48 protein-coding genes, 1 pseudogene and 1 riboswitch (2 of these 50 only partly in view) are annotated in these 57,085 nt (G+C 71.6%); of the genes and pseudogenes, 13 read left to right on the top strand and 36 right to left on the bottom strand.

The features are described from left to right. From serA to OOJ98_RS21465, 6 genes are all read right to left on the bottom strand, one after another. Positions 1-489, bottom strand: the start of a protein-coding gene (gene serA / locus OOJ98_RS21490; protein WP_267056561.1) for a phosphoglycerate dehydrogenase. The gene continues 1,104 nt to the left of window position 1, outside the view; 489 of the gene's 1,593 nt are visible here — the first part of the coding sequence; its start codon is at positions 487-489; its stop codon lies beyond the left edge, outside the window. A gap of 254 nt (positions 490-743) precedes the next feature. Continuing rightward, the gene (gene ilvC, locus OOJ98_RS21485; protein WP_267056560.1) at positions 744-1,745 is read right to left on the bottom strand and encodes a ketol-acid reductoisomerase; all 1,002 of its coding nucleotides are present in this window, start codon (positions 1,743-1,745) and stop codon (positions 744-746) included. Positions 1,746-1,853: 108 nt separating this feature from the next. Then, complete coding sequence (ilvN, locus tag OOJ98_RS21480; RefSeq protein WP_100577584.1) at positions 1,854-2,381, bottom strand: acetolactate synthase small subunit; 528 nt, start codon at positions 2,379-2,381, stop codon at positions 1,854-1,856. A 26-nt stretch (positions 2,382-2,407) separates the two neighbouring features. Further along, positions 2,408-4,276, bottom strand: coding sequence for an acetolactate synthase large subunit (locus tag OOJ98_RS21475; RefSeq protein WP_267056559.1), 1,869 nt, complete (start codon positions 4,274-4,276; stop codon positions 2,408-2,410). 226 nt (positions 4,277-4,502) lie between these two features. Further along, a complete protein-coding gene (locus OOJ98_RS21470) occupies positions 4,503-7,370 on the bottom strand; it encodes a bifunctional diguanylate cyclase/phosphodiesterase (protein WP_267056558.1) in 2,868 nt (955 codons plus the stop codon). A gap of 393 nt (positions 7,371-7,763) precedes the next feature. Continuing rightward, positions 7,764-8,705 carry a 2-hydroxyacid dehydrogenase gene (locus tag OOJ98_RS21465; protein ID WP_267056557.1) on the bottom strand — a complete coding sequence of 314 codons (942 nt, stop codon included), beginning with the start codon at positions 8,703-8,705 and terminating at the stop codon, positions 7,764-7,766. Between the two features lie 74 nt (positions 8,706-8,779). Between OOJ98_RS21465 and OOJ98_RS21460 the strand changes: the two genes are divergently transcribed. Both OOJ98_RS21460 and OOJ98_RS21455 read left to right on the top strand, forming a co-directional pair. After that, positions 8,780-9,793 (top strand): aldo/keto reductase, encoded by a 1,014-nt coding sequence (locus OOJ98_RS21460; RefSeq protein ID WP_267056556.1) that lies wholly within the window; start codon positions 8,780-8,782, stop codon positions 9,791-9,793. Between the two features lie 125 nt (positions 9,794-9,918). Beyond that, entirely contained in the window at positions 9,919-11,070 is a 1,152-nt protein-coding gene (locus OOJ98_RS21455; RefSeq protein WP_267056555.1) for a sorbosone dehydrogenase family protein, read from the top strand. Positions 11,071-11,114: 44 nt separating this feature from the next. On the opposite strand, the gene OOJ98_RS21450 is transcribed toward OOJ98_RS21455, so the two are convergent. The 5 genes from OOJ98_RS21450 to OOJ98_RS21430 all read right to left on the bottom strand — a co-directional run bounded on the left by OOJ98_RS21450 (position 11,115) and on the right by OOJ98_RS21430 (position 18,263). Then, the gene (locus OOJ98_RS21450; RefSeq protein WP_267056554.1) at positions 11,115-14,201 is read right to left on the bottom strand and encodes a helix-turn-helix transcriptional regulator; all 3,087 of its coding nucleotides are present in this window, start codon (positions 14,199-14,201) and stop codon (positions 11,115-11,117) included. Positions 14,202-14,345: 144 nt separating this feature from the next. Next, entirely contained in the window at positions 14,346-14,522 is a 177-nt protein-coding gene (locus OOJ98_RS21445) for a hypothetical protein (protein WP_267056553.1), read from the bottom strand. Between the two features lie 248 nt (positions 14,523-14,770). Further along, positions 14,771-15,409, bottom strand: coding sequence for a hypothetical protein (locus OOJ98_RS21440; RefSeq protein WP_267056552.1), 639 nt, complete (start codon positions 15,407-15,409; stop codon positions 14,771-14,773). Positions 15,410-15,455: 46 nt separating this feature from the next. After that, entirely contained in the window at positions 15,456-16,007 is a 552-nt protein-coding gene (locus OOJ98_RS21435; RefSeq protein ID WP_267056551.1) for a GNAT family N-acetyltransferase, read from the bottom strand. A gap of 135 nt (positions 16,008-16,142) precedes the next feature. Beyond that, positions 16,143-18,263, bottom strand: coding sequence for a phosphocholine-specific phospholipase C (locus OOJ98_RS21430; protein WP_267056550.1), 2,121 nt, complete (start codon positions 18,261-18,263; stop codon positions 16,143-16,145). A gap of 211 nt (positions 18,264-18,474) precedes the next feature. Here OOJ98_RS21430 and coaD point away from each other — a divergent pair, with 211 nt between their 5' ends. Both coaD and OOJ98_RS21420 read left to right on the top strand, forming a co-directional pair. Beyond that, positions 18,475-18,954 (top strand): pantetheine-phosphate adenylyltransferase, encoded by a 480-nt coding sequence (coaD, locus tag OOJ98_RS21425; protein WP_267056549.1) that lies wholly within the window; start codon positions 18,475-18,477, stop codon positions 18,952-18,954. A gap of 72 nt (positions 18,955-19,026) precedes the next feature. Then, a pseudogene (locus OOJ98_RS21420) lies at positions 19,027-19,605 on the top strand (SMI1/KNR4 family protein); the annotation flags it as partial. Between the two features lie 429 nt (positions 19,606-20,034). Here the strand turns inward: OOJ98_RS21420 and gatB are convergent. Genes gatB through gatC form a run of 4 tightly spaced genes read right to left on the bottom strand, consistent with a single transcriptional unit; the run spans position 20,035 to position 23,592 of the window. Next, entirely contained in the window at positions 20,035-21,543 is a 1,509-nt protein-coding gene (gene gatB, locus OOJ98_RS21415; protein ID WP_267056548.1) for an Asp-tRNA(Asn)/Glu-tRNA(Gln) amidotransferase subunit GatB, read from the bottom strand. 17 nt (positions 21,544-21,560) lie between these two features. Further along, positions 21,561-21,800 (bottom strand): hypothetical protein, encoded by a 240-nt coding sequence (locus OOJ98_RS21410; RefSeq protein ID WP_267056547.1) that lies wholly within the window; start codon positions 21,798-21,800, stop codon positions 21,561-21,563. Continuing rightward, on the bottom strand, positions 21,797-23,290 hold the full coding sequence (gatA, locus tag OOJ98_RS21405; RefSeq protein ID WP_267056546.1) for an Asp-tRNA(Asn)/Glu-tRNA(Gln) amidotransferase subunit GatA: 1,494 nt from the start codon (positions 23,288-23,290) through the stop codon (positions 21,797-21,799). Before gatA ends, OOJ98_RS21410 begins: the two co-directional genes overlap by 4 nt. A 5-nt stretch (positions 23,291-23,295) precedes the next feature. Continuing rightward, a complete protein-coding gene (gene gatC / locus OOJ98_RS21400; protein WP_003966094.1) occupies positions 23,296-23,592 on the bottom strand; it encodes an Asp-tRNA(Asn)/Glu-tRNA(Gln) amidotransferase subunit GatC in 297 nt (98 codons plus the stop codon). Positions 23,593-23,840: 248 nt separating this feature from the next. Here gatC and OOJ98_RS21395 point away from each other — a divergent pair, with 248 nt between their 5' ends. Then, positions 23,841-25,238, top strand: a complete 1,398-nt coding sequence (locus OOJ98_RS21395) for a hypothetical protein (RefSeq protein WP_267056545.1) — start codon at positions 23,841-23,843, stop codon at positions 25,236-25,238. Between the two features lie 36 nt (positions 25,239-25,274). Further along, positions 25,275-27,227: a phosphocholine-specific phospholipase C gene (locus OOJ98_RS21390; RefSeq protein ID WP_267056544.1), complete on the top strand. Its 1,953-nt coding sequence runs from the start codon at positions 25,275-25,277 to the stop codon at positions 27,225-27,227. A gap of 637 nt (positions 27,228-27,864) precedes the next feature. Here the strand turns inward: OOJ98_RS21390 and OOJ98_RS21385 are convergent. From OOJ98_RS21385 to OOJ98_RS21365, 5 genes are all read right to left on the bottom strand, one after another. Beyond that, positions 27,865-29,970 (bottom strand): bifunctional diguanylate cyclase/phosphodiesterase, encoded by a 2,106-nt coding sequence (locus tag OOJ98_RS21385; RefSeq protein WP_267056543.1) that lies wholly within the window; start codon positions 29,968-29,970, stop codon positions 27,865-27,867. 272 nt (positions 29,971-30,242) lie between these two features. Further along, on the bottom strand, positions 30,243-32,438 hold the full coding sequence (ligA, locus tag OOJ98_RS21380) for an NAD-dependent DNA ligase LigA (RefSeq protein ID WP_267056542.1): 2,196 nt from the start codon (positions 32,436-32,438) through the stop codon (positions 30,243-30,245). A 31-nt stretch (positions 32,439-32,469) separates the two neighbouring features. Further along, on the bottom strand, positions 32,470-33,495 hold the full coding sequence (locus OOJ98_RS21375) for a methionine synthase (RefSeq protein ID WP_267056541.1): 1,026 nt from the start codon (positions 33,493-33,495) through the stop codon (positions 32,470-32,472). Between the two features lie 42 nt (positions 33,496-33,537). Beyond that, on the bottom strand, positions 33,538-34,236 hold the full coding sequence (locus OOJ98_RS21370) for an SDR family oxidoreductase (RefSeq protein WP_267056540.1): 699 nt from the start codon (positions 34,234-34,236) through the stop codon (positions 33,538-33,540). Between the two features lie 35 nt (positions 34,237-34,271). Continuing rightward, positions 34,272-34,811, bottom strand: coding sequence for a TIGR00730 family Rossman fold protein (locus OOJ98_RS21365; RefSeq protein ID WP_267056539.1), 540 nt, complete (start codon positions 34,809-34,811; stop codon positions 34,272-34,274). Positions 34,812-34,862: 51 nt separating this feature from the next. Here OOJ98_RS21365 and OOJ98_RS21360 point away from each other — a divergent pair, with 51 nt between their 5' ends. After that, positions 34,863-35,192, top strand: a complete 330-nt coding sequence (locus tag OOJ98_RS21360; protein WP_267056538.1) for a DUF427 domain-containing protein — start codon at positions 34,863-34,865, stop codon at positions 35,190-35,192. Here OOJ98_RS21360 and OOJ98_RS21355 read toward each other — a convergent pair. Continuing rightward, positions 35,165-36,211, bottom strand: a complete 1,047-nt coding sequence (locus OOJ98_RS21355) for a GlxA family transcriptional regulator (protein WP_267056537.1) — start codon at positions 36,209-36,211, stop codon at positions 35,165-35,167. The two genes, OOJ98_RS21360 and OOJ98_RS21355, sit on opposite strands and share 28 nt — an antisense overlap. A 115-nt stretch (positions 36,212-36,326) precedes the next feature. On the opposite strand from OOJ98_RS21355, the gene OOJ98_RS21350 reads away from it, so the two are divergent. Next, positions 36,327-37,277 (top strand): NADP-dependent oxidoreductase, encoded by a 951-nt coding sequence (locus OOJ98_RS21350; protein WP_267056536.1) that lies wholly within the window; start codon positions 36,327-36,329, stop codon positions 37,275-37,277. Positions 37,278-37,293: 16 nt separating this feature from the next. On the opposite strand, the gene mnmA is transcribed toward OOJ98_RS21350, so the two are convergent. Continuing rightward, complete coding sequence (mnmA, locus tag OOJ98_RS21345) at positions 37,294-38,439, bottom strand: tRNA 2-thiouridine(34) synthase MnmA (protein ID WP_267056535.1); 1,146 nt, start codon at positions 38,437-38,439, stop codon at positions 37,294-37,296. Between the two features lie 146 nt (positions 38,440-38,585). Between mnmA and OOJ98_RS21340 the strand changes: the two genes are divergently transcribed. Further along, on the top strand, positions 38,586-39,191 hold the full coding sequence (locus OOJ98_RS21340; RefSeq protein ID WP_267056534.1) for an N-acetylmuramoyl-L-alanine amidase: 606 nt from the start codon (positions 38,586-38,588) through the stop codon (positions 39,189-39,191). 24 nt (positions 39,192-39,215) lie between these two features. Here the strand turns inward: OOJ98_RS21340 and OOJ98_RS21335 are convergent, their stop codons facing one another. The 3 genes from OOJ98_RS21335 to OOJ98_RS21325 all read right to left on the bottom strand — a co-directional run bounded on the left by OOJ98_RS21335 (position 39,216) and on the right by OOJ98_RS21325 (position 40,900). After that, positions 39,216-40,385 carry a cysteine desulfurase family protein gene (locus OOJ98_RS21335; protein ID WP_267056533.1) on the bottom strand — a complete coding sequence of 390 codons (1,170 nt, stop codon included), beginning with the start codon at positions 40,383-40,385 and terminating at the stop codon, positions 39,216-39,218. A gap of 81 nt (positions 40,386-40,466) precedes the next feature. Further along, positions 40,467-40,742, bottom strand: coding sequence for a DUF4190 domain-containing protein (locus OOJ98_RS21330; protein WP_267056532.1), 276 nt, complete (start codon positions 40,740-40,742; stop codon positions 40,467-40,469). 2 nt (positions 40,743-40,744) lie between these two features. Then, positions 40,745-40,900: a hypothetical protein gene (locus OOJ98_RS21325; protein WP_267056531.1), complete on the bottom strand. Its 156-nt coding sequence runs from the start codon at positions 40,898-40,900 to the stop codon at positions 40,745-40,747. Between the two features lie 113 nt (positions 40,901-41,013). Between OOJ98_RS21325 and OOJ98_RS21320 the strand changes: the two genes are divergently transcribed. Then, a complete protein-coding gene (locus OOJ98_RS21320) occupies positions 41,014-41,634 on the top strand; it encodes a TetR family transcriptional regulator (RefSeq protein ID WP_267056530.1) in 621 nt (206 codons plus the stop codon). A 631-nt stretch (positions 41,635-42,265) separates the two neighbouring features. On the opposite strand, the gene OOJ98_RS21315 is transcribed toward OOJ98_RS21320, so the two are convergent. The 11 genes from OOJ98_RS21315 to OOJ98_RS21265 form a co-directional block, all read right to left on the bottom strand. Then, complete coding sequence (locus OOJ98_RS21315) at positions 42,266-43,135, bottom strand: thioesterase family protein (RefSeq protein ID WP_267056529.1); 870 nt, start codon at positions 43,133-43,135, stop codon at positions 42,266-42,268. 68 nt (positions 43,136-43,203) lie between these two features. Beyond that, positions 43,204-43,863, bottom strand: a complete 660-nt coding sequence (locus OOJ98_RS21310; RefSeq protein ID WP_267056528.1) for a trimeric intracellular cation channel family protein — start codon at positions 43,861-43,863, stop codon at positions 43,204-43,206. A 45-nt stretch (positions 43,864-43,908) separates the two neighbouring features. Next, positions 43,909-45,312 carry a M1 family metallopeptidase gene (locus OOJ98_RS21305; protein WP_267056527.1) on the bottom strand — a complete coding sequence of 468 codons (1,404 nt, stop codon included), beginning with the start codon at positions 45,310-45,312 and terminating at the stop codon, positions 43,909-43,911. Positions 45,313-45,407: 95 nt separating this feature from the next. After that, positions 45,408-46,853 (bottom strand): ABC transporter ATP-binding protein, encoded by a 1,446-nt coding sequence (locus tag OOJ98_RS21300; RefSeq protein ID WP_267056526.1) that lies wholly within the window; start codon positions 46,851-46,853, stop codon positions 45,408-45,410. Further along, entirely contained in the window at positions 46,850-47,974 is a 1,125-nt protein-coding gene (locus tag OOJ98_RS21295) for an ABC transporter ATP-binding protein (protein WP_267056525.1), read from the bottom strand. Before OOJ98_RS21295 ends, OOJ98_RS21300 begins: the two co-directional genes overlap by 4 nt. Further along, a complete protein-coding gene (locus tag OOJ98_RS21290; RefSeq protein WP_267056524.1) occupies positions 47,971-48,981 on the bottom strand; it encodes an ABC transporter permease in 1,011 nt (336 codons plus the stop codon). Before OOJ98_RS21290 ends, OOJ98_RS21295 begins: the two co-directional genes overlap by 4 nt. A gap of 102 nt (positions 48,982-49,083) precedes the next feature. Then, positions 49,084-50,832 carry an ABC transporter substrate-binding protein gene (locus tag OOJ98_RS21285; protein WP_267056523.1) on the bottom strand — a complete coding sequence of 583 codons (1,749 nt, stop codon included), beginning with the start codon at positions 50,830-50,832 and terminating at the stop codon, positions 49,084-49,086. A 55-nt stretch (positions 50,833-50,887) separates the two neighbouring features. Further along, on the bottom strand, positions 50,888-51,886 hold the full coding sequence (locus OOJ98_RS21280; protein ID WP_267056522.1) for an ABC transporter permease: 999 nt from the start codon (positions 51,884-51,886) through the stop codon (positions 50,888-50,890). 399 nt (positions 51,887-52,285) lie between these two features. Then, entirely contained in the window at positions 52,286-53,083 is a 798-nt protein-coding gene (locus OOJ98_RS21275) for an enhanced serine sensitivity protein SseB C-terminal domain-containing protein (protein WP_267056521.1), read from the bottom strand. A 177-nt stretch (positions 53,084-53,260) separates the two neighbouring features. Then, positions 53,261-54,034, bottom strand: coding sequence for an enhanced serine sensitivity protein SseB (locus tag OOJ98_RS21270; RefSeq protein WP_267056520.1), 774 nt, complete (start codon positions 54,032-54,034; stop codon positions 53,261-53,263). Between the two features lie 154 nt (positions 54,035-54,188). Further along, positions 54,189-54,926 carry an ABC transporter ATP-binding protein gene (locus OOJ98_RS21265; RefSeq protein WP_267056519.1) on the bottom strand — a complete coding sequence of 246 codons (738 nt, stop codon included), beginning with the start codon at positions 54,924-54,926 and terminating at the stop codon, positions 54,189-54,191. 127 nt (positions 54,927-55,053) lie between these two features. Then, positions 55,054-55,151: riboswitch (glycine riboswitch) on the top strand. Between the two features lie 152 nt (positions 55,152-55,303). Between OOJ98_RS21265 and gcvT the strand changes: the two genes are divergently transcribed. The 3 genes from gcvT to glyA form a co-directional block, all read left to right on the top strand. Continuing rightward, a complete protein-coding gene (gene gcvT / locus OOJ98_RS21260; protein ID WP_267056518.1) occupies positions 55,304-56,419 on the top strand; it encodes a glycine cleavage system aminomethyltransferase GcvT in 1,116 nt (371 codons plus the stop codon). 100 nt (positions 56,420-56,519) lie between these two features. Then, the gene (gene gcvH, locus OOJ98_RS21255; protein WP_267056517.1) at positions 56,520-56,894 is read left to right on the top strand and encodes a glycine cleavage system protein GcvH; all 375 of its coding nucleotides are present in this window, start codon (positions 56,520-56,522) and stop codon (positions 56,892-56,894) included. A gap of 31 nt (positions 56,895-56,925) precedes the next feature. Continuing rightward, on the top strand, positions 56,926-57,085 hold the 5' portion of the coding sequence (gene glyA / locus OOJ98_RS21250) for a serine hydroxymethyltransferase (protein WP_267056516.1). The gene runs 1,100 nt beyond the window's last position; the window shows 160 of its 1,260 coding nt (coding positions 1-160); its start codon is at positions 56,926-56,928; the stop codon falls past the right edge of the window.

Here is a 57,085-nt window from a genome sequence, read left to right as displayed (position 1 = left end):
GGCCGACATGCGCTGCGCGACCAGGACGCCGATGCGGCCGAGGCCGACCACGCCGAGGGTCTTCTCGCTCAGCTCGACGCCGGTGTACTTGCTCCGCTTCCACTCGCCGTTCTTCAGCGCGGTGTTGGCCTGCGGGATGTTGCGCGCGGTGGCGACGAGGAGGCCGCAGGCGAGCTCGGCGGCGGTGACGATGTTGGAGGTCGGGGCGTTCACGACCATCACGCCGGCCTTGGTGGCGGCGGACACGTCCACGTTGTCGAGGCCGACACCGGCGCGGGCGACGACCCGCAGCTTGCGGGCGGCGGCGACGGCCTCCGCGTCGACCTTGGTGGCCGAGCGGATCAGGATCGCGTCGACATCGGCGATGGCGGGCAGCAGCTCCGCGCGGTCGGCTCCGTTGCAGTGCCGGATCTCGAAGTCCGGCCCGAGGGCGTCGACGGTGGCGGGCGACAGCTCTTCAGCGATGAGTACGACAGGTTTCGAGCTCACGTGGGTCCTCACTGAATCCTTTGCGGACGGCCGTCCCGACGGCCGCAGGCGGTGGAGGGGCTAGACCGCGTGGAAGACGCACGACGCTGTGGGCCTGACGCGTAGGTGTTGCTGAGCAGTGTAGTGCCGCACCCCCGGAGGTTTTCCTCCGTGAAGGCAGGATCACCCGATGGGGGTTGGACGCGGTGTCCATGGGCGTGCGATACCAGCGGGGTCGGACACCTGCACTGTGTCCGACCCCGCTGACAGGAGGCTTACGCCTCGTCGTTCTGCACCCAGCTCATGAGCTTGCGCAGCTCCTTGCCGGTGGTCTCCAGGAGGTGCTCGGAGTCCTGGGTCTTGTACTCGTTGTACTTCTTCAGGCCGCCGTGGTACTCGTCCATCCAGTTCTTGGCGAACGTGCCGTCCTGGATCTCGGCGAGGACCTTCTTCATCTCGGCCTTGGTGTCGGCGGTGATGATGCGGGGGCCGGTGACGTAGTCGCCCCACTCGGCGGTCTCGGAGATCGACCAGCGCATCTTCTCCAGGCCGCCCTCGTACATGAGGTCCACGATCAGCTTCAGCTCGTGGAGGCACTCGAAGTACGCGATCTCCGGCTGGTAGCCGGCCTCGGTCAGCGTCTCGAAGCCCGCCTTGACCAGCGCCGCGGTGCCACCGCAGAGCACGGCCTGCTCACCGAACAGGTCGGTCTCGGTCTCCTCGGTGAAGGTCGTCTTGATGACGCCGGCGCGGGTGCCGCCGATGCCCTTGGCGTACGAGAGCGCCAGCTGCAGGCCGTTGCCCTGCGGGTCCTGCTCGACGGCCACGATGCACGGAACGCCGCGGCCCTCTTCGTACTGACGGCGCACCAGGTGGCCGGGGCCCTTGGGCGCGACCATCGCGACGGTCACGTTGGCCGGGGGCTTGATGAAGCCGAAGCGGATGTTCAGGCCGTGGCCGAAGAACAGCGCGTCGCCGTCCTTGAGGTTGTCCTTGATGGACTCCTCGTAGACCTGGGCCTGGATCGGGTCCGGGACCAGGATCATGATGACGTCGGCCTCGGCGGCGGCCTCGGACGGCGTCACCACGCGCAGGCCCTGCTCCTCGGCCTTCGCCTTGGACTTGGAGCCCTCGTGCAGACCGACGCGGACGTCGACACCCGAGTCACGGAGCGACAGTGCGTGGGCGTGGCCCTGGCTGCCGTACCCGATCACCGCGACCTTGCGGCCCTGGATGATGGACAGGTCGGCATCGTCGTCGTAGAACAGCTCGGCCACTGGGTTATCTCCTTGGTGTGCTGGTGTTGCGTCCACCGTATCGGTGGGGGTGAGTAAGGAACGGGTGAGTCTCGCGATACGGGCGGGTCAGAGCCCCTGTCGCGGGGCTCAGGCGCTGCGGTCCAGGGCGCGCAGCGAGCGGTCCGTGATGGACCGGGCGCCGCGCCCTATGGCGATCGTGCCGGACTGGACGAGCTCCTTGATGCCGAACTGCTCCAGCATCTTCAGCATCGCCTCCAGCTTGTCGGCGCCGCCGGTGGCCTCGATGGTCACGGCCTCGGGCGAGACGTCCACGGTCTTGGCGCGGAACAGCTGGACGATCTCGACGATCTGGGAGCGCGTTTCGTTGTCGGCACGCACCTTCACCAGAACGAGCTCGCGCTGGATCGCAGCGCTGGGCTCGAGTTCGACGATCTTCAGGACGTTGACCAGCTTGTTGAGCTGCTTGGTCACCTGCTCGAGGGGCAGGTCCTCGACACTCACCACGATGGTGATGCGGGAGATGTCGGGGTGCTCGGTGACACCGACCGCGAGCGAGTCGATGTTGAAGCCGCGGCGGGAGAACAGCGCGGCGATCCTGGCCAGGATGCCGGGGGTGTTCTCGACCAGGACCGAGAGCGTGTGCTTGGTGGACATGAGCCTCTTACCTCTTCCTACAGCTCTCAGTCGTCTTCGTTGTCGCCGAAGTCGGGACGGACTCCGCGGGCGGCCATGACCTCGTCGTTGGAGGTGCCGGCGGCGACCATCGGCCACACCTGTGCGTCCTCGTGGACGATGAAATCGATCACGACGGGACGGTCGTTGATCGAGTTGGCCTCCTGGATCGCCTTGTCCAGATCCTCGGGGCGCTCGCAGCGGATCGCGTAGCAGCCCATCGCCTCGGACAGCTTCACGAAGTCCGGGACGCGGGTGCCGCCGCTCGGCTTGCCCTCGGTGGCGATGCCGTCCTCGGGGCCCGAGTGCAGCACGGTGTTGGAGTAGCGCTGGTTGTAGAACAGGGTCTGCCACTGGCGGACCATGCCGAGGGCGCCGTTGTTGATGATGGCGACCTTGATCGGGATGTTGTTCAGCGCGCAGGTGGTCAGTTCCTGGTTGGTCATCTGGAAGCAGCCGTCGCCGTCGATCGCCCAAACCATGCGGTCCGGTTGTCCGGCCTTGGCGCCCATGGCGGCGGGGACCGCGTAGCCCATGGTTCCGGCGCCGCCCGAGTTGAGCCAGGTGGCGGGCAGTTCGTAGTTGACGAAGTGCGCGGCCCACATCTGGTGCTGGCCGACGCCGGCCGCGTAGATGGTGTCCGGGTCCGCCAGCTCGCCGAGGCGCTGGATGACGCGCTGCGGGGAGAGCGTGCCGTCGTTGGGCTCGTCGTAGCCCAGCGGGTACGTCTCGCGCCAGCGGTTGAGGTCCTTCCACCAGGCGCTGTAGTCGCCCTTGTGGCCCTCGGAGTACTCGGCCTGGACGGCCTGGACCAGGTCGGCGATGACCTCGCGCGCGTCGCCCACGATCGGGACGTCGACCTCGCGGTTCTTGCCGATCTCCGCCGGGTCGATGTCCGCGTGGATGATCTTCGCGAACGGTGCGAAGCTGTCCAGCTTGCCGGTGACACGGTCGTCGAAGCGGGTGCCGAGCGCGATGAGCAGGTCCGACTTCTGCAGCGCGGTGACGGCGGTGACCGCACCGTGCATGCCGGGCATTCCCACGTGCAGCGGGTGGCTGTCGGGGAAGGCGCCGAGCGCCATCAGGGTGGTGGTGACGGGCGCTCCGGTGAGCTCCGCGAGGACCTTCAGCTCGGCGGTGGCGCCGGCCTTCAGGACACCGCCGCCGACGTACAGGACCGGGCGCCTGGCCGCCACGATCAGCTTGGCGGCCTCACGGATCTGCTTGGCGTGCGGCTTGGTGACCGGCCGGTAGCCCGGCAGGTCCGTCTGCGGCGGCCACGCGAACGTGGTCTGCGCCTGCAGGGCGTCCTTGGCGATGTCGACCAGGACCGGGCCCGGCCGGCCGGTCGAGGCGATGTGGAACGCCTCGGCGATGGTGCGCGGGATGTCCTCGGCCTTGGTGACCAGGAAGTTGTGCTTGGTGATCGGCATGGTGATGCCGACGATGTCCGCCTCCTGGAAGGCGTCCGTACCGATCGCCTTGGAGGAGACCTGACCGGTGATCGCGACGAGCGGCACCGAGTCCATGTGGGCGTCGGCGATCGGGGTCACCAGGTTGGTGGCACCGGGACCCGAGGTCGCCATGCACACCCCGACCTTGCCGGTGGCCTGCGCGTAACCGGTGGCCGCGTGGCCCGCACCCTGCTCGTGGCGGACCAGGACGTGACGGACCCGCGTCGAGTCCATCATCGGGTCGTACGCCGGCAGGATGGCACCGCCGGGGATACCGAACACGACCTCCGCCCCGACCTCCTCGAGAGAACGGATGAGGGACTTCGCGCCCGTGACGTGCTCGACGGTCGCGGACTGGTGTCCGCCGTTACGGGGCCGCGGCTGCGGATGGTGGGCCCCGGTGGCCTGCTCGGTCATCGGCATTCTCTTCTCGAAGCTGAGGGTTTTTGCGGGGGTTTGGTCAAGTCTTCGGTGGTGCTTGAGGGGTGCCAGTGCAACAAAAAACCCCTCGTGCCGTGAGGCAAGCGAGGGGAGCGCGTCGGGTGCGGTCTGCGGGGCCTGCTGGGGCTCCGCTTCAGCCGACGCGCTTTCCAAGTACGAGAATTCGGGTGCGCATGGCATTGACCCTCCCCCCGGCGCGCCGGTGGTGTCAAGGAGGTGGGACGGGCGTCTCATTATGTGAGCCGAGCAGGGGCCGGCTCCGGCCACTGAGCACGGGGAGCGCGGCCCCGCCGGGCACCGGGAACTCGCCGCGCGCGAGGGACCGGCGCAGCCGGTACTCGTCGAGCGGTCCCGAGAACGCCATGCCGAGCCCGTGGGTGCACCCCATGGCCCGCAGCGCCAGGACCTGCTCCGGCGCGTCGAGCCCGTCGGCCACCGACTGCATGCCGAGATCGCAGGCGATCCGGAGCAGCCCCGCGGTGATCTTGTGCAGTCTGGCCGATTCGACGACGCCCTCGATCAGCCCCCTGTCCAGTTTCAGGAGGTCGATGGGGAGCCGGCGCAGCGCGTTGATCGCCGCGTAGCCGCTGCCGAACCCGTCGAGCGCGATGCGCACACCGAGCCTGCGCAGCCCCACCAGGCGCCGCTCCAGCTCGTCGAAGGAGATCCTCGGGTCGCTGTCGGCCAGCTCGATGATCAGGGCGCCGGAGGGCAGCCCGTGGCGGGCGAGCAGGGCTTCCAGGGCGCCGATCGGCAGCGACTTGTCGAGCAGGCGCCGGGCCGAGAGGCGGACCGACACGGGGGCCGCGAGCCCCGCGCGGCGGCGCTCGGCGGCCAGCTCGACGGCCTCTTCGAGCAGCCAGCGCCCCAGCTTCGCGGCGCGCTCGTTCTCGTCGGCGACCCGCAGGAACTCGGCCGGCGTGAACAGGATGCCCTGCGCGGAGCGCCAGCGGGCCTGGGCGGCGACGGCGGCGACCGCACCGGTGGTGAGGTCGACGACGGGCTGGTGCAGCACGACGAATTCGCCGTCGCTCAGTGCCGTACGCAGCCGGGCCGCGAGTTCCGACTTGCGGACCACCTCGGCCTGCATCTGCGGTGCGTACAGCTCGACCCGGTTCTTGCCGCCCTTCTTGGCGCGGTACATCGCGAGGTCGGCGTTGCGCAGCAGCTCCCCCGCGCCGACGCCCGGCTCGGCGAAGGCGACGCCGATGGAGGCGGCGACGCGGACCTCGTTGCCGTCGATCTGGTACGGCTGCGACAGGGTCAGGCGCAGCCGGTCGGCGATCTCCCGTACGTGGTACTCGCGGGCCACCCGGTCGCGGGTGCCGTCGCCGAGGATCAGCGCGGCGAACTCGTCGCCGCCGAACCGCGCCGCGGTGTCGCCCGCGCGCACGGATTCGTGGAGGCGACGGGCGGCCTGGATGAGCAGCTCGTCGCCGGCCTGGTGGCCGATGGTGTCGTTGACCTGCTTGAAGCCGTCGAGGTCGATGAAGAGCACGGCGGTGCCGGGGTCGGTGGTGCGCCGTCCGCCGAGCGCCTTGCGGACCCGCTTGGTGAACAGGGCGCGGTTGGGCAGGTCGGTGAGCGGGTCGTGTTCGGCGTTGTGCTCCAACTGCGCCTGGAGCCTGACGCGTTCGGTCACGTCGCGGCTGTTGAGGATGAGCCCGCCCTGGTGGCGGTTGACGGTGGATTCGACGTTGAGCCACTCGCCGGTCCCCGACTTGAAGCGGCACTCGATCCGCGTCGTGGGCTCGTCGGCGGGCGGCGCCGCGAGGAAACGGCGCACCTCGTGCACGACCCGGCCGAGGTCCTCGGGGTGGATGAGCGAGGCGAGCTCGGAGCCGACCAGCTCCTCCGCGTCTCTCCCGTAGACCCCGGCGGCGGCGGGGCTGACGTAGCGCAGCATGCCGGTGGGGGCGGCGATCATGATGACGTCGCTCGATCCCTGCACCAGGGAGCGGAAGTGGTTCTCCTTCTGGGCCAGTTCGTGGGTGAGCGCGATGTTGTCGAGGAGCATGATCCCCTGGCGGACCACGAGGGCGAGCACCACGGTGCAGCCGGTGAGGACGACCATCCGGTCGACCCGGTGGCCCTCGATGACGTTGTAGAGGATGCCCAGGGTGCAGACCGCGGCCGCGAGGTACGGCGTGAGCGCGGCGAGCGAACTGGCGAGCGGCCGGGTCACCGGCAGCGGGTGCGCCCGGCCCCGGCCGGCGGCGGGGCCCACCCCGAGCGGGGTGACGTCCGGCCGGCGCGGCGGCGCCGGGGGCAGCCTGCGGGCGCCCCAGGGGGCGTAGGCGAGCAGCAGGGAGCCGGCGAACCAGCCGGCGTCGAGGAGCTGGCCGGAGCGGTAGTGCTCACGCAGCAGCGGCGAGGTGAACAGGGCGTCGCACAGCACGGTCAGGGCGAGCGCCGCGATCGCGGTGTTCACCGCGGACCGGTTGGCCGAGGAGCGCCGGAAGTGCAGCGCGAGCACCATGCTGACCAGCACGATGTCGAGCAGCGGATAGGCGAGGGTGAGGGTGGCGTGGGCGACCCCTTCGCCCTCGCCCTCGTGGGCCGTGCGCGCGAGGGCCAGGCTCCAGGACAGGGTGAGCAGGGAGCCGCCGATGAGCCAGGAGTCGAGCCCGAGACAGACCCAACCCGCCCTGGTGACGGGGCGTTTGGCGAGGACGAGCAGGCCCACGATGGCGGGCGGCGCGAAGCAGAGGAAGAAGAAGTCGGCGGGCGAGGGGGTGGGCACCTGGCGCCGCAGCACCACCTCGTACCAGCCCCAGACGCCGTTGCCGCAGGCGGCCATGGCGGAGGAGAAGGAGAACAGCAGCCAGGCCGGCCGAAAGCTGCTCTCGCTCTCCGCCGCGTCCTGTGCGTACAGGAAGCAGGAGACCGCGGCGATGAGGGCCGCGCAGGCGAGCCCGAAGTCGCCCATGATCAGGGCGAGTTCCTCGGAACCCCAGCCCAGGAATGCGCCGGTGGCATATCCCGCACAGATCAGTGCGAGGGCCAGTTGGGAGACCATGCCGGTCCCGCCGCCGGCCATCGGGGGTCGGGTGAGAATCGCACCCGGCGCGCTCACCGGACCGCTCCCCGCCACCGGGCCCGCAGCACGGTCCCCTCCGGCCGGGGCCGGATCGTGGATTCGCCGGCCCGCGGGCCGTGCTTTTGGGCGCCGTTCGTCGTTGTTCCGCTTATCGCCCCGGCGGTCGCCGCTCCACCGCGGTGCATCGCTGCGCGATACGCGCGGCACGGTTGCCGCAGGCGGCTCCGCCGCGTCGGATCGTTCGTCCATTGGCCGTGCATCGCCCGTCGCCCCCCTCGCAGTGATCGCTCGCCCGCGCCGTAGACGCACGGCGCCGGCCCCCGGTCGGGACGATACACCAGTCTCGTCACTCAGGGACATAGTCCCTATACGCTCAGTGACAGCGTGCAGTCGTGAGGGCACCCGGTGCGCCCGAACCGCTGCGGAGCGTTACTGATCCGTCGTCAGAACCACGTTGGCGAGGGGTTCTTGGGCCGCGAAGCGGGTGAGCTGAGCGGCGAGCAGACGCTTGGCGCGGGGCAGGAAGGCGGAGCTCGAACCGCCCACGTGCGGGCTGATCAGAACGTTCGGAGCGCTCCACAACGGGTGCCCCGCGGGCAGGGGTTCGGGGTCGGTGACATCCAGTGCCGCGTGCAGACGCCCGGACTTCAGTTCGGCCAGCAGCGCCTCGGTCTCCACGACCGGTCCGCGCGCGACGTTCACCAGGAGCGCACCGTCCTTGAGCCGGCTCAGGAACGCGGCGTCCACCAGGCCCTTCGTCAGGTCGGTGAGGGGGGTGGAGACGATGACGACGTCGGCATGGGGGAGCAGCGCGGGCAGATCGGCCCAGCCGTGCACGGCGCCGCGCTCCGTGGTGCGCGAGGAGCGCGCGACGCGCGCCACCCGCGCGCATTCGAAGGGCGCGAGCCGGTCCTCGATGGCGGCGCCGATCGACCCGTACCCGACGATCAGGACCGACTTGTCGGCGAGGGCGGGGTAGAACCCCGACCGCCACTCCTGCTTCTCCTGTCCCCGCACGAACCCCGGGATCCCGCGCAGTGAGGCGAGGACGAGGGTCAGGGTCAGCTCCGCGGTGGACGCCTCGTGGACCCCGCGCGCGTTGCACAGGCGTACGCCGGGCGGCAGCAGGCCGATGCCGGGCTGCACGTGGTCGATGCCCGCGGTCAGCGTCTGCACGACCCGCAGGCCGGTCATGGCGGCGAGCGGGCGGACCGCGGTCTCGGACGGCTTCATGTACGGGACCACGTAGACGGCGCAGTCGGCGGGGTCGGCGGGGAACTCCGGGCCGCCGTCCCAGACCCGGTAGCCGAGGGAGTCGGGGAGGCCCGGCACGTCGGCCGGGTCGAAGGGGATCCACACGTCTGCGCTCATGGTCAGGAGGCTATGCGAAGGCGCCGGGAGGCCCCGGGTTAGTTTGGGGAGCGACGAGGGAGGGATCCGGCCAGGTGGAGCGCAGGACAATCGGGGCGGGGGCCCTGCGGGCGGGTGCGATCGGGCTCGGCTGCATGCCGATGAGCTGGGGCTACACCAGCTCGCAACAGGACCTCGACCGCTCCGTCGGGGCCCTGCACGCGGCCCTGGACACCGGCTCGAATCTGCTGGACACCGCCGACATGTACGGCCCGTTCACCAACGAGCTGCTGATCGGCCGGGTGCTCAAGGAGCGCAGGGCCGAGGCGTTCGTCACCACCAAGTGCGGGCTCCTGGTCGGCGGCGACCAGCACGTGGTCGCCAACGGCCGCCCCGGGTACGTGCGTCGGGCCTGCGACGCCTCACTGCGCCGCCTGGGGACCGAGGTCATCGACCTGTACCTGCTGCACCGCGCCGACCCCGAGGTCCCCGTCGAGGAGACCTGGGGCGCGATGGCGGAGCTGGTGACGGCGGGGAAGGTGCGCGCGCTCGGGCTCAGCGCGATGGGCGCGCGGGCGGTGCGGCGCACGGCGCCGGTGGCCGGGGTGCACGGGCTGCACGTGGGCCGGTACGAGTCGACGGTGCGGCAGCTCCAGCGCGTGCAGCAGGTCTTCCCGGTCGCCGCCGTGCAGGCGGAGCTGTCCGTGTGGTCGCGGGAGGCCCTCGACGCGCTGCTCCCGTGGTGCACGCCACGCGGTGTGGCCCTGCTGGCCGCGATGCCGCTGGGCAACGGCTTCCTCACCGGCACGCTCACCCCGGGCCAGGGCTTCGAGCCGGACGACATACGGGCCCGCCACCCCCGCTTCACCGCGGAGATGATGGCGGCCAACCAGCCCGTGGTGGCGGGCCTGCGCCGGATCGCCGAGCGGCACGGGGCGACCCCGGGCCAGGTGGCGCTGGCCTGGCTGCTGCGCCTCGGCGACCAGGTCGTCCCCGTGCCCGGTGCCAAGCGCGCCGAGTGGGTGCGCGAGAACGCCCGCGCGGCGGAGCTCTCCCTCACCCCGCGCGACCTGGCCGACCTCGCGGCGCTCCCGGCGGCACGCGACTGACCGGGGCGGCGTGCGGGTGCCCGGCGTCGCGCGCGTTCGGGCGGTCGGACAGTCGGGCGGGGCGGGGGTGCCCGGACCGCCAGAATGGGCCCACCGCATCGACCCCGTCGAAGGGAACCACCACCGTGCGACGAACCACCGTGGCCACCGCCCTGGCCGCCACCGCGCTCGTGCTCGCGGCCGGCTGCTCCTCCGGCACCCCGCAGCCGCGCGGGCAGGGCTCGGCCTCCGGGGCCGGGGCGGCCTCCCCGGCCGCGACGCCCAGCGTCCAACTCCCGCCCGCCAAGGGCTCGGTGAAGGTGGCAAGGACCGTCGTCCAGGACCTCAGGTCTCCCTGGGGCATCGCGGCGCTCCCCGAGGGAGGCCTCCTCGTCGGCTCCCGGGACGACGGCTCCGTCCTGCACGTGGACACCACGACCGGCGCGAAGTCCGCGGTGGGCAGCGTGCCGGGCGTCGACCACCAGGGCGAGGGCGGCCTGCTCGGTCTCGCCCTCTCCCCCACGTACGGCGCCGACCACCTGGTCTACGCGTACTTCACCACCGAGTCCGACAACCGCATCGCCCGGATGAACTACGACCCGAAGCGTCCCGCGGGCCAGCAGTTGGGGGCGCCCGACACGATCCTGCGCGGCATCCCCAAGGGCACCGTCCACAACGGCGGGCAGATCGCCTTCGGCCCCGACCGGATGCTCTACGCCGGGACCGGTGAGACCGGTGACCGGGGGCTGGCCCAGGACAAGACGTCGCTCGGCGGGAAGATCCTGCGGATGACGCCCGACGGGCAGCCCGCGTACGGCAATCCGGACGCGGACTCCGTCGTGTACTCCCCCGGGCACCGCAATGTGCAGGGCCTCGCCTGGGACAGCGAGAACCGGCTGTGGGCCTCGGAGTTCGGGCAGGACACCTGGGACGAGCTCAACTACATCGAGCCCGGCAAGAACTACGGCTGGCCCGTCGTGGAGGGCCGGGGCGGCAAGCCCGGCTATGTCGACCCGGTCGCGCAGTGGAAGACCTCGGAGGCCTCCCCCAGCGGAATCGCGTACACCGGCGGCTCGGTGTGGCTGGCCGCGCTCAAGGGCGAGCGGCTGTGGCGCGTCCCGCTGAACGGCACCACGGCGCTCGCCGCTCCCGAGGCGTTCCTCACCGGCCGGTACGGACGGCTGCGCACCGTGCTCGCGGCCGGGCCGGGCAAGCTCTGGGCGCTCACCAACAACACCGATTCGCGCGGCACCCCCAAGCCCGGCGACGACCGCATCCTGGAGCTGGACGTCACGTAGGGCCGGACATCTCCTAGGGCCGACCGTCACGTAGGGCCGGACGGTCACGGGCCGGGGGTGATCGCCGCCGCGTCGTGGAAGAGGTTGAGCCGGTGCGCGAGGGCCGCCGCCTCGCCCCGGCCCGAAACCCCCAGCTTGGCAAGGATGTTGGAGACGTGCACGCTCGCCGTCTTCGGCGCGATGTACAGCTCCTCGGCGATCTGGCGGTTGGTGTGGCCCGCCGCCACCAGGCGCAGGACGTCCTGCTCGCGGCTGGTGAGACCGAGCGCCTCCACCGGGTCGGCGGGGTCGTCGGGCACCACCGGGCCGGGGGCGGTCAGCGGGAGGCGGGCCCGGCGGGCGAGGAGCTCCAGCTGGTCGCGCAGCGGCCGGGCGTCCAGCCGCTCGGCTTCGGCATGGGCCTGGTGCAGCAGCGAGGCGACGCGCTCGCGGTCGCCGCCCTCGGCGAGCAGGGCCGCGGCCCAGCGGTGACAGACCTGGGCCAGGTCGTAGGGGCGGGCCAGGGGCCGCAGCGCGTGGGCGGCGGCCTCCCAGTGGGCCGCCGTGTCGCGGCCCTCGGCGCGTTCCAGTTCGGCGGCGACGACGAGAGCGAGCGCCTCCCACGAGGGCGCGCCGGTGGGAAGCCTCGTGGCCGCGGCACGGATGAGGGCGAGGGCGTCGGCCCGGCCCTGCTCGGCCGAGGGCAGACCCCGTACGTCGGCTTCCATCGCGGCGGCCACGACCAGCAGCGGCCAGGCGTAGCGCTGCGTGCCGAGCGGGAAGCCGCGCTCGGCCGCGCGGGCCAGCTCGGCGCGCGCCTCCTCGATCCGGCCCTGCGCGGCGGCGTACTCCACGGCGGTCCGGGCCAGCGGGATCACGTGCTGGGCCATCGGGTCGTAGCTGCCGAACGCCGCGTGCGCTTCGGCGAGGAAGGCCGTCGCCTGCTCCAACTCGCCCCGGCACAGCGCGAGATCGGCCCGGCGCATCAGGGCGTTGCCGCGCGGTTTGGTGCTCACCGCGGTGCGCTGGACCCGCTCGGCGGAGTCGGCGGCCTCCGCCCAGCGGCCGAGCGTGAAGAGCGACTCGGCACGGTTGGCCTGCACCCACGCCTCGTTGTCGAGCAGGCCGTACTGCTGGGCCAGGCCCACCCCCTCGTCGGCGACGCGCACGGCGTCCGCGGAGCGGCCGACCGCCTCCAGGCCGGAGCAGAGGTTCACATGGCCGCGGGTCGCCTCGCCCACCAGGCCCAGTTCGAGGGAGCGGTCGATCACCGCGCGCATCGTGGCGATGCCCTCCTCGATCGAGCCGGAGTCGAGTTGGAGCGTGCCGAGGGTGAGCCTGACGTTGAGCTCGATCTCCTCGGTCTCCACCAACTTGGCGTAGGCGACGGCCTGTTCGGCTTCGGCGAGCGTGTCGCCGCCCGGCTTGTGCAGCATCCGCCAGCCGGCGGCGGTGGCGAGCACCTCGGCGTGGACGGGGGACGGCGGAAGGCCGCGCACCAGTTCCTGCGCGGTGGCGATCTCGGCCCAGCCGTCGCCGCGGCCCAGGCTCTGGATGAACCGGGAGAGCTGGGTCCAGAACCAGGCCGCGCGCAGCGGGTCGTTCTCGGAGGGCCGGCCGCTCTCGGCGTCGATGAGCCGCAGGGCCTTCTTGGCGAGCTTCAGGGCGCGTTCGCGGTCGCCGGAGAGGCGGGCAGCCTCGACCGACTCGGCGAGCAGGTCGAGGTGGCGCAGGGGGGCCTCGCTGCCGGGGGCGCAGCCGCAGGCCGGGTAGGAGCCCGCGTGGTCCAGGGGTCTGAGCCCGGCGCGTATCTCCTCGGGGACGCCGTCCCACAGCTCCATCGCCCGCGAGAGCAGCCGCAGTTGCTCGGCGTAGGCGTGCCGGCGACGGGCCTCGACGGAGGCGCGGAGCACGACGGGCAGCGCCTTGGCGGGGTCGTGCGCGTGGTACCAGTAGGTGGCGAGCCGGGTGGTGTGCTCGTCGGCGCGCACCAGCGACGGGTCGGCTTCGAGCGCCTGCGCGTAGCGCCGGTTGAGACGGGAGGACTCGCCGGGCAGCAGGTCGTCGCTGACGGCCTCGCGCATCAGGGAGTGGCGGAAGCGGTAGCCGTCGCCGTCCGGCGCGGGGAGCAGGATGTTGGCGCCGACGGCGGCCCGCAGGGCCTCGATGAGCTTGTCCTCGGAGAGCCGGGCGACCGCGGCGAGCAGCGGGTACTCGACGGTGGAGCCGCCCTCGGCGGCTATCCGCACCACCTGCTGGGCGTCCTCGGGCAGGCTCTCGACGCGGACCAGGAGGAGGTCGCGCAGCGAGTCGCTCAGGCCGGGGCAGGCGGTGCCCGCGTCCCCGCACACGACGAGTTCCTCGACGAAGAAGGCGTTGCCGTCGGAGCGTTCGAAGATCTCGTCCACCAGGCGCTGTTCGGGTTCGGCGGCGCGGATTCCGGTGAGCTGGTGGTGGACCTCGGCGCGGGTGAAGCGGGGCAGCTCGATGCGCCGCACGCTGCGCAGCCGGTCGAGCTCGGCGAGGAGGGGGCGCAGCGGGTGGCGGCGGTGGATGTCGTCGGCGCGGTAGGTGGCCACGACGACGAGCCGGCCGCGCCGCAGGGTGCGGAAGAGGTAGGTGAGCAGATGGCGGGTGGAGGCGTCGGCCCAGTGCAGGTCTTCGAGGACGAGGACGACGGTGCGCTCGGCGGCGATCCGCTCCAGCATCCGTACGGTGAGTTCGAAGAGGCGGGCCGTGCCGTCCTCCCGTGCGAGCGGCAGGCCCGGCCTTGCCAGCTCGGGCAGGAGCAGCGCGAGCTCCTCCGCCTGGCCGTCGGCCGCGGCGGCCAGCTCGTCGGGCAGTTGGCGGCGCAGCGCGCGCAGCGCGGTCGAGAAGGGGGCGAAGGGCAGCCCGTCGGCGCCGACCTCGACGCAGCCGCCGATGGCGATCACGGCGCCGACGGCGCGGGCCGCGTCGGTGAACTCCTCGACGAGCCGGCTCTTGCCGACCCCCGCCTCACCGCCGACGAGCAGCGCCTGCGGCTCCCCCTGGGCCGCCGAGGCGCGGGCGAGTGCTTCGTTCAATGTCCGCAGCTCTTCGGCGCGGCCGACGAACACGGGGCTGACTGACCTGGTCTCCACGCCGCCGAGCATCGCACAGGCCACCGACATCGGGGCGGACGGTCCGTCCCCGGCCTGGGAGGCGGCCCCGGAGGAGGTCGGGGCGGCGGCCGGGGACGGGGTCCGGACGGTGGGTCCCGGGCGGGCCGGGGGCGGGGTGGCCGGGGTGGTCGTCATCGCGGGCGGCGGGGTCGCTCAGGCGGCCCGTGCGAACCGGTTCCGCACTGAACTCACCTGCCCCTCCGTGCCGTTGCCCCCACTGTGCCGGGCGGCGCGGCGGGCGTCCCGGCGGACCTGGCGGGCCAGGCGCTCCTGGTCGGCGCGGCGCAGCAGGTCGGCCTGGCGGGTCTTGTAGATCTCGTAGTCGTACATCTCGTGGCTCCTGGGGTGTGACCGAGGTGGTTGGGGTGGTCGCTCGGGCCCGGTGTTCCGGTCCCTTGCGATGCCTCAACTCTCGTCTCCCAGGGGCCACTCCCGCATGGGGCGAGTGCCGCATCTGTACGGGGGTCGCGCCTTAGACGGTCCGGATGGCGGACCGGGGGTGCCTAAGGCGGGGCGGGGGCGCCTTAGGCACCCCCGCCGGATACGCCGCCGTGGCCTCGGCCCTCGGCGCCGTCGCCTCAGCCCTTGGCGCTGGGCAGCGCCGCGAACAGGTCGAGGTACATGCCCGCGGAGATCAGCAGGCCGACGACGCCGAGGACGACTCCGGCCAGCGCGACGGCCTTGACCCACACCGGCTGCTCGGCGCGGCCCGGCGTCCCGAACGCGGGGCGGGCGAGCACGGCGGCGCCGACGATCAGGGCGAGCAGCGCGAAGACGCCGTTGACCAGGGCGGTGGTGTGCCAGGAGTTGCCGTAGATCTCCTGGATCTGCTGGGCCGCGGTGCCGGACTGGGAGGTCTTGATCTGCCCGACGAGGGTGGCGCGCTCGGAGAGGGTCTTGCCCATCCAGGTGCCGCTGAGCGACACCGCGCCGAGCGCGGCGGCGACGACGGCGGCCGCGCCCGCGCCGAAGCCGGGGCGGGTGGCGGCCGGGGCGTCGAGTTCGCCGTCGAGGGCGTCCTCGTCGTCGTGGAGGTGCTCCGGGCCGCCGGCGTCCGGGGCGTCGGTGTCCGGGGCGTCGGTGGCGGCGGGGGCCGTTTCGGCGGTCGCTCCCCCGGTGCTGGACGCGGCCTCGGTGGTGGACGCGCCCTCGGTCTCGGCGTCCGTCGTGGGCTCGGTTGCGGCGTCGGTCTTCGTCGTGGCGGGGGTGGCGTTCATGCCGGGCACGCTAGGGGCCGTTTCTGAGAGCCCGCTGAGAGCTTCCTTAACGCCCCGCCCGCCACTCGGGGGCGAGTACCGCCCAGACCTCGCTGTCGTGGCGCACTCCGCGGTAGAGGTAGCTCTCGCGGAGCACGCCGTCCCTGGTCATGCCGAGCCGTCTGGCCACGCCGATGCTCGCGGTGTTCTCGGCGGAGGCCAGCCATTCGACGCGGTGGATGCCGCGGACCTCGACGGCCCAGTCGATGAGCAGGGTGGCCGCGCGGGTGATCAGGCCCCGCCCGACCGCCGCGGGCTCCAGCCAGCAGCCGATCTCGCAGACGCCCTGCGCCGCGTCGAAGGTGCGGAACAGGACCCCGCCGACGAGGACGCCGTCGAGCCGGATGCCGTACAGGCGCCCGGTGTCCGATGCCGCCTTGTCCGCGTACATCTGGAGGTAGGCGCGGGCCGACGCCAGGTCGGCCGCGACGTCGGGCAGCGGGATGTAGGTGCCGATGAAGTCGCGCCCGCGGTCCATGTGGGCGAGGAACTCCTCGGCCTGCCACGGTTCGAGGGAACCCAGCTCGGCCCCGTCGTTCCCCAGCGATCGTGCGAACATCCCGCTCCTCCACCTGCGTGCGCCTGCATGGTCACGGCCCGCGCCGGCGGCCCCTGCTCGGGTCGCCGGCTGCTGAGCAACCCTCGCACGGTCGCACACCGCCGGGGCGGGAGGACTCCCCGGGGCCCCCTCGGGTCACCCCGAGACGCTGGGGCGGCCGTTCTCGATGTGGCCCATGAGGCGCCTGCGGAAGGGGGTGGGGCCGTCCGCGGTCACTTCGAGGTCGTACCAGCCGTGCGCGTCGGCGGCGGAGTGCACCACGGTGCGGCTGCGGCCGGGCTTGACCGTGACGGTCCGCCTCCAGTCCCGCAGGTCGGCCTCGTCCGCGTAGCCGAGCGGCCGCACGGTGAAGGTGACCGGCGCCCGGCCGCGGTTGCGGAGCGTCAGATGGATGTCACGGTCGTGATGATCGAGGTACGAGGTCACCTCGGCGGCGTCCGTGGCAGTGGCGCCCTCGAACTCGCGCCGGAACCCGTTGGGCCCGGTCACCGTGAACCGGTAGCCCCCGCCGGCCGTGGGCACGCTCCACTGCGCCGTGCCCCGGACGTCCTTGTGCTGGGGCGCGGCGAACTCCTTGGCGTACGGGTAGAGCGCGAAGTGGGCGCTGGCCCGGCCGTTGTTGCTGAGCTGCACCTGGAGCGCGCCCTGGGTGATCCGCGCGTAGGCGTCCGGCTGGTAGGGCAGCGGCCGGGCGGGCCGGGTGCCCTCCTCCTGGACGGGCATGTGCTGCTCGGCGGGCGGCACGGGCTTCCACCGGCCGCTCAGCGGCGGGATGGGCCCCGGGTGGCCGACGGCGGGCTGCCGCCTGCCGCGGGTGAAGTCGAAGGCGGAGGTCAGATCGCCGGTGACGGTACGCCGCCAGGCACTGATGTTGGGCTCCCGCACCCCGGTCCAGCGCTCCAGGAACCGGATGACCGACGTGTGGTCGAACACCTCGGAGCAGACGTAACCGCCCACGCTCCAGGGCGACACGACGAGCATCGGCACACGGGCGCCGAGCCCGGTCGGCTTGCCCTGCCACTGCTCGTCGGCGACCTCGGGCGGGGCGACGGGCGGCGGGACGTGGTCGAAGAAGCCGTCGTTCTCGTCGTAGTTGATGAGGACGACGGTGTGCCGCCAGACGTCGGGGTGCTTGCCGAGCGCGTCGAGCACCTTGTAGACGATGGTGGCGCTGTGCACGGGCGAGGAGACGCTCGGGTGCTCGGAGTCGAGCGCGGAGGGCACCAGGTAGGAGACTTCGGGCAGGGTGCCGTTCGCGACGTCCTCGCCGAACGCGTCGGCGAGCGTTCCGGTCGGGACCCGCCTCAACCCCCGCTCGAACAGGCTGCGTTCGGCCTTGGTGAGGGTGGCGACGCCCTGGTCGAGCAGGCCGAGCAGCCGCTGCCGCTCGGCGTCGCCGGGAGCGTCGCGCACGGCCCCGTAGAAGGACTCCATGAACGTGTGCCCGCCGGTCTTCGCAAGGGCCTTGCGGGCGATCGCCTTGAACGTGGTGAAGAACTCGATCTGGTTGTCGGTGAAGTTCTCCCACTCGGTGTACGTCTTCCAGCTGCGCCCGGCCTTTTCGAGCCGCTCGGCGTAGGTCCCCCAGTCGTACCCGGGATGTGTCCCCTCGTCATAGGCGTCGTTGCCGACGGCCCGCTGCCCGTTCGGCTCGAAGCCGGTCTTCCCGCTCCACAAGTGGTTGCGGTTGGGGCTGGTGGAGCTGTGGATGGAGGAGTGGTAGGCGTCGCAGACGGTGAAGGTGTCGGCGAGTTCGTAGTGCAGGGGGATGTCCTGGCGGTCGTAGTACGCCATCGTCGCCGAGGTCTTCGCGGAGACCCAGTTGTCCATCCAGCCGGCGTTCCAGGCCTTGGCGCCGCCGCTCCAGGAGTGGTCGAGGGCGCCTATGTACTGGAGGTCCTTGTGCTGGGCGGCGGCCGCGCCGCGCACGGGGAACGGCAGGACGGTGCTGCCGAGCGGGCCGGGCTGCTCGAACACGGGCTTGCCCGTGGGGAGTTGGAGGGCGTTGCGGTCGCCGTAGCCGCGGACGCCGCGCAGGGTGCCGAAGTAGTGGTCGAAGGACCGGTTCTCCTGCATGAGGATCACGACGTGCTTGACCGTGCTCATCCCGCCGGGGGGCGGCCCGGCGGCCATCGCCGTCTGCAGCGAGGGCGGCAGCAGCGAGCCGGCGGTGGCGACGCCGAGGGCGCCTCCGCCGAGGGCGAGCAGGCGTCGCCGTGAGAAGCCGGTGGCTGCGCCTGCGTTGTCCGTGGTCAAGGGGTCCTCCCGGGCGGTATGGGGCGTACGGGGGGAACGCTAGTGACCCAGGGTGTCCCCCAGAAGGCCCCGCCCGGACCCGCGGATGAACGTCCAAGCGCTCCCCCCGAAAGTCCAACCCCGGCCGACGCAGTGGTGCGCGCCCCTGAGCACGGAGGACGCTTCCCCGGCCCTGCACACCGGGAGCAGCCGCTTGTTACTCTCTCCGATCATGCGAGCCCTCTTCCCAGGATCGTTCGACCCGGTCACTCAAGGGCACCAGGATGTACTCCGGCGCGCTGCCCGCCTGTTCGACGAGGTCGTCGTGTGCGTGATGTTCAACGTGAACAAGACCGGCCGTTTCCCCGTCCCGGAACGGCTGGACCGGCTCCGCGCGGCGGCAGCTGATCTGAGCAACGTCACTATCGACTCCCACACCGGCGGCCTGCTGGTCGACTACTGCCGCCGCGCCGGAATCGATGTCGTCATCCGCGGAGTCCGCGGCATTCGCGACCTGGACTACGAACTGCCGATGGCCCGCATGAACCACGAACTGGCCGGAGTCGAAACGCTCTTCATCGCTGCGGACCCCGATCTGGCGCACATCTCCTCCACTCTCGTCACCGAGATGGGCCGGGAGGAGCGCGTCTCGGGCTCTGGCTCTGGCTCTGGCTCTGGCTCTGGCTCTGAGCGAGCCTCTTCCAGCAGGTGACGGTGGTAAGGGGGGTACGCGGGTACGTACAGAGTTGATCGTTCGGCGGGACGCCCTTGGGTGTGCACCGACATGTCAGTGGGCTCTGGCAGCATCACGGCCGTGACCGACATTGATGACCTCATACAACGCGTAGCCACCCGGGCCGCATCGGACAGCGGGGATCTTCCCGAACCTGTCGACAAAGCCCAGGTCGCGGAGGCCGAGAGGCAACTGGGCATAGCGCTGCATCCCCTACTCGCGCGCCTGTACGGCGAGGTTGCCGACGGTGGCTTCGGCCCTGACTACCGATTGCTGCCGCTGCTCGGTCCGGGCTCCAGCGTCGTGGGTGAATACCTGACGCGACGTGAGGCGGCGATGGGAGTGGAGCACCCGGAGTGGCCCGAAGGCGTCGTACCGATCCTGACCTGGGGCTGTGCCATGTATGCGGGCGTTGACTGTCTCAGTGAGGACGGTCAGGTCCTGCTCTTCGAGCCGAACCCGTACAGCGGCGGATCGTGGGAGCAGTGCTGGTTCCTCGACTCCCCGAGCCTCGCAGCGTGGCTGGAGACATGGCTCGCGGGGACGGGCTGGTTCGAGGAGGACGCCTCCGACGGAGACGACGTGGTCGAGCCTCGGCCATGGGAGCAGGCCGCGGATCGGCTGTCGTCTGGCGATCGGCGGGCGCATGGCGCCGCTCCCGAGAGGTCCCCGACGACGCGCGCCGTCTGCCTTCCGTGCGCCGCGCAGTTCCCCGCGCCCCTGGCGGAGTTTGCCCCTGGCAGGGTGCCCAATCCAGGCCACCCCAGCCCGCCCGGCGTTTGAGGACGAGCGCCGTTCAGGCGCGAACGGGGGCTGGGGCAGCGCCCCAGGCAACCCCGCCTACGTCTGCGGGCCGTGCCCGCGTCTCGCGCAGTTCCCCGCGCCCCCAGCGGTATCGGCCTGGGCGGCATGCCCAGTGCGGGGCACCCCAGCCTGTCCGGCGATTGAGGACGAACGGCCTCAAGGCGCGAACGGGGGCTGGGGCGGAGCCCCGGGGAAGGCGAGAGGGCGGCTCCGCCGGCAAGTCCCGGCGGGGCCGCCCTCTCGGGGGCGGAGGGGTCAGCCCTCGACGCCCAGCTTCTCCAGGATGAGCTGCTTCACGCGCGCCGCGTCGGCCTGACCGCGCGTGGTCTTCATGACCGCACCGACCAGCGCACCCACCGCCGCGACCTTCCCGCCCCGGATCTTGTCCGCGACCGCCGCGTTGGACGCGATGGCCTCGTCCACGGCCGCGCCGAGCGCACCCTCGTCGGAGACGACCTTCAGGCCGCGCTTCTCGACGACCGCGTCGGGGTCGCCCTCGCCCGCGAGGACACCCTCGATGACCTGACGGGCGAGCTTGTCGTTGAGGTCGCCCGCGGCGACGAGCGCCACGACCCGGGCGACCTGCTCCGGCGTGACGGGCAGCTCGTCCAGGGCGACGCCCTGCTCGTTGGCGTTACGGGCCAGCTCGCCCATCCACCACTTGCGCGCACCTGCCGCGTCCGCCCCGGCGGAGATCGTCGCGACGATCGGGTCGACGGCGCCGGCGTTGAGCATCGACTGCATGTCGTGCTCGGTGACGCCCCAGTCCTCGCGGAGCCGGTTGCGCCGCACCCGCGGCATCTCGGGAAGCGCGGAGCGCAGTTCCTCGACCCACGCGCGCGCGGGAGCCACCGGCACCAGGTCCGGCTCGGGGAAGTAGCGGTAGTCCTCGGCGTTGTCCTTGATGCGCCCGGCGGTGGTGGAGCCGTCCTCCTCGTGGAAGTGACGGGTCTCCTGCACGATGGTGCCGCCCGAGGACAGCACCGCCGCGTGCCGCTGGATCTCGAAGCGGGCGGCCCGCTCCACGGAGCGCAGCGAGTTGACGTTCTTGGTCTCCGACCGCGTGCCGAACTTCTCGACGCCGTGCGGGCGCAGCGACAGGTTCACGTCGCAGCGCATCTGGCCCTTGTCCATCCGGGCCTCGGAGACGTCGAGCGCCTTGATGACCTCGCGCAGCTCGGCCACGTACGCCTTGGCGACCTCGGGGGCCCGCTCGCCCGCGCCCTCGATCGGCTTGGTGACGATCTCGATGAGCGGGATGCCGGCGCGGTTGTAGTCGAGGAGCGAGTGCGAGGCGCCGTGGATGCGGCCCGTCGCGCCACCGACGTGCAGCGACTTGCCGGTGTCCTCCTCCATGTGGGCGCGCTCGATCTCCACGCGGAAGATCTCGCCGTCCTCCAGCTGGACGTCCAGATAGCCGTTGAAGGCGATCGGCTCGTCGTACTGCGAGGTCTGGAAGTTCTTCGGCATGTCCGGATAGAAGTAGTTCTTCCGGGCGAAGCGGCACCACTCGGCGATCTCGCAGTTCAGCGCGAGGCCGATCTTGACGGCCGACTCGACGCCGATCGCGTTGACGACCGGGAGCGAGCCGGGCAGGCCGAGGCAGGTGGGGCAGGTCTGCGAGTTGGGCTCCGCGCCCAGCTCGGTCGAACAGCCGCAGAACATCTTGGTCTTGGTGCCGAGTTCGACATGGACCTCAAGGCCCATGACGGGGTCGTACGTCGCGAGGGCGTCCTCGTACGAGACCAGATCAGTGACGGTCACGGTGAAAAACTTCCCTCTCAGCCCAACAGGACGTCGTCGTCACCGATGCGCTTGAGCTCGCGCAGCAGGATGGCGACGCCGGTGGCGATGGCGGCGGCGGAGACGATGGCGTCCAGGAGCTTCAGCGTGTCGTTCTCGGTGCGGGCCTTCTTGGCCTGCTTCGCGACGCTGATGGCACCGAAGGCGGTGGTGCCGATGGACAGGTACGTACCGGCCTTGGACTTCTTGAAGCCCTTGGCCTTGGTCAGTGCGCTCACAGCGACGGAGCCTCCTCAAGCAGCGGGTGTCCCCACTTTTCCACGAAGGCGGCCTCGACGGCGGCACCCACCTTGTACAGGCGGTCGTCCTTCATGGCGGGGGCGATGATCTGCAGCCCGACCGGCAGTCCGTCCTCCGGCGCGAGGCCGCAGGGCAGCGACATGGCGGCGTTGCCCGCCATGTTGGTCGGGATGGTGCACAGGTCCGCGAGGTACATCGCCATCGGGTCGTCGGCGCGCTCGCCGATCGGGAAGGCGGTGGTGGGCGTGGTCGGCGAGACGATCACGTCGACCTGCTCGAAGGCCTTCTCGAAGTCGCGCGTGATGAGGGTGCGGACCTTCTGGGCCGAGCCGTAGTACGCGTCGTAGTAGCCGGAGCTCAGCGCGTACGTACCGAGGATGATGCGGCGCTTGACCTCGTCGCCGAAGCCGGCCTCGCGGGTCAGCGCGGTGACGTCCTCGGCGGACCTGGTGCCGTCGTCACCGACGCGCAGGCCGTAGCGCATGGCGTCGAAGCGGGCCAGGTTGGAGGAGCACTCCGACGGCGCGATCAGGTAGTACGCGGAGAGCGCCAGGTCGAAGGAGGGGCAGTCCAGTTCGACGATCTCGGCGCCGAGCGACTTCAGCAGCTCGACCGACTCGTTGAAGCGCTGGACGACGCCGGCCTGGTAGCCCTCGCCCGCGAACTGCTTGACGACGCCGACGCGCATCCCGGCCACCGAGCCGTTGCGGGCGGCCTCGACGACCGGCGGGACCGGCGCGTCGATGGACGTCGAGTCGAGCGGGTCGTGCCCGGCGATGACCTCGTGGAGCAGCGCCGCGTCCAGGACCGTGCGGGCGCAGGGGCCGCCCTGGTCGAGGGAGGACGAGAAGGCGACCATGCCGTAGCGGGAGACCGCGCCGTAGGTCGGCTTGACGCCGACGGTGCCGGTGACGGAGGCGGGCTGGCGGATGGAGCCGCCGGTGTCCGTGCCGATGGCGAGCGGCGCCTCGTAGGAGGCGAGGGCGGCGGACGAGCCGCCGCCGGAGCCGCCCGGGATGCGGGTCAGGTCCCACGGGTTGCCGGTCGGGCCGTACGCGCTGTTCTCGGTGGAGGACCCCATGGCGAACTCGTCCATGTTGGTCTTGCCGAGGATGACGACGTCGGCGTCCTTGAGGCGCTTGGTGAGCGTCGCGTCGTACGGCGGGATCCAGCCTTCGAGGATCTTCGAGCCGACGGTGGTCGGGATGCCCTCGGTGGTGAAGATGTCCTTCAGCGCCAGGGGCACTCCGGCCAGCGGGCCGAGCTTCTCGCCGGCCGCACGCTTGGCGTCGACGGCGCGGGCCTGCGCGAGCGCGCCCTCGCGGTCGACGTGCAGGAAGGCGTGGACCTTCTCGTCGACGGCCTCGATGCGCGCCAGGTGGGCCTCGGTGACCTCGACGGCGGTGAGTTCGCCGGACGCGATCCTCGCGGCGATCTCGGCCGCGGTGAGCTTGATGATGTCCGTCATGGTGATTAGTCCTCCCCCAGGATCTGCGGCACCTTGAAACGCTGCTGCTCCTGGGCCGGGGCGCCGGAGAGCGCCTGCGCGGGGGTGAGCGACGGACGGACCTCGTCCGCGCGCATGACGTTGGTCAGCGGCAGCGGGTGGGAGGTCGGGGGGACGTCTTGGTCGGCGACCTCGGAGACGCGGGCGACCGCGCCGATGATGTCGTCGAGCTGTCCGGCGAAGTGGTCGAGCTCTTCGCCCTTCAGCTCCAGACGCGCCAGCCGGGCGAGGTGGGCGACCTCCTCGCGCGTAATGCCAGGCATGCAGCGATCCTCAGGGGTGAGTGAGTGTGGTGTGGGGCCAATCCTATGGGGCGCACCACCCTCACCACGAAACGGATATCCCGCTCACCCTCGGTCACCGCCCCCGTGCCCCCTCCCGGCGCGCCCGTGGATCTCCCACATCTGGTCATCCTCCGTTCACATCGCGTGTGCGGACGCCTGGCTGACTTGGCGAAGTTGTCCAGCCAACTCGCCCCACCACGGCGCTCATCGAGAGGACCAGCCCCTCCGTGTCCCCCCTCAGTACGGTCCGGCTCGTCGCGCCGGGCAGCCCCCGCGAGGGCGACAGGCTCGCCTTCCACTGGACCACCGACGCCCCCGATCCCAAGAACTGGCTCGGGATCTACGACGGTGACCGCAGGCCCGGCACCGGCTCCTCGCTGGTCTGGGCGTACGTGACGACCGCCGCGGGCGACCTCACGCTCGACACCTCCGGTCTCGGCGAAGGCGTCTACACGGCCTACCTCCTGGCCAAGGACGGCTACGGCGTCCTCGCGCAGACCCCGCCGATCACGATCACCGCGCGCCCGCCCGTGGTGGCGCCGCACGCGGTCGTCGACTCCTTCACCACCGGGGAGTGCGCGGCCGGATCCCCGATGTCGGTCCCGCTGGCCCCGCTGTGGGTGCGGCCCCCGGGCAACCCGGCCGGGTCCCCGTCCTTCCGGCGGCTGTCCGGTGACGCGTGGCTGGCGGTCGGCGCCGACGGCACGGTGACCGGGACGGCGCCGGCACGGCCGGGCCCGCACCCCGGGCGGATCGTGGTGGCGGTCAAGGACAGCGCGGGAGCGAGCGACGCCGTCACCGTGCAGGTGCCGGTGCGCGCCGCCGGGTCCCGGCCGCGCCTGACGGTGGCCTCCCTCAACCTCTGGGACGCCGCGACCCACATCGACGGCGCGCCGGAGAAGCTGGCGCGCCTCGTGCTCACACAGGGCCTCGACGCACTGGCCCTCCAGGAGACCGGCGGCACCTCGGCGAAGCCGCTCGCCGACGCCCTGGGCTGGCACGCCTACGACACCCCGGCCGGGGCCGGCATCGTCAGCCGCTTCCCGCTCGTGGACCCGGCGGCCCCCGTCGCGGCCCTGCCCGCGGCGGCGGCCACGCTCCTGCTCCCGGGCGGGCGGAGGCTGCGGCTGTGGTCGGCCCAGCTGGACGAGGCCGCGTACGGACCCTACGCGCTGCGGGACGGGCACAGCGCCGCCGAGGTGGAGGCCGCCGAGCGCGCGAGCCTCAGGTACCGCCAGGCGACGGCGCTGCTCGCCGCGGTGAAGGGGGACCTGGCGGCGCGGAGCACTCCGGTGGTGCTCGCGGCCGGCCTCGCCTCGCCCTCCCACCTGGACCGGGCGACCAAGGTGCGCTGGCCGGTGACGGTGGCGCTCGCATCGGCCGGACTGCACGACGCGTTCCGCGAGGCGCACCCGAACCCGGCCCGCGAGCCCGGCACGACCTGGTCGCCGGTGCGCCCCGACGAGCCGCGGGACCGGATCGACCAGATCCAGTACGCGGGCCCGCTGCGCGTCGAGTCCGCGTACGCGCTCTGCACGGGCTGGCCGAAGCCGATGCCGGACACCGCGGCCAACGGCTGGCCCTCCGACCACGCGGCGCCCGCTGTCACCTTCACTCTCCGCTGAGCCCGCCCCCTCCCGACGTCAAGGACTTCCTCTCTCATGACTCCGCTGAGCCGTCGCGCCTTCGTGGGCGCGTCCGCCGCGACCGCGGCCGCCGCCGCCGTCGGCCTGCCCGACACCGCCACCGCCGCCGCGGCCTCCCACCCGAAGGGCAGCATCAAGGACGTCAAGCACGTCGTCGTCCTGATGCAGGAGAACCGCAGCTTCGACCACTACTTCGGCGCCCTGTCCGGGGTCCGGGGCTTCGACGACCGCCAGGCGCTGACCTTCCCCGACGGCGGCTCCGTCTTCCGCCAGCCGGACGCGGGCCGCTCGGACGGCTTCACGCTGCCGTTCCGCATGGACACCACGAAGTACAACGCGCAGAACGCGGGCGGCCTCCCCCACGACTGGGGCACCGGCCACACCGCGATCAACGGCGGCGCGATGAACAAGTGGGTGGCCGCCAAGGGCGAGCGCACCATGGGCTACTTCACGCGCGAGGACATTCCCTACCAGTACGCCCTCGCCGACGCATTCACCCTCTGCGACGGCTACTTCTGCTCGCAGGCCGGCCCCACCGACCCCAACCGGCTCTACCTCTGGTCGGGCACCTGCGGCCCCGGCAGGGACGGCACGACCGGACCCTGGACCGACAACACCCCGGTCACCGACAACCCGGTCGCGGACTGGACGACGTACGCCGAGCGCCTGGAGGCGGCGAAGGTCAGCTGGCGGGTCTACCACAACCCGTCGAAGGACGACCGGTACGGCGACTACGACGACAACGCGCTGTCGTACTTCAAGCAGTTCCACGCCTTCCCGAAGGACGATCCGCGGTACGTCAACGCGATGACGAAGTTCGACCCGGCGGCCTTCGACAAGGACTGCAAGGACGGCACGCTGCCGACGGTGTCGTGGCTGGTGGCGCCGTACCTGTTCAGCGAGCACCCCTCGGCGGGACCCGACTACGGCGCGCACTGGGTCGATCAGGCGCTGCGGTCGCTGTTCTCCAACCCCGAGGTGTGGAAGCACACGGTCTTCCTCGTGATGTACGACGAGAACGACGGCTACTTCGACCACGTCCTGCCGCCGTTCCCCGAGCCGGGCACCCCGGACGAGTTCGCGGCGGGCCGCCCGATAGGCCTCGGCAACCGCGTCCCCCTCTGGGCGATCTCGCCCTGGTCGCGCGGGGGTTACGTCAACTCCCAGGTCTTCGACCACACATCGGTCCTGCGCTTCCTCGAACTGGTGACGGGGGTGCGCGAGCCGAACATCTCCGCGTGGCGGCGGGCGGTGTGCGGGGACCTGACGACGTGCTTCGACTTCACGAGGCCGGACTACTCGCTCCCCCGGCTCCCCGACACGGTGGCCCTGATGGCGAAGGCGGACGCGGGCAACGCGCTGCCGGCGGTCCGGCTCCCCGCGAACGGCGCCCAGTCGATGCCCACGCAGGAGCCGGGCACCCGCCCGCACCGCCCCCTGCCCTACCGCCCCTGGGCGGACGTCGCGGTGAACCGCACGACGGGCCGGGTGACCTGCACGCTGGCCAACCACGGTGCGGCTGCCTTCCACTTCACGGTGCTGCCCAACACCCTGAAGCCGTTCACGGGTACGCCCTTCACGGTGGCTCCGGGAGCCTCGAAGACGTACGTCTGGGAGACGGCGGAGACGGACGGGCGCTACGACTTCACGGTCCACGGCGCGGACGGCTTCGTGCGGCGCTTCTCGGGCACGGTGCTCCGCGCCGCCGAGGAGACGGCGTCCCCCGTCCCCTCGGCGACGGCCACCCTCCACGGCCGCACCGTGGAGTTCAGCCTCCGCAACGAGGGGGCGACGGAGGTCTCCTTCACCCTCTCCGACGAGCGGACGACGCGGGTGGTGTGGGTGCGGGCGGGGGGCCGGACTTCGCTGAACTGGCCGGTCAGGGAGGGCGGTTACGACGTCACGGTGTCGGCGGCGGGCGGGACGCGGTTCGTACGGCGGTATGCCGGGACGGTGCACGGGGCGTAGCCGCGACCCCGGTTACGCGAACACCCGGGGCCACACCCCAAGCAGCCCCGGCCGCGCCCCAGGGTGGCCCGCCTCGGCATCCTCCCCCTTGGCAGGGTGCCCGGCCGCGGCATCTTCAGCCGGTCATGGGGGTCCCCTCTGGCCCTTAAGGCCTTGGGGGAGTTTGAGGACGAGCGCGCTTCAGCCCGTCCGGCGTTTGAGGACGAGCGCGCCCTTTCAGCCCGTCCGGCGTTTGAGGACGAGCGCCCTTCAGGCGCGAACGGGGTCTGGGGCGGAGCCCCAGGGGTCTGAACCCCAGCCCGTTTCCTAGCCCCCGGAGGGTTTCGGGAAGGGGCGGGGTGGGGCATCCCGGGGCCTGGGGCGGAGCCCCAGCAACCCCGGCCTTCGTCTGCGGACCGTGCCCGCGTCTCGCGCAGTTCCCCGCGCCCCTAGTAGGGCACCCGGCACCGCGGCGGAGCCGCGCAAACGGCACAGCCCCGCGCCCCTAAAGACGTAGGGCACCCGGCACCGAGCGGATCACCCGCGCCCGCCGCGGCGGACGCAAACGGCACAGCCCCGCGCCCCTAGTAGGGCACCCGGAGCCGCAGCCCACCGCCCGCGCCCACCTCGGCGGAGCCGGGCGGTCGACCCCGTGGGGCTATTGGACGGGCTGGTTGGAGGCTTGGCGGGCCGCCGCCTCGGCCGCGGCGATCTCCGCCGGCCGATGCCACCCGCTGTCACCCCGCGCCAGCAACCACGCCGTCGCCTCATCGGGCGGCATCGCCGCAGCCACCAGCCACCCCTGCACCGCGTCGCACCCCAGGTCCCGCAACCGCTCCCACGTCTCGTCGTCCTCGACGCCCTCCGCGACCACCAACAGGCCGAGCGAGTGGGCGAGATCGACCGTGCACCGTACGATCTCCGCGTCCTCGTTGTCGACGGCGAGCCGCGCCACGAACGACCGGTCGATCTTCAGCTCGCTGACCGGCAGCCGCCGCAGGTGCACCAGCGAGGAGTAGCCCGTGCCGAAGTCGTCGAGCGACATCTTGACGCCGTGCCCGGTCAGCCCGGCCAGCGTGTCGGCGGCCCGCTGCGGGTCCTCCAGGAGGACGTGCTCGGTTATCTCCAGCTGGAGCGCGCCGGGCGGCACACCGTGCCGGGCGAGCCGGGCCGCGACGGCGCCCGCGAACCCCGGCGTGTGGACGTCGCGCGGGGAGACGTTGACGGCGACCGGCACGTCGAGGCCCTGCGCCCGCCACCGCGCGACCTGCGCGAGAGCGGTGTCCAGGACGTACTCGGTGAGGTGCGGCATGAGCCCGCTGGACTCGGCGATGGCGATGAACTCGTCCGGCGCCACCCGCCCCCGCTCGGGGTGGACCCAGCGGACCAGCGCCTCAAGTCCCGCCACCCGCCCGTCGAACTGGACCTTCGGCTGGTAGTGCAGCTCCACGTCGCCCGCGTCGAGCGCGCGGCGCAGATCGCCCAACAGGCCGAGCCGGTCAGGGGTGTTGGAGTCCCGCTTCGATTCGTAGACCTCCACGCCCGTGCGGTCCCGCTTGGCCTGGTACATCGCGATGTCGGCGCGGCGCAGCAGTCCCTCCGCGTCCAGCGCGTGGTCGGGGAAGAGGGCGACGCCGGCGCTGGCTTCGAGGACGAGGGTGAGCCCGTCGAGGTCGAGCGGCGAGGACAGCTCGGCGACCAGGCCCCGGGCGGTGCGCATGGCGCTGGTCGCGGACTCGCAGACGGGCAGCAGCACGGCGAACTCGTCGCCGCCGAGCCTGGCCGCCTCGGCGCCGCGCGGCAGAGCCGTCTTGAGCCGTTCGGCTATTTGGAGGAGGAGGCGGTCTCCGGCGAGGTGGCCGAGGGTGTCATTGACCGACCGGAAGCGGTCGAGGTCGATCAGGACGAGCGCGGACCGGGTGGCGGTGTTCTCCGCCTCCTCCAGGGCCGACCAGGTGCGCTCCAGGAGCCACTGGCGGTTGGGGAGCCCGGTCAGCGGGTCGCGCAGCTGTTCCTCGGCGCGGGCGCGGGCGATCCAGAGCGTCGAGTCGAGGGCGACGAGCGGCACCGCGAACAGCGGCAGCAGCACCGGCACGGCCATGGCGACGACGCAGATCAGGGGCGCGATGCCGAGCAGGGCGACGGCGACGAGGCCCTGCCGGAGCAGAGCGGTGCGGTCCACCGTCGGCAGGCCGCCGCGGGGTGCGGTCGCGTACCAGAGCAGGGTCCTGGTGCAGAGCAGATAGGCACCGGCGGCGAGGACGATCTGGGGGGCGGTGGCGATGCTCCACTCGGTGGGCCACCAGGGCCGGGCCACGGACGGGACGGTGCCGAACGCGGCGAGGACCAGCCCGGCCGCTCCGATGCCGACGACGTCGACGGCGCCGTGCAGTACGCCCTGGCGGCGGCGGTTGCGCCGTGCGGCGCCGACCAGGACCACCACGGCCAGGCTGACCAGGGCGGCCGGCAGCCAGCCGTAGAGGAGGAGCACGGCGATGGTGAGGGCGGCTCCGGAGCCGGTGCCGCCCCACCAGCGCTCACGGCCGAGCGCGACGAGGTGGCCGACGATGATGCCGCTGAGGACGGCGAGCGACCAGCCCGTCGTCCCGCCGGGGAACAGGGCGGTGCCCTGTTGCACGGCCCGGTAGGCGCCGGTGGCGAGGACTCCGCCCGCGAGGCCGGTCACGACGGCCGTCAGCGTGGACGAAAAGCCCGTGAACCCGCGCAGCCTCACGGCCGGGGCGGTGCTCTCGGTCGGTTTCATTCCCGTCCCTCTCACAGCCGGCGGTGCCCGTGCTCGCGATGGCACCCGCTGTCATGCCACGGCCGGTGTTCCGCCCCACTTCTCCACGGGCGGGGTCCACCGGTCGTGCACGACGGGCGCGCATCTCAACAGTAGGCCGCTGAAGGCTTCCTGGGGCAGCGGTCTACAGCTCTTGCCCGAATGCGACCCAGCCACCCGCATCGGTCTGCTATGCGCCGAACGGGTGACTCCGCGCAGCCTCCAGGCCCCCTGTTATTACCCTTGTTTCTCTGTTATTCCCCCTCCGGGGCGTTGGGCATCGCGGCTGCTGCGGCTGCTTCCGGCCCTTGTTCCAGCAAAAGGGCGAATCCGTCCTCGTCCAGAACCGGAACCTTCAACTGCATTGCCTTGTCGAACTTTGAACCGGGGCTGTCGCCGACGACAACGAAGGATGTCTTTTTGGAAACGGAACCGGTGACCTTGGCTCCGCGGCTTTGCAACGCCTCTTTCGCGCCATCTCTGGTGTGCCGCTCAAGCGTTCCGGTCACGACGACGGTGAGGCCCTCCAGCGGGCGCGGTCCCTCGTCCTCGCCGGTGCTCTCGTCCTCCATGCGGACGCCGGCCGCCTTCCACTTGCGCAGGATCTCCTGGTGCCACTCCTCGGTGAACCACTGCTTGAGCGAGGCGGCGATGATGCCGCCCACGCCCTCGACCGCGGCGAGTTCCTCTTCGGTGGCCTGCTCGATGCGGTCCATGGAGCGGAATGCGCGGGCGAGCGCCTCGGCGGCGACGGGGCCGACATGGCGGATGGAGAGCCCGGTGAGGATGCGGGCCAGCGGGCGTTCCTTGGCCGCGGCGATGTTCTCCAGCATCGAGACGGCGTTCTTGCGGGGCTCCCCGTTCATGTTGGCGAAGACGAGCGCGGTCTTCTCCTCGCCGGTCTTGGGGTCGCGCTTGGGCAGTCCGCTGTCCTGGTCGAGGACGTAGGCCCGGATGGGCAGCAACTGGTCGATGGTCAGGTCGAAGAGGTCGCCCTCGTCGAGCAGGGGCGGCGCGGCTGGCTCCAGGGGCTTGGTGAGCGCTGCCGCCGCGACGTATCCGAAGTTCTCGATGTCGAGGCTCTTGCGGCCCGCCAGGTAGAACAGGCGCTCCCTCAACTGGGCGGGACAGGACCGCGCGTTGGGGCAGCGCAGGTCGATGTCGCCCTCCTTCATCGGACGCAGCGCGGTGCCGCACTCCGGGCACTCGGCGGGCATCTCGAAGGGGTACTCGCTGCCGTCCCGCAGGTCGGCCACGGGGCCGAGGATCTCGGGGATGACGTCGCCGGCCTTGCGCAGCACCACGGTGTCGCCGATGAGGACGCCCTTGGCCTTGACCACGTCCTGGTTGTGCAGGGTGGCGAACTCGACCTCGGAGCCGGCCACGGTGACGGGCTCGACCTGGGCGTAGGGGGTGATGCGGCCGGTGCGGCCCACGCCCACACGGATGTTGACGAGCTTGGTGTTGACCTCTTCGGGCGCGTACTTCCAGGCGATGGCCCAGCGCGGGGCGCGCGCGGTGGAGCCGAGGCGGCCCTGGAGGGGGATCTCGTCGAGCTTGACGACGACGCCGTCGATCTCGTGCTCCACCACCGAGTGCCGGTTCTCGCCCATGTAGGCGATGAACTCCCGTACTTCTTCGAGAGAGTCGACCACTTTGTTGTGCTGGGCGGTCGGCAGTCCCCATGCGCGCAGCAGTCCGTAGGCCTGGGAGAGGCGGTCGATGTCGAAGCCCTCGCGGGCGCCGATGCCGTGCACCACCATGTGGAGCGGCCGGGTGGCGGTGACCTTGGGGTCCTTCTGGCGCAGTGAACCGGCCGCCGCGTTGCGGGGGTTGGCGAACGGCTTGTCGCCCGCTTCGACCAGGCGCGCGTTGAGGCCTTCGAAGGCCTCCATCGGGAAGTAGACCTCGCCGCGGATCTCGACGAGGGCGGGGATGTGGTCGCCCTTGAGCCGGGTGGGGATGTCGGCGATGGTGCGCACGTTGGGCGTGATGTCCTCGCCGGTGCGGCCGTCGCCGCGGGTGGCGGCGCGGGTCAGCCTGCCGTTCTCGTACGTCAGGTTCACGGCGAGGCCGTCGACTTTGAGCTCGCACAGGTAGTGGAACCCGGCCGTGCCCACGTCCTTGGCGACCCGCTCCGACCAGGCCGCGAGCTCCTCGTCGTCGAAGGCGTTGTCGAGGGACAGCATCCGCTCACGGTGCTCGACCGACGCGAAGTCCGTCTCGTAGGCGCCCGCGACCTTCTGGGTCGGCGAGTCGGGCGTGCGCAGCTCGGGGTGCTCCTCCTCCAGGGCTTCGAGGGAGCGGAGCAGCTTGTCGAAGTCGCCGTCGCTGATGACCGGCTGGTCCCGGACGTAGTACCGGAAGCGGTGCTCCTCGATCTGCTCGGCGAGGAGCGCGTGCTTCTCCCGTGCCTCCGCCGGCACCGCTGCGTTCTGTTCGCCAGCCACCGTCATGTCCTCCCGTTTCCCGTTGTCCCCGTCACTCAGGGTTGTCCGCGAGCGATCTCGCCGCCCGGACGCAGTGGGCGAGCGCGGCCCGCGCGTGGGCCGGGGACGCGCCCGCCATACCGCACGTGGGAGTGATCACCACGGACTCGCCCAGAGTCCCCGGATTCAGCCCCAGCCTGCGCCACAGCGTCCTGACACCCATGACGCTACCGGCAGGGTCTGACAATGGGCCGTCGGTGGCGGGCACCACTCCGGCGAAGAGCTTGACGCCGCTCTCGGCCGCCTCACCGATCTGCTCGTCGTCACGCTCGGTGAGCAGCGAGAAATCGAACGACACTCCGGCGGCCCCCGCCCGGCGCAGCAGTGCGAACGGGACGTCGGGGGCGCAGGAGTGGACGACGACCGGGCCGTCGTGGACGGCGACGACATCGCGCAGGGCGCCCTCGACGACCTGTCGGTCGACGGCCCGGTGGGTGCGGTATCCGCTGGCGGTGCGGATCCGGCCGCGCAGTACGGCGGTGAGGGAGGGCTCGTCGAGCTGGAGGACGAGCCGGGCGCCGGGTACGCGGCGGCGTACGTCGGCGAGGTGGTCGCGCAGGCCCTCGGCGAGTGATCCCGCGAGGTCGCGGCAGGCGCCGGGGTCGCCGAGCGAGAGCTCTCCGTTCCGCAGCTCCAGGGCGGCGGCCAGCGTCCAGGGCCCGACGGCCTGCACCTTGAGGGGGCCGGTGTAGCCCTGGGTGAACTCCTCCAGGGCGTCGAGGTCCTCACCGAGCCAGGACCTGGCCCGCCGCGTGTCCCGGCCGGGCCGGTCGCCGACGCGCCAGCCGCTGGGCTCCACGTGTCCGTACATCTCGACGAGGAGCCCGATGGTGCGGCCGATCATGTCGGCGCCGGGGCCGCGCGCGGGCAGTTCCGCGAGGTACGGGAAGTCGCCGCCCGCGCCCTCGGCGCCGATCAGCGATCCGGTCACGGTCTTGGCGGTCTCCCGCGCGTCGCCGCCCGGCATCGAACCGACCCCGGTGGCGGGCCCCCAGGGGGAATTGCTCTGTTCACTCACCCCGGAAGCGTACGCAACCAGGGGCGGGGCCCCGCCGAGCGGCTACTTGCCGGGGCGCACGGTGAGGTCGTTGACCTCGGCGTCGGGCGGCAGGTCGATGGCCATGACGATGGTCGTGGCCACGGACTCCGGGTCGATGAACCGGGCCGGCACGTACTCCTTGCCCTCCTGCGAGTGCACCTTGGCCTGCATGGGGCTCGCGGTGCGGCCCGGGTAGACGGAGGTCACGCGGACGCCGTTGGGGTGTTCCTCGTTGCGCAGCGAGTCGGCGAGCGCCTTGAGGCCGTGCTTGGAGGCGGCGTACGCGCCCCATTCGGCGTGGGCGCTGAGTCCGGCGCCGGAGTTCACGAAGACCACGTGGCCGCGCGAGGCGCGCAGTTGGGGCAGCAGGTGGCGGGTGATCTCGGCGGGGGCGATGAGGTTGACGTTGAGCTGCTGGTGCCAGGTCTTGGGCCGCAGCTCGCCGATGGGGCCGAGGTCGACGATGCCCGCGATGTGCAGCAGCGAGTCGAGACGGTCCGGCATCGACTGCTTGTCGAAGGCCCAGGAGAGGCGGTCGGGGTCGGCGAGGTCGCCGACGAGGGTGCGGGCGCCCGGGTGGCGGGCGGCGAGCTCCTTGGCGCGGCCGGCGTCGCGCGCGAGCAGGATGAGCTCGTCGCCGCGCGCGTGCAGCCGGCGCGCGACGGCGGCGCCGATGCCGGATCCGGCGCCGGTGATCAGGTGAGTAGCCATACCCGCCATGCTCGCACTAGTCGCGGCTCGCCCCGGCCGTCGCCCTACTGGATGCCGCGGGACTCTTCGAGGTAGGCGAGGGCCGCTACGCCGTCCTCGGCGAAGAAGACGAGCTCGGTGAGGGGGACGGGCAGGAAGCCCTCGTCCTCCATGCGGCGGAACTGCTGCTTGAGGCCGTCGTAGAAGCCGGCGGTGTTGAGCAGCACGATCGGCTTGGTGGTCTTGCCGTGCTTCTTCAGCTCCAGGATCTCGGTGGCCTCGTCGAGGGTGCCGGTGCCGCCCACCATGATCACGACGGCCTCGGACTTCGCGAGCAGCAGCGCCTTGCGCTCGGCGAGGTCCTTGGCGATGACCATCTCGTCGGCGTTCTCGCGAGCCTTGGCCGCGAGGAAGTCGACCGAGACGCCGACGAGCCGGCCGCCGGCCTCCTGCACCCCGTCGGCGACGACCTTCATGAGGCCGCTCTCGGAGCCGCCCCACACCAGGGTGTGGCCGCCCTTGCCGAGCAGTTCGGCGAACTCGCGCGCCGGCCGCGTGTAGCGCTCGTCGAGGTCGGCCGCGGACAGGAAGACACAGATATTCATGCCCCCACCCTACGAGGGAAGAACGACGGTCCCGCGGGCGCTGCACTTCTTATGACGACAGGACATCGCATCACCATCGAGCAGGGCAGCGAGCATGTGCGGGTCGTTCACGGAGGGCAGGTGCTCGCGGAGAGCAGGCGTCCGCTGCTCCTCCACGAGACCGGCCTCCCCGTCCGCTACTACCTGCCGCCGCAGGACGTACGGACCGACCTCTTGACGGCGTCGGACACGCACACCTATTGCCCGTTCAAGGGAACGGCCTCCTATTGGTCGCTGCCCGGCGCGCCCGACCTGGTCTGGTACTACCCGGACCCGAAGGCGGAGGTGGCCGAGATCAAGGACCACCTCTGCTTCTACGAAGTGGAGACCGTCACCGGCTGACCCGCGCGGGGCGGCGCCGTCCGGTCCGCGACCTGGAAGGTGCGCCGGTAGGCGACGGGTGAGACGCCCAGCACGGAACGCATGTGCTGGCGCAGCGAGTTGGCCGTGCCGAAGCCCGCGCGATGGGCGACCAGGTCGACCGGCAGGTCGCTGGACTCCAGGAGCTGGCGGGCCAGTTCGAGCCGCTGGGCGGTGAGCCACTGCCCCGGCGTCATGCCCGCCTCCTCCCGGAAGCGGCGGGTGAACGTGCGCAGGCTCATCTTCGCGTGGGCGGCCAACTCGCCCAGCGGGAGCGGTTCCTGGAGCCGGCCCAGGGCCCACGCGCGGGTGTCGGCGGTGCTGGCGAGGGTCGGCTCGGGGACGGGGCGCTCGATGTACTGGGCCTGCCCGCCGTCGCGGTGGGGCGGCACCACGCAGTGCCGGGCGGCCCGGTTCGCGACGGCGCTGCCGTGGTCGCGGCGCACGATGTGCAGGCACAGGTCGATGCCGGCGGCGGCGCCCGCCGAGGTCAGCACGTCACCGTCGTCCACGAACAGGACGCCCGGGTCCAGCCGGATGCGCGGGAAGGTGCGTTGGAAGGCCTCGGCGTCGCACCAGTGCGTGGTGGCGGGCCGCCCGTCGAGCAGCCCGGCGGCGGCCAGGACGTAGGACGCCGTGCAGATGGACACGATGCGGGTGCCCGGCCTGATCCGTTCGAAGGCGCGGGCCACCGGTTCGGGCAGCGGGCCGCCCGTCGCCATGGCGCCGAGGTCGTGGGTCGGCGGGACGACCACGGTGTCGGCCGCCGCGAGCGCCTCGGGCCCGTGGTCGACGGCGACCGAGAACCCGGCCTCGGTGCGCACCGGCCGCCCGTCGGCCGTGCAGACGGTCACCTCGTACAACGGCTCGCCCCCGGGCCCCCGGGCGCTGTCGAAGATCCGGGACGGGATGCCCAGCTCGAAGGAGACCACTCCGTCGAGCGCGAGCACCGCGACGCGATGCGTGGCCGGTCGTGCGTGCGTGGTCGGGCGTACGGTCATGGCCAGATTCTGTCACATCATGGCCAACCGGCCAGCACCACGCTCGGTGCCCGGGGTGCAGGCTGGTCCCTGTTGGTGGCTCTCACCAGCGAAGACCCCGTGAAAAGGATCAGCCATGTCCCAGACCATGCGTGCCGTCAGCCTCCAGCAGTGGGGCGGCCCCGAGGTGCTCACCGAGACCGAGACCGAGCGCCCCGAGCCGGGCGCCGGCGAGGTTCTGGTCCGGGTGCACGCGGCCGGTGTGAACCCCGCCGACTGGAAGGTCCGTGAGCACGGCGGCATCGCGCCGATGAGCCTGCCGGCGATCCTCGGCTGGGACGTGTCCGGCACCGTCGAGGCGGTGGGCCTCGGCGTCACGCACTACGGGGTCGGCGACGAGGTGTTCGGCATGCCGCGCTTCCCGCACCAGGCGGGCGCCTACGCCGAATACGTCACCGCACCGGCCCGGCACTTCGTGCGCAAGCCCGCCGGCCTCGACCACACCGAGGCGGCGGCCCTGCCGCTGGCCGCGCTGACCGCCTGGCAGGCGCTGGTCGACACGGCCCGACTGGGCGCGGGGCAGCGGGTGCTGGTCCACGCGGCCGCCGGCGGCGTCGGCCACCTCGCCGTACAGATCGCCAAGGCGCGCGGCGCGTACGTCATCGGTACGGCGAGCGCCGCCAAGCACGACTTCGTCCGCGGGCTCGGCGCGGACGAGGTGATCGACTACACCGCGGTCGACTTCACCGAGGCGGTGCGCGACGTGGACGTCGTCTTCGACACGGTCGGCGGCGACTACGCGACGCGCTCCCTGACGGTGCTGCGCCCCGGCGGCACCCTGGTGTCGATCAACACCCCGGACTCGCCCGAGCTGCTCGCCGACGCGGCGGCCCGTCGGGTGCGGGCCGGGTTCACCCTGGTCGAGCCGGACCACACGGGCATGCGGGCGATCGCCTCGCTGGTCGAGGAGGGCAAGCTGCGCGTGGTGGTGGACTCGGTGTTCGACCTCGCCGACGCGGCGAAGGCCCACGCGTACGGCGAGCGGGGCCGCACCCGGGGCAAGATCGTGCTGCGGGTCGCCGAGTAGTCCCCGGGCGGCGGGCTCAGGCGTTCGCGGCGGCCCGCTCGGTCGTCGCGATCGTCGCCGAGCCCACCACGCGCGTGCCGTCGTACAGGACGATCGCCTGGCCGGGGGCGACGCCGCGGACCGGTTCGGCGAACGTCACGTTCAGGACGTCGTCGACGAGCTCCGCCGTCACCTCGGTCTCGCCGCCGTGGGCGCGCAGCTGCGCCGTGTACGTGCCCGCGCCGGCCGGGGCGGTCCCGCACCAGCGGGGCTTGATCGCGCCGAGCGCGGTGACGTCGAGGGCCTCGACGGGGCCGACCGTGACCGTGTTGTTCACCGGCGAGATGTCCAGGACGTAGCGGGGCTTGCCGTCGGCGGCGGGGTGGCCGATGCGCAGGCCCTTGCGCTGGCCGATGGTGAAGCCGAAGGCGCCCTCGTGGCTGCCGATCTTCGCGCCGGACTCGTCGACGATGTCGCCCTCCGCCTTGCCGAGGCGGTCGGCGAGGAAGCCCTGGGTGTCGCCGTCGGCGATGAAGCAGATGTCGTGGCTGTCGGGCTTCTTGGCGACGGCCAGGCCCCGGCGCTCGGCCTCGGCCCGGATCTCGTCCTTGGTGGTGAGGGTGTCGCCGAGCGGGAACATCGCGTGGGCGAGCTGGCGCTCGTCGAGCACTCCGAGGACGTACGACTGGTCCTTGGCCATGTCGGACGCGCGGTGCAGCTCGCGGGTGCCGTCCTCGTTCAGGACGACGGTCGCGTAGTGGCCGGTGCAGACGGCGTCGAAGCCGAGCGCGAGGGCCTTGTCGAGCAGCGCGGCGAACTTGATCTTCTCGTTGCAGCGCAGGCACGGGTTGGGGGTGCGGCCCGCCTCGTACTCGGCGATGAAGTCCTCGACGACGTCCTCACGGAAGCGTTCCGCGAGGTCCCAGACGTAGAAGGGGATGCCGATGACGTCCGCGGCGCGGCGGGCGTCCCGGGAGTCCTCGATGGTGCAGCAGCCGCGGGCTCCGGTGCGGAAGGACTGCGGGTTCGCGGAGAGCGCCAGGTGCACTCCGGTCACGTCGTGTCCCGCTTCGGCGGCCCGTGCGGCGGCGACCGCCGAGTCGACGCCGCCGGACATGGCGGCGAGGACGCGCAGGGGGCGCGGGGAGGTCATCGGCGAGGAGGGCGGCGAAGTCTGAGTCATAGCACTCGTAAGGGTACGTGGCTTCGGGAACCGGGGGCGCGGGAGTATCCGTTGTGCTTGTCGGAGGGGGTCCTATCGGGGATCCCGGGGCCGCGGGGTGCGACGGGGGCCCCACGGGGAGGCACGGGAGCGACGGGGGCGGGCGTATGGCGACCAGCCGCAGGGGGCTGCTGATCGGGGGCGCGGTGGTGGCGCTCGGGACCATCGGATATCTCAACGCGCCGCACGCGCGCCCGCACCGGCCGCGCAAGGCCGGGGAGCTGGACTACGCGGGAGCGCAGTGGGTGGCGGCCGCCGGGGCGAACTGGCGGACGGCCGACCGGCCGGACGACTACCGGGTGGACCGGATCGTGATCCATGTGGTGCAGGGCAGCTTCGACAGCGCCCTGCGGGCCTTCCAGGACCCGGGCCACAAGGCCGCCGCCCACTATGTGGTGCGCAAGGACGGGCATGTGGCGCAGACGGTGCGGGAGCTCGACGTGGCGTTCCACGCCGGCAACCGGGAGTACAACGAGCGCAGCGTCGGCATAGAGCACGAGGGGTTCGTCGACGAGGCGTCCTCGTTCACGGACACGATGTACACGTCGTCCGCGCGGCTGACGGCGGCGATATGCGCCCGCTACCGCATAGCCGTCGACCGCGAGCACATCATCGGGCACGTGGAAGTGCCGGGCACCGATCACACCGACCCCGGCCCGCACTGGGACTGGCCGCGCTACATCAAGCTGGTCGCGGCGGCCGGGCGGGTCTGAGCCCGGCCCGGCCGTGCGGCCGGCTCAGACGAGGCCGGCGGTGCGGGCCCGCTCCACGGCGGGGCCGATGGCTCCGGCGACGGCGTCGACGTCGGCCTCGGTGGAGGTGTGGCCGAGCGAGAAGCGCAGGGTGCCGCGGGCGAGGTCCGGGTCGGTGCCGGTGGCGAGCAGGACGTGGCTGGGCTGGGCGACGCCGGCGGTGCAGGCGGAGCCGGTGGAGCATTCGATGCCCTGCGCGTCGAGCAGCAGCAGGAGGGAGTCGCCTTCGCAGCCGGGGAAGGTGAAGTGGGCGTTGGCGGGGAGGCGGCCCCCGGGGGCGGGGTCGCCGCCGAGGATCACGTCGGGCACGGCCTTGCGCACGGCCGCCACCAGCCGGTCGCGCAGGGCGCCGGTGTCGCGGGCGAAGGCTCCGCGCCGCTCGGCGGCGAGCCGCCCGGCGACGGCGAACGCCGCGATGGCGGGGACGTCGAGGGTGCCGGAGCGCACATGGCGCTCCTGGCCGCCGCCGTGCAGGACCGGCACGGGGGTGTACTCGCGGCGCAGCAGCAGGGCACCGATGCCGTACGGGCCGCCGATCTTGTGCCCGGAGACGGTCATGGCGGCGAGGCCGGACGCGGCGAAGTCCACGTCGAGCTGGCCGACGGCCTGCACGGCGTCGGCGTGCAGCGGAACGTCGAACTCCCGCGCCACCGCGGCGAGTTCGGCGACCGGCATGACGGTGCCGATCTCGTTGTTGGCCCACATCACGGTGGCGAGGGCGACGTCGTCGGGGTCCCGCGCGATGGCTTCGCGCAGGGCCTCGGGGTGCACTCTGCCGTACGCGTCGACGGGCAGGTATTCGACGGTGGCGCCCTCGTGCTCGGCGAGCCAGTCCACCGCGTCGAGCACCGCGTGGTGCTCGACGGGGCTCGCGAGGACGCGGACGCGGCGCGGGTCGGCGTCCCGGCGGGCCCAGTACAGGCCCTTGACGGCGAGGTTGTCGGCCTCGGTGCCGCCGGCCGTGAAGACGACCTCGCTGGGGCGGGCGCCGAGCGCGTCGGCGAGTTCCTCCCGGGCCTCTTCGGCGGTGCGGCGGGCCCGCCGTCCGGCTGCGTGGAGCGAGGACGCGTTGCCGGTGGCGGTCAGCTGGGCGGTCATCGCCCGGACCGCCTCCGGAAGCATCGGAGTGGTCGCGGCGTGGTCGAGGTAGGCCATGGTGGGCCCGATTCTACGAGCCGCGCCGGGTGGACCGTGCCGCAGTTCCGGCCAGGGCCGAACGCGGGGTCCGGCCGCCGGTCAGCCGTTGAGGCCCCAGGAGACGGTGTGGTCGGCCATGGCGAGGCTCACCAGGACCACCAGGTCGGCCACGCCGAGGGCGAGTCCGAGCATCGCGCGGCCGCGGCGCCGCGTCCCGTACAGCAGGGAGAGCGAGGCGAGCACGATGGCGATGGGGCCGAGGACGATGTTCATGACGAGCAGTCCGAGCAGGCCGAGGACGAAGGCGGCGACGGCCATGCCGTCGGCGTCACGGTCGCGGCTTCGGCTGCGGCGGCGGATCGCGGTGAGTTCCATGGTCAGCCCTTCCGGTGCGAGAGGCGTTCGCGGGCGGCGAAGACGAGCAGCCAGACCCCGATGGCGGCGGCGACGGCCAGCGTGACCGGGAGCGGGAGGTGCGCCGCTGAGCCCAGCACGACCCCCAGCAGGAGGAGGGCGGCGACGAGGAAGAACATGAGGTCCCTTTCCGTGTGCGCGTGGGCGTACCCCGGCAGTTCGGAGTACGACTGTTCACTGACTACTGAGTCTAGTCTTCCCAACTTCGGCGAACACATGTTTACTGAGTGGTATGAGCCACACTCTCGGAATCCGGCAGGCCCAGAAGCAGAAGACGCGACAGGCCCTCATGGACTCGGCGCTCCAGCTCCTGGAGCACCAGAGCCTGAGCAGCCTCGGGCTCCGTGAGGTCACCCGGGCCGTCGGGGTGGCGCCGGCCGCGTTCTACCGCCACTTCAAGGACACCGCGGACCTGGGCGTCGCCCTGGTGGAGCAGGCCCTCGGATCGCTCCACGAAACGATCCGGGCGGCGATCGTGACGACCGGGTCGAGCGACGAACGCATCGACCGGGCGGTCGCGTTGATCGCCGCGCATGTCCGCGCGTACCCGGCGCACGTCCGTTTCATCGCCCGCGAACGGCACGGCGGGGTCGCCCCGGTCCGCGAGGCGATCGGCGTGCAACTGCGCCGCTTCGCCGACGAGGTGGCCGAGGCGCTCGGGGCGGACCCGGAGTCGGCGGGGTGGAGCGCGGAGGATCTGCGGATGCTGGCGGGTCTGTACGTCGACCACATGGTGATGACGGCGTCCGCCCTCCTGGAGGACCCGCCCCCCACCCCCGAGAGCCCAGCCCTGACCACGGCCCGCGCCCAGCTCCGCCTGGTGACCCTGGGCCGCCGCCACTGGCTGGACTGAGCCCGCGCCCCCCCCTTGGCAGGGCGCCCCGCCTCGGCATCCCTCCCCCTTGGCAGGGTGCCCGGCGCCGGCATCCCTCCCCCCCCTTGGCAGGGCGCCCGGTCTGAGCATCTTCAGCCCGTCCGGCGTTTGAGGACGAGCGCCTTTCGGGCGCGAACGGGGTCTGGGGCGGAGCCCCAGGGGTTTGGACCTCAGCCCGTTCCGTAACCCCCGGAGGGTTTCGGGAAGGGGTGGGGTGGGGCATCCCCCGGGGTCTGGGGCGGAGCCCCAGCAACCCCGTCTTCGTCTGCGGACCGTGCCCGCGTCTCGCGCAGTTCCCCGCGCCCCTAAATACGTAGGGCACCCGGCACCGAACCCACCGCCCCGCGCGGCCCGTAGGGCACCCGGAGTCAAGCCACGCACCCGCGCCCACCGCGGCGGAGCCGCGCAAACGGCACAGCCCCGCGCCCCTGAAGACGTAGGGCACCCGGCACCGAACCCACCGCCCCGCGCGGCCTGTAGGGCACCCGGCACCGAACCCACCGCCCCGCGCGGCCCGTAGGGCACCCGGAGTCGAGCCACGCGGCCGCACCCACCGCGGCGGAGCCGCGCGAAAGGCGCAGCCCTGCGCCCCTGGCAGGGCACCCGGGGCCTACGGGCGCGGTGCTCGCGCCAACTGCCGGGACTGCGCGACCAGCCGGTCCGCCGAGTCCCACACCTCCGCGTCCTCCTCCAGAAATCCCCCCGCCAGGTTCCGCGTGGTGATGGACACCCGCAGCGGCCCCGGCGCGGGCCGGCACCGGATGTGCGTGGTCAGCTCGACCGTGGGCGTCCACCCCTTGAGCCCGAGCTCGAAGGAGGTCGGAGGCAGCGCGTCGACCGTGAGCAGCAGCGAGATGGGGTCGGGGTCCCGCCCGTCCGCGAGCCCGAACCAGCCGCGCATCTCGCCCTTCCCCGAGGGCGCGCCCACGGCCCACCCGAGCGTCGTCGGGTCGAGCTTGAGCATCAGCCGGTCGGTGATGGCCGAACTGCCGGGAATCGGCGGCCGGCTGCCGTCCGGCGCGTCGGTCGCGCCGATGCAGTGCGAGAGCGGCGGCATCGCGGGCGGCCGCGCGGTGGTGCGCACGTCGTCACTCAGCGCGTCGAGGTCGCCGTAGGAGGCGAGGACCCGAATGCGTTCGACTTCCGCGCCGTTCTCGTCGTACTGGAACAGCGAGGCCTGTCCGGTGGAGAGGGTGCGGCCGGTGCGTACCACCTCGGTACGGATGACGGCGGGCCCCGGCACGGACGGCGTGAGGTAGTGCGCGGAGACGGTGAACGGGTGCGGGTGCGGCAGCGCGTCGCCGAGCGCCCGGCCGAGGAGGGCCAGCAGATAGCCGCCGTTGACGGCGTGGATGATGGTCCAGCCCGCCGAGAGTTCCGCGTCGTAGATCCCCGCTTCGCGCAGGGTGACGGCGGTGTCGCGGTCGAACTCGCTGTCCCCGATCGTGGCGGGGAGTACCGGTGACGATGCCTGTGCCATGGCAGCACCGTACACCGATACATTACTGAGCGGTAGCTTTTCTTGTGGGCGCTCCACCCGGCTCCCGCTCACACCTCCTCCAGCGTCGAGCTGCGCCGGTGCCAGGCGCGCGGCGCCCGCCAGTGGTACTTCAGGGCCGCGATGCGCAGCAGGAACGCCGTGACCACCGCGAGCCCGCTGGTCCCGGCGTTCAGGATGTCGAAGCGGATGAAGAGCACGACCATCGTGGAGCCGACGATCGCGGGCACCGCGTACAGGTCGCGATCCCAGCGCAGCAGCGAGGGCACCTCGTTGGCGAGGACGTCGCGCAGCACACCGCCGCCGACCGCCGTGGCGAGACCCAGGGCGGCCGACGAGGTCAGGCCGAGCCCGTAGTCGTACGCCTTGGTCGTGCCCGTGACGCAGAAGAGGCCGAGCCCGGCCGCGTCGAAGACGTTCACCGCGAGCTGGGTGCGTTCGACCTCGGGGTGCAGGAAGAAGACGAGGACCGCGGCGAGCAGCGGGGTCACGAAGTAGCCGAGGTCGGTGAAGGCGGCCGGCGGGACCGCCCCGATGATCAGGTCGCGGAACAGCCCCCCGCCCAGCGCGGTGACCTCGGCGAGCACCGCGATGCCGAACACGTCGAAGTTCTTGCGCACGGCGAGCAGGGCGCCGGAGATCGCGAAGACGAAGATTCCGACCAGGTCCAGCACGTGCTGGACGGAGGGGCTGAACAGTGAGTGGAGCACCCCGTATTTTTACTCACGACGGGGCGCTCCCCGGCATCCGCCGTTCTAGAGGGCGGGCTTGCCGGTGTCGTAGACCCACTTCTGGAACAGGTCGTCGAGCGACTGGCCCGAGACCTTCTCGGCGAGCTTGACGAAGTCCGCGGTGTCGGCGTTGTGGTAGCGGTGGGCCTTGGTCCAGGCCGGGAGCAGCGTGAAGAAGGCCTTGTCGCCGATGCGCTCGCGCAGCGCCTGGAGCATCATCGCGCCACGGTCGTAGACGGCGTCGGAGAACATCGTGTCGCGCTGCGGGTCGGCCACCTCGATCTTCCAGAAGTCGTCGTTCGCCGGGATCGCGTTGTAGTCGGCGAGGAAGGAGTCGTGCGCCGTCCTCGTGCCGCGGTGCTCGGCCCACAGCCACTGGGCATAGGTCGCGAAGCCCTCGTTGAGCCAGATGTCCTTCCACTGGTCGACGGAGACGGAGTCGCCGAACCACTGGTGGGCGAGCTCGTGCACGATGGTCGACTCGGAACGCACCGCCGAATAGCTGGGCTTGGACTGGGTCTCCAGGGAGAACCCGGCCTGCGGCATGTCGTCGACGACGGCGCCGGTCACCTCGAAGGGGTACGGGCCGAACAGCTTGGACCAGTAGTCGGTGGCCTCGGCCGTCACCGCGTACACGTCGACCTTGTTCTGGTTGGCGAGGACCGGGTCGATGGCCACGTAGATGGGCGTGCCGGCCGGCGTCCTGCCCGTCTTCACGTCGAACTTGCCTATGGAGGCGGTGGCCAGGTAGGTCGCCATCGGCTTGGACTCGCGCCAGTGGTAGTAGGAGCGTCCGCCGCGGTCGTGCGAGTCCACCAGGCGGCCGTTGGACACGCCCGTGAGGCCCTTGGGGGCGTCGATGCGGATGTCGTACGTGGCCTTGTCGGAGGGGTGGTCGCTAGACGGGAACCAGGTGGAGGCGGCGTTGGGCTCGCAGGCCACGAAGACGCCGTCCTTGGTCTTCATCCAGCCGTAGTCCGAGCCGAAGACGATGGGCCCGTTCAGCGCCTGCGGCACTCCGCCGTAGACGACGGTGACCTCGAACTCCTCGCCCTTGGCCAGGCGGTGGCGCGGGGTGATGACGATGTCGTCACCGGTTCTGCTGAAGTCGGCGGGCTTGCCGTTCACGCGGATCGAGTCGACGGTCAGCTTCTGGAGGTCGAGGTCGAACCGGGAGAGGTTCTGGGTGGCGCGAGCGGTCACCGTGGTGCGCCCGTCGAGGCGCCCGGAATCGGGGTTGTAGCTGACCCCGAGGTCGTAATGGAGCGCGTCGAAACCGCCGTTGCCCATGGTGGGGAAGTACGGGTCACCGATGCCCGGGGAGCCCGGTGAGGCGGCGGGTGCGGCGGCAATCGTGAACCCGGCGGCCACCGCGGTGGCGAGGGCGAGCAGCCGGGAGCTACGACGTGCCGAACGGGAGAGTGCCATGAGTCTGCCCTTCGAACGTGTGCCGTTGGTACGGACACGCAGACTCTGCACTCTCCCGCTTGGTCATGGACATGACTTTGCCGAACTGACATGCCCTACTTGTCGGTTGACTCCTGGACGCCCTCGTCCCCACGCTCTTCGGCGGACCCGGCACCGGACCCCGCGGCGGCGTCGGCCGCCTCCGGAGCATCCGCCACCTCAGCGGCGCCCGCCGCATCCGCGGCGTCGGCGGACCCGGCCTTGTCGGCAGCGGCGGCCGCCTTGGCCGCACCCGCCGCCTTGGCCTGCTCCGTCGCCTTGGCAGCGCCCTCCGCCTTCGCGGTGTCGGCCGCCGCGGGAGCGTCCGCCGTGCCGGCCGTCGCCGGAGCCTCCGTCACCTCGACGGCGCCCGCCGCCTCGGCGAGCTCGGCCAACTCGACCGGCTCCGTCGGCTCGGTCGCCGCGTCCGGGGTGAGTTCGATCGTCTCCCTGGCGCCCGCCAGAGCCGTCTCGCCCGGCGCCGGGTCCTCCGCGTTCTCCGGGTGGTGGCAGGCCACCCGCTGGCCCGGCTTGAGCTCGATCAGCGGCGGCTCCTGCGTCTTGCAGACCTCCGTCGCCTTCCAGCACCGCGTGTGGAAGCGGCAGCCGCTCGGCGGCGAGATCGGCGAGGGCACGTCGCCCTTGAGCAGGATGCGGTCGCTCTTCATGCCGCGCCGCTTGGGGTCCGGCACCGGCACCGCGGACATCAGCGCCTTGGTGTACGGGTGCATCGGCGCCGCGTAGAGCGACTTGCGGTCGGCCAGCTCGACGATCTTGCCGAGGTACATGACCGCGATGCGGTCCGACACGTGCCGGATGACCGACAGGTCGTGCGCGATGATCACATACGTGAGGCCGAGCTCCTCCTGAAGGTCGTCGAGGAGGTTGACCACCTGGGCCTGGATCGACACGTCGAGCGCCGAGACGGGCTCGTCCGCCACGACGAGCTTCGGGTTGAGCGCGAGCGCGCGGGCGATCCCGATGCGCTGGCGCTGACCGCCGGAGAACTCGTGCGGATAGCGGTTGTAGTGCTCGGGGTTGAGGCCCACCAGCTCCATCAGCCGCTGGACCTCCTTCTTCACCCCGCCCTCGGGCGTGACGCCCTGGAGCCGGAAGGGGGTGGAGACGATGCCGCCGATGGTGTGGCGCGGGTTCAGCGAACCGTACGGGTCCTGGAAGATCATCTGGACGTCACGGCGCAGCGGGCGGATCTTGCCCGCCGACATGTGCGTGATGTCCTGGCCCTCGAACTCGATGGTGCCGCCGGTCGGTTCGAGCAGCCGCGTGATGAGCCGGCCCATCGTCGACTTGCCGCAGCCCGACTCGCCGACGACGCCGAGGGTCTCCCCGGGACGCACGTCGAAGGAGAGCCCGTCGACCGCCTTGACCGCGCTGGTCGCCCGGCCGAGCAGCCCCTTCTTGATGGGGAAGTGCTTGACGAGCCCTTCCACCTTGAGGAGCGGCTCCGGCGAGGCCTGCGACTGCTTCGGGATCGCCTTCTCTGCTGACTTCTTCTCACTCACAGCTTCGGCGCAATCTCTTCGGTCCAGATACGGGTCCGCTCCTCCTGCGACATGTGGCAGGCCGAGAAGTGACCGCTGCCGCCGTCGCCGTCCCACTCCGTGAGCTCGGGGCGCACGGTCCGGGTGACGTTGTCCTTCGGCACGTCCGCGTACGGGCAGCGCGGGTTGAAGGCGCAGCCGGACGGCACGTTGATGAGGGACGGCGGCTGGCCCTTCACCGGGATGAGCCGGTCGGTCTCCTCGCGGTCGATGCGCGGCATCGACCCCAACAGGCCCCAGGTATAAGGGTGTTGGGGGCTGTAGAAGACCTGGTCGGCCGGACCGCGCTCGATGCAGCGGCCGCCGTACATCACGAGGAGCTTGTCCGCCATCTCGGCCACCACACCCAGGTCGTGGGTGATCATGATGACCGCGGAGCCGAACTCCTTCTGCAGGTCCCGGATCAGGTCGAGGATCTGTGCCTGGACGGTGACGTCGAGAGCGGTGGTCGGCTCGTCCGCGATGAGCAGTTCGGGGTTGTTGACCAGCGACATCGCGATCATCGCGCGCTGGCGCATACCGCCGGAGAACTCGTGCGGGTAGCCGTCGACGCGCTTGGCGGGTTCGGGGATGCCGACCCGGTCGAGCATCTCGATGGCGCGGGCCTTGGCGACCTTCTTGCTGACGTCGTGGTGGACCCGGTAGGCCTCCACGATCTGCTTGCCCACCGTGTAGTACGGGTGCATCGCGGACAGCGGATCCTGGAAGATCATCGCCATCTTGCGGCCGCGCAGGCGCCGCACGCGGTCGGCGTCGGCCCCGATCAGCTCCTCGCCGTCCAGCCAGACCTCGCCGGAGATCTTGACGTTGGGCGCGGTGCGGTGCAGGCCCATGATGCCGAGCGAGGTGACCGACTTGCCGGACCCCGACTCGCCCACGATGCCCAGGGTCTCGCCGGGCTTGATGTCGAAGCTGACACCGTCGACCGACTTGACCACGCCGTCCGGCGTGTCGAAGTGGATGCGCAGGTCCCGTACGGACAGGAACGCGTCCGGGTCGCCGGCCGGGCGGGCCTTCTCCGGCTCGCCGACGGCCGCCGTCGCGGTGGTGGCGACGGTCTGCTCCTTGGATTCCTCGCTCACGAGAGCCTCACCCTGGGGTCGATCGCGGCGTACACCAGGTCCACCAGCAGATTGCAGACAACGATGAAGAAGGCGGCGACGAGGGTCACGCCCATGACGATCGGCAGGTCGTTGTTCTGGATGCCCTCGATCGCGTACGCGCCGATTCCCTTGAGGGAGAAGACGGTTTCGGTGATGACGGCGCTGCCGATGAGCAGACCGAAGTCCATGCCGAAGATGGTGACGATCGGGGTCAGCGCGGCCCGCAGGCCGTGCTTGATGATGACCTTGTTCTCCTTGAGGCCCTTGGCACGGGCCGTGCGGATGTAGTCCTCGCTCATGGTCTCCAGCATTCCGGCCCGGGTGAGCCGGGCGTAGAGCGCGGAGTACAGGAAGGCGAGGCTGCACCACGGGATCAGGAGGTTCCAGGCCCACTGGAACGGGTCGTCCGTGAACGGCACGTAGTCGATGCCGTCCCAGATCGGCCACTGCACGGTGAACAGACCGAGCGCCAGCATGCCGGTGAAGAAGATGGGGAGGGAGACGCCGGCCAGGGCGACACCCATGAAGAAGCGGTCCAGGAAGGAGCCGCGCTTGAGCGCCGACACCACGCCCGTGAACACACCGGTGATGAGCCAGATCACGGCGGCACCGATGGCGAGGGAGAAGCTGATCGGAATGCGCGAGGTGAGCTGCGGCCAGATCTCGACGTGAGTCTTGAACGAGTAGCCGAAGCACGGCGCGCTGCAGTGGGAGGCGTCGGGGCCGAAGTGGTAGTCCGCGCCGACGAAGAGCGCCTTGATGAAGTGCCAGTACTGGGTGTACAGGGGCTGGTCGAAGCCCAGGTTCTTCTTCACCGCGGCGATCGAGGAGGGGTTGGCGTCCTTGCCCACGTACTGCGCCGCCAGTTGGTCCACCGACTGGCCGGCGAGCCTGGGTACCAGGAAGAAGATCGCGAAGGTGACTGCGCTGACGATCAGCAGCAGGAGCACCGCGCCGAAAACGCGTCGAATGAGGTACGCAGCCACAGCTGTCCGGCGCTGGTGCCCGCCCGGCCGGGGGTCTCCCGTGACCCGGCGGGCACCAGCGCCTTCACCTGCCTTTCGTGTTTCTGGTGGACGGGGTCCCTGTTACTTGGAGGAGCCCATCAGCAGGTAGTCGTACATGCCGAGGTAGGCCTGCGTCACCGTCACGTTCGTCGCCGACTCGGGGCGGAACAGCAGGTTCTTGCGGTAGATCAGCGGGACGGCGGAGGCGTTGTCCGCGACCATCTTGTCGATGTCGCCCCAGGCCTTCTCACGGGCGTTCTTGTCCGTGTTGGCGATGGCGTCGTTGAGCGCCTTGTTGATCGCCGGGTCATTCAGCTCCTGGACGTTGTTGCCGCCGGAGGGCTTGATGGCCGAGCCGTTGACGATCTGGTCGAGGAAGCCGAAGCCGGTCGGCCAGTCGGCACCCCACGCGGTCATCAGCATGCCGAGCTTGTGGTCGTGCACGTACTGCGGGTTACCGGCGAAGTTGGTGAAGTACTTGCCGGCCGGGAAGGACTTGATGTCGGCGATGACGCCGATCTTCTTCAGCGAGGCCTGGACGGCGGTGGCCATGGCCATCTCGTTCGGGCGGTCGGAGCGGGCCGTCAGGCTGGTGGAGAAGCCGCTCGGCTGCCCGCACTGCTTGAGCTCGTCCTTGGCCTTGGCCTCGTCGCCCTTGTCACCGGGGGTCTGGTACTCGTTGAACTTGGTGTACCCGTTGACGGTGGGCGGCAGCAGCGTCGAGGCGACGTCACCCTTGGGCGCGCCACCACCGGCGGCCTGGACCGACGCCTTGTCGATGCCCCACTGGACGGCCTTGCGGCAGTGGATGTTGTCGAACGGGGCGACGTTGACGTTGAGACCGATGTACGAGGTCGCACCGGCGTAGGAGCTGTCCGTGCGGGACTTCAGCTTCGGGTCGCGGAGGACCTTGGGCTGGGTCTGCGGCGCGACACCCGTGCCGCCGGCGTCGACGGTCAGGTTGTCGGCGATCAGGTCGTTGTCGATCGTCACCTGGTTGATCTTGAACTTGGCGACGATCTTGTCCGGCAGCGCGGGCCGGTTCGGGTCGGTCTTCGCGTCCCACTGCGGGTTGCGGACCAGCGTGGCGCCCTTGCCCTCGTCGTACGACTCGAACTTGTACGGGCCGGTGGACGAGATGTGCTGGACGTAGGCGGCGCCCTTGTCCTTGGCGGCCTGCACGGGCGCGGTCTGCGAGAACGTCGCCAGGTAGTCGAAGTCCGCGAAGGCGTCCTTCAGCTTGAAGACGATGGTGGTGTCGTCCGGCGTCTCGATGGAGGCGATGCCGTCGGGGTTCTTGTCCTTGTACGGACCCTGGTACGTGTCGCCGCCTATGAGGTGCGCCTTGAAGTACGTCGGGCCGTTGGACAGGGCCTCCGGCGCGAAGTTGGAGCGCTCGACGGCGTACTTGACGTCCTTCGCCGTGATCGGCGTGCCGTCGTCGTACTTGAGCCCCTTCTTGAGCTTGTACGTCCACGTCTTGGCGCCGTCGCTGGGCACGCCCAGACCCTCGGCGAGGTCCGGCACGACCTCCAGGCCCGCCTTGCCGGCGGCCGGCTTGAAGGTGGTGAGCGTACGGCTGTAGAGGCGCGAGAAGTTCTGCACCCAGCCGTAGTACGTGTTGCCCGGGTCGAGGGAGTCGGGCACGTCCGACATGTCGAGCGTGAGCGTGCCCCCCTTCTTGTCGGACGTGTTGACCACGGACGTGAGCGCGGCGTCGGCGGTGGACTTGCCGCCCGACGACTTCTTGTCGCCGCCACCGCACGCGGTGGCACCGAGCGCCAGAGCCACGGTTGTGGCGATCACAAGGGTCGCTTTACGAGACTTCACCGGAGGAATGCCCCCTCTTGGGATGGGTGCGGCTGGGAAACAGCGGGCCGCGTGCTTACTTGGTGCGCGGGTCGAGGGCGTCGCGCAGCCCGTCGCCCAGCAGGTTGAACGCCAGGACCGTGATGAAGATGGCCACGCCCGGCACGATCATGTACTGCGGGTCGGCCGCGTACAGCTCGGTAGCCGAGGTGAGCATGCCGCCCCACGAGGCCTGCGGCGGCGCGATGCCGACGCCGAGGAAGCTGAGGCCCGCCTCGAAGAGGATGTTCGTGGGGATGAGCAGCGTCGCGTACACGAGGATCGGCGCGACGAGGTTCGGCAGCAGCTCACGGAAGAGGATGAACCAGCCCCGGGCGCCCAGGCTTCGGGACGCCTCGACGAACTCGCGTTCGCGCAGGCTGAGGGTCTGGGCCCGCACGATGCGGCCCATGTACGGCCAGCTGAAGAAGCCGATCACGAAGATCAGTACGCAGATCCGGAGCGGCAGTCCCGTGAGACCGAACGCGCCGTCCTGCAGGGACGCCGAGATGGAGATGGCGAAGAGCAGCAGCGGGAACGCCAGGAAGACGTCCATGGTGCGGCTGATGAGGGTGTCCGCCCAGCCTCCGTAGAAGCCCGCGGTGACGCCCATGATCACGCCGATGGTGACGGCGAGGAGGGTGGCGCCTCCGGCGACGAGGAGCGAAACCCAGGACCCCTCGATGATGCGGGACATGATGTCTCGTCCGTACTGCGGGTCCACACCCAGCGGGTGGGCCCAACTCATGCCGCCCCAAGCGCCCTTGGGTGCGAGGAGGGCGGGGTCGATCAGATCCTGGTTGAAGGCGTTGGGGTCGAGCCCGAACGCCCACTGGATCGGTTTCGCCAGAACCGCGAGGAGGATCAGCAGGATGACGACAACGCCGCCGGCGACCGCCATCTTGTCGCGCTTGAACCGCGCCCAGGCGATCTGTCCGAGTGAACGGCCCTCGATCTGGCTCTGCTTGGCCCCCGTGAGTACTGCCTCCGGCTGCGCTTCGGCAGCCGAACCGGTGGTCTCGATCGGTGCGGTCACAGTGCCTCTGACCCCTCCCGGCCGGCGGTGGCCGGCCCGTACCAGCCGCTGTGGCGGCTTGTTTCATCAGTGGTGCGGTGATCTGCGCAGGGCACGCATAGCCCTGTCCGCTCAGCGCGAGACTGGCGCCCCAGCGGGCCGACCAGCCTTATTGCCGGGAGTCTTCATCGGCGTCGCGATCACCCGCCAGACCTGACGGGGAATGTATGCGTAAACGTGATGCGGAATGGGGGTTTCCGTTATGCGGACGCGGGTTAACCAGGGCCGGACGTGCGGAAGTTGGGGCGCAGGTGACGTGCGGGTCCATTGCGGTCGTCGCCGCATCAGAACGGACATTCCCTCGGCACCCGGGGAGAGTTGGCGGGGTCTGTCCCGGTTGGTTACCCGCCCGGGGCGGGGCTAGTAGACGCGCGGAGCGGCCGGCGGGTAGCCGTATCCGGACGTACCGGGCGCGGGGGCGGCGTGGGCCTCGCGGTCGTAGAACGGCCGGGCATGGGCTTTCAGCCACAGGGCCACCGGGTCGTAACCGTCGGACATCGCCACGGTGGAGACGGGGAGCCCGTCGGGCACGGCCGCGACGGACTGCTGCATCATCGCCCGCACCGCCTCGACCGACTGGGCTGCGGTGTCGTAGAGATCGAGACCGATGGCGAGGTAGGGCGCGCCGAGCGCGGGCTGCACCCAGGCGCGGCGCAGCGAGCGGACGGCCGGGGTGCGGTACGCGTTCTGCGTGAGCAGGGCGTAGAACTGCGGGACCTCGACGGCCGGTTCGCTCAGCCGGAGCGGGCCGGCGGGCATCCGGTCGAGGCCGGTGGCGATGCGCCGCAGATCGGTCCAGGGGATGCCGACCCCGCCGCCGGGGGCGTGCGGGTTGAGCCAGATCCCGTACCGGTCGGGGTAGAGGGCGCGGGCGACGTCGAGGCCGCCGGCCACCTCGTGCGCGCGGTTCCAGCCGCTGGCGGAGAGCTCCTGCGGGGAGGTCACACACGGCGCGTACGCGACGCCGTCGACCTCCATGTTTCCGTACTGCGCGTCGGGCGAGCCCGGCCGGCCGTTCCACAGCAGCATCCAGAGCCGGCCGGACGCGGGGTCGGCGAGGGCGTGGAGCAGCGCCTCGTACAGGTCGTAGCGTCCGGGCGTCACCTGGCGCAGCATGTGCTCGACCTGTCCGGCCGCCGCGGTGCCTGACGCGCTCACCCTGGGTTCCGCCCCTCTTCGATCCACCGTGCCGACGTCCTGCGCCACCCCGAAGCCTCACACCCCCGGGCACACGCGTGCGGCTGCGGGACTGCAAGGGTCATGAAACCAGGTTAAGCCGCGGTACAGGCATCGCCATGGCCCGGCGGAGTCCTGCCGTGACGTACCCGTCGCTCGCTACTGCACCCGGGCGTAGAAGGGGCGCACCCGGTCGCGCATCCAGGTGGCGACCGGATCCTGTGTCACGTCGAGCAGGACGAGGTTGACCGGCCAGCCGACCGGGACCCGTTCGAGGGCGCGGCCGAGTGCCTCCATGGGGGCGTTGCGGCCCGCGCCGTCCCAGGTGGAGAACTCCACGCCGATGAAGAGGGTGGGCGACTCGCCCTCGATGGAGGCGAGCGCGCGGCGGGCGCTGAGCACCACGCCGGTCGCCTCGAACTCGGTGGCGGCGGCGTTCAGGAAGTCGACCGGGTCCTCCTGCCAGTCCGGCTCGAAGAGGCGTACCCGGGCGCCGGACGCGGGTCCGTCGAGTGCGGTACGCCCGGTACGGCACAGCTCGGCGACGGCCGGCGGCGGCAGCGGCATCCCGACGGCGCCCTCGGGGTTGACCACGATGCCGAGCTGCGGCGGGAGCCCCCGGGCGAACTCGACGGCCGGCGCCACCGCGAACGGCATGTGGCCGCCGACGCACTGGCGGAACTGCTGCTCGGAGCTGTAGACGGGGACGTAGGGGGCGCCGTCGAGCTCCATCGTGGGCAGATCGAGGTCGGTGCTCTCCTGGCTGCCGCCGTTGGGCAGCGGCACCCAGACCGCGTTGCGGCCGAGCACCTCTATCAGCCGCGGGCCCGCGTCGGGCTGCCCGAGGGCCGCGGCGAGCGCCTCTTCGAGTTCGTTGCCCGGCCAGCCCCCGCCGCCGAGCGGGTGCGCGAACGCCTGCTCCGGAAAGTTCATGTGTGCTGTCCTTCTCCCCCTGCTGCCTGCCGGCTCTCCCCCGACGGTCCGCCGGCCCGCACGGCCGTACCCCACGACCCTAACGCCGGAGTCGCGGTGGCGGGAAAGCGGCGGGAAAGCCACCGCGAAAGGGCCCGGCACACGCCACCCGGCGCTACTCGGTGAAGCCGATCCGTCGCAGCACGGAGGCGGACTCCCGGTCGAGCAGCACCGCGCCGGCACACCCGGTGGGCAGCCGTCCGGCCTCCACCTGCGCGATCAGGCGGCGGGCCGCGCCGCGGTGCCGGGCGAAGGCGTACGCCGAGACCCAGCGGCCCCGGGCGGCCTGGCCTTCCAGGGCGGTGCCGGCCGGCACGTCGAGCACGACCAGGCGCAGCGCGCGTCCCCTGCGCCGGGCGCCCCGGCCGAGCCAGTGGCGCACCCAGGCCTGGGTGCCGCAGTCGTGCACGACGAGGCTGTCGCCCGAGCGCATCGCCCACCAGGTCCTGACGAAGTGCGCGGTGCGGGTGAGGGGGCGGTAGAGGGCGTACGGGACGGCGGGCAGTCTGCGCTGCCAGGCGAGCCGGGTGTCCTGGGAGTCGATGTGCCGGTCGGTGACGGTGCGGCGCATCAGCGTGGTCTTTCCGCTGCCGGGCAGGCCGGAGACGACGACGATGTCGCCCGCGTCGAAGAGGAGCTCGGACGGGGTGAGTGCGGGGCGCCCGCGCAGGTCCCGTACCGCGTCGGGCCCGGCGCCGGTCCCCGGGGCGGCGCCCTTCCTCTCCGGAGCCGCGGCGCGCGCCGCGTCGGTCGCGCCCGCCTCCTTGGCCGTGCGTGGCGCCGGCACCGCCCGGCCGGGTGCGTCCGGTGCGGGCACCTCCCGCACCTGACCGGTCTCGCGTCCCGCCGTCATGGCACTCCCCCTGTTCGCTTCCGCGTCCCTTGCCCACGGAGTGTAAAGAGTGAGTAATAGGTCACCGGCGATGTGCCGCTTCCGGGAGCCGTGCAATGATGTGCGCGCCAACTGCATACCGGCCGTTCGAATCCGCGCGGGAGAGTCCTCAGCAGCAGTGAGCTGGGGCGCCGAAGGAGCAAGTTCCTCCCTTGAATCTCTCAGGCCCCGTACCGCGCGGGTGAGGCAGATCTGAAAAGCGGACCGTCCCTGCCGGGCGGTCCCACCCAAGGTGCAAGCCGTGCCGCGCAGCGCGCGACGGTGAACCTCTCAGGTTCCGATGACAGATGGGGAGGATGTCCTCGACCGTCATGCCCCGGGACCTTGGAGCACCATCCATGAGCAACACCCCCCGCCTCACCTCCCTCGATGCCCTGCATCGCTCGCTGGGCGCCACGATGACCGACTTCGCGGGCTGGGACATGCCGCTGCGGTACGGGAGCGAGCGCGACGAGCACAACGCCGTACGGACCCGGGCCGGAATCTTCGACCTCTCCCACATGGGCGAGATCACCGTCACCGGCGCCGAGGCCATGAAGGCGCTCAACTACGCGCTCGTCGGCAACATCGCGACCATCGGCGTGGGCCGCGCCCGGTACACGATGATCTGCCAGGAGGACGGCGGGATCGTCGACGACCTGATCGTCTACCGCCTGGGCGAGGACGAGTACATGGTGGTCGCCAACGCGGGCAACGCGCAGATCGTGCTCGACGCGATCACCGAGCGCGCCGCGGGGTTCGACGCCGAGGTCCGCGACGACCGCGACGCCTACGCGCTGATCGCCGTGCAGGGCCCCGAGTCCCCCGGCATCCTGAAGTCCGTGACCGACGCCGACCTCGACGGCCTGAAGTACTACGCGGGCCTGCCCGGCACCGTCGCCGGTGTCCCGGCGCTCATCGCCCGCACCGGCTACACCGGCGAGGACGGCTTCGAGCTGTTCGTGGCGCCCGAGCACGCCGAGCAGCTGTGGCGCGCGCTGACCGAGGCCGGCCAGGACGCGGGCCTGGTGCCGTGCGGCCTGTCCTGCCGCGACACGCTGCGTCTGGAGGCGGGCATGCCGCTGTACGGGCACGAGCTGACCACCGCGCTCACGCCGTTCGACGCCGGTCTCGGGCGGGTCGTGAAGTTCGAGAAGGACGGCGACTTCGTGGGCCGTACGGCGCTTGAGGCCGCCGCCGCGAAGGCGGAGACCGACCCGCCGCGCAAGCTCGTCGGCCTGATCGCCGAGGGCCGCCGGGTGCCGCGCGCCGGGTTCTCCGTCGTGGCCGGCGGCGAGGTCGTCGGCGAGGTCACCTCGGGCGCCCCGTCGCCGACGCTGGGCAAGCCGATCGCCATCGCCTACGTGGACGCCGCGCTCGCCGCGCCCGGCACGGCGGGCGTCGGCATCGACATCCGCGGCACGCACGAGCCGTACGAGGTCGTCGCGCTGCCCTTCTACAAGCGTCAGAAGTGACCCGCGCCTCCCTCTGCCCCTCCCCTTCTCGTCCCGCCGTCCGAGACACTCGACGAGACCCCGTCAGCAGCACTCCCCCGCGTACAGGAGAATTCAGGTCATGAGCAACCCGCAGCAGCTGCGCTACAGCAAGGAGCACGAGTGGCTGTCGGACGCCGAGGGCGGCGTCTCGACGGTCGGCATCACGGAGCACGCGGCCAACGCGCTCGGTGACGTCGTGTACGTACAGCTCCCCGGGGTGGGTGACACGGTGACCGCGGGCGAGACCTGCGGCGAGCTGGAGTCCACCAAGTCGGTCAGCGACCTGTACTCCCCGGTCACCGGCGAGGTCGTCGAGGCCAACCAGGACGTGGTCGACGACCCGTCGCTCGTCAACTCGGCCCCGTTCGAGGGCGGTTGGCTCTTCAAGGTGAAGGTCACGGACGAGCCGGGCGACCTGCTCACCGCAGCCGAGTACACCGACTTCGCCAGCTGATCTAGACCACCAGGGATACAGGGATCGTCTGATGTCGCTTCTGAACCAGCCCCTCCACGAGCTGGACCCGGACGTCGCCGCCGCCGTCGACGCCGAGCTCCACCGTCAGCAGTCCACCCTCGAGATGATCGCGTCGGAGAACTTCGCTCCGGTCGCCGTCATGGAGGCCCAGGGCTCGGTCCTCACCAACA

The sequence above is a fragment of the Streptomyces sp. NBC_00083 genome, assembly GCF_026343295.1.
Taxonomy (GTDB): domain Bacteria; phylum Actinomycetota; class Actinomycetes; order Streptomycetales; family Streptomycetaceae; genus Streptomyces.
The sequence above is the reverse complement of the archived record's forward strand: the minus strand, read 5'-3'. Positions and strand labels throughout refer to the sequence as shown.

Excerpts from the sequence above, each read along its gene's own strand:
- ilvN (WP_100577584.1), bottom strand. The coding sequence starts at position 2,381 with ATGTCCACCAAGCACACGCTCTCGGTCCTGGTCGAGAACACCCCCGGC.
- OOJ98_RS21475 (WP_267056559.1), bottom strand. The coding sequence starts at position 4,276 with ATGCCGATGACCGAGCAGGCCACCGGGGCCCACCATCCGCAGCCGCGG.
- OOJ98_RS21465 (WP_267056557.1), bottom strand. The coding sequence starts at position 8,705 with ATGAGCGCAGACGTGTGGATCCCCTTCGACCCGGCCGACGTGCCGGGC.
- OOJ98_RS21450 (WP_267056554.1), bottom strand. The coding sequence starts at position 14,201 with ATGTCGGTGGCCTGTGCGATGCTCGGCGGCGTGGAGACCAGGTCAGTC.
- OOJ98_RS21445 (WP_267056553.1), bottom strand. The coding sequence starts at position 14,522 with ATGTACGACTACGAGATCTACAAGACCCGCCAGGCCGACCTGCTGCGC.
- OOJ98_RS21440 (WP_267056552.1), bottom strand. The coding sequence starts at position 15,409 with ATGAACGCCACCCCCGCCACGACGAAGACCGACGCCGCAACCGAGCCC.
- OOJ98_RS21435 (WP_267056551.1), bottom strand. The coding sequence starts at position 16,007 with ATGTTCGCACGATCGCTGGGGAACGACGGGGCCGAGCTGGGTTCCCTC.
- coaD (WP_267056549.1), top strand. The coding sequence starts at position 18,475 with ATGCGAGCCCTCTTCCCAGGATCGTTCGACCCGGTCACTCAAGGGCAC.
- gatA (WP_267056546.1), bottom strand. The coding sequence starts at position 23,290 with ATGACGGACATCATCAAGCTCACCGCGGCCGAGATCGCCGCGAGGATC.
- gatC (WP_003966094.1), bottom strand. The coding sequence starts at position 23,592 with ATGCCTGGCATTACGCGCGAGGAGGTCGCCCACCTCGCCCGGCTGGCG.
- OOJ98_RS21390 (WP_267056544.1), top strand. The coding sequence starts at position 25,275 with ATGACTCCGCTGAGCCGTCGCGCCTTCGTGGGCGCGTCCGCCGCGACC.
- OOJ98_RS21385 (WP_267056543.1), bottom strand. The coding sequence starts at position 29,970 with ATGAAACCGACCGAGAGCACCGCCCCGGCCGTGAGGCTGCGCGGGTTC.
- OOJ98_RS21370 (WP_267056540.1), bottom strand. The coding sequence starts at position 34,236 with ATGGCGGGTATGGCTACTCACCTGATCACCGGCGCCGGATCCGGCATC.
- OOJ98_RS21365 (WP_267056539.1), bottom strand. The coding sequence starts at position 34,811 with ATGAATATCTGTGTCTTCCTGTCCGCGGCCGACCTCGACGAGCGCTAC.
- OOJ98_RS21360 (WP_267056538.1), top strand. The coding sequence starts at position 34,863 with ATGACGACAGGACATCGCATCACCATCGAGCAGGGCAGCGAGCATGTG.
- OOJ98_RS21355 (WP_267056537.1), bottom strand. The coding sequence starts at position 36,211 with ATGACCGTACGCCCGACCACGCACGCACGACCGGCCACGCATCGCGTC.
- OOJ98_RS21350 (WP_267056536.1), top strand. The coding sequence starts at position 36,327 with ATGTCCCAGACCATGCGTGCCGTCAGCCTCCAGCAGTGGGGCGGCCCC.
- mnmA (WP_267056535.1), bottom strand. The coding sequence starts at position 38,439 with ATGACTCAGACTTCGCCGCCCTCCTCGCCGATGACCTCCCCGCGCCCC.
- OOJ98_RS21340 (WP_267056534.1), top strand. The coding sequence starts at position 38,586 with ATGGCGACCAGCCGCAGGGGGCTGCTGATCGGGGGCGCGGTGGTGGCG.
- OOJ98_RS21335 (WP_267056533.1), bottom strand. The coding sequence starts at position 40,385 with ATGGCCTACCTCGACCACGCCGCGACCACTCCGATGCTTCCGGAGGCG.
- OOJ98_RS21330 (WP_267056532.1), bottom strand. The coding sequence starts at position 40,742 with ATGGAACTCACCGCGATCCGCCGCCGCAGCCGAAGCCGCGACCGTGAC.
- OOJ98_RS21325 (WP_267056531.1), bottom strand. The coding sequence starts at position 40,900 with ATGTTCTTCCTCGTCGCCGCCCTCCTCCTGCTGGGGGTCGTGCTGGGC.
- OOJ98_RS21320 (WP_267056530.1), top strand. The coding sequence starts at position 41,014 with ATGAGCCACACTCTCGGAATCCGGCAGGCCCAGAAGCAGAAGACGCGA.
- OOJ98_RS21315 (WP_267056529.1), bottom strand. The coding sequence starts at position 43,135 with ATGGCACAGGCATCGTCACCGGTACTCCCCGCCACGATCGGGGACAGC.
- OOJ98_RS21305 (WP_267056527.1), bottom strand. The coding sequence starts at position 45,312 with ATGGCACTCTCCCGTTCGGCACGTCGTAGCTCCCGGCTGCTCGCCCTC.
- OOJ98_RS21270 (WP_267056520.1), bottom strand. The coding sequence starts at position 54,034 with ATGAACTTTCCGGAGCAGGCGTTCGCGCACCCGCTCGGCGGCGGGGGC.
- OOJ98_RS21265 (WP_267056519.1), bottom strand. The coding sequence starts at position 54,926 with ATGACGGCGGGACGCGAGACCGGTCAGGTGCGGGAGGTGCCCGCACCG.
- gcvT (WP_267056518.1), top strand. The coding sequence starts at position 55,304 with ATGAGCAACACCCCCCGCCTCACCTCCCTCGATGCCCTGCATCGCTCG.
- gcvH (WP_267056517.1), top strand. The coding sequence starts at position 56,520 with ATGAGCAACCCGCAGCAGCTGCGCTACAGCAAGGAGCACGAGTGGCTG.